Here is a 57,671-nt window from a genome sequence, read left to right on the forward strand (position 1 = left end):
CCGAGAGGGTGGTTAACTGGTACACTTGGGCCACCTCAACGATTTGCAGGCCCCGACCCTGTTCCTTCCACTCCTCTTTCATCTCTTGAAGGATTTGGGATACCACCGGTTTATACAGTCCCGTCACTTCGGTCATCTCATTGAGGGATAAGCCATCTTCCCCCGCAGCAAACAGCAAGCCCTCAATCACCGGTTTCCACTGTTCCCGTTCCAGTCGAACCCCCTCCTTCCCCATGAACCGATTCGATCTGAATATCTTCGAAAAGGCGCTGTTGTCGAATCGCGATTTGCCGGGTTTTCATCAGTTCCAACAAGGCGAGGAAAGTGGTCACGATTCTCTCTTTGGTCACCCGGTTCCAGTGAAGAAGTTGGGAAAAACACAGATGCCCTCCGCAGGTTGCCAATGTGTCCGATATTTCCTCCATCCGATCGCTGACGGAAATTTCGTCCCGTGTCATCTGGGTCATCGGTTCCTCCGTCTCTTCACGGCGGGCCAAGGCCTCCGCAAAGGCCTGAAGCAGGTCATCCGGTGTGATTCCTTCCACCGGATTTTCTTCCGGAGTAAAAGGTGTTAAATCCATCGGAAGACGGGTATACACCTGACTCCGTTCCTCCTCCCGAACACGCAACTCATCAGACAGCCTTTTGTACTTTTTATACTCCAATAAACGCTGAATGAGCTCCTCCCGAGGGTCCAGCCCTTCTTCTTCATCCTCCTCCGGCAGCATCTCGAAAACATCGGCCGGTTCGGGGCGCGGCAGGAGCATTCGACTTTTAATAGACAGCAGACGGGCCGCCATCACTAAAAATTCGCTGGCGATATCCAATTCCAATTTCTGCATCGCCGACAGATACTCCATATACTGATCTGTGATTCGGGCGATAGGAATATCACACACATCCAGCTCCGACCGGTCGATCAGGTGAAGGAGAAGATCCAACGGCCCTTCGAACATCTCCAGCTTAATATTGACGTTTGTGTTTTCCTTCCCGTTGTACACTTTCCTATTTTCCATACTCCTTTTCGAGGGAGTGTTGCAGATCGGCCATTTCGATGGCTGCCAAGGCCGCTTCCCATCCCTTGTTGCCGGCCTTTGTACCTGCCCGTTCAATCGCCTGCTCGATGGTATCCACTGTCAAGACACCGAAAATCACAGGGAGTCTATGCTTTAACCCGAGGGTTCCCACTCCCTTGGCCGCCTCTGAACAAACGTAGTCAAAGTGGGGGGTGGAGCCGCGAATAACCGCTCCCAGCGTGATCACTGCATCATAACGGCCCGAAGCGGCCATCTGGTCAGCGACCAGGGGAATCTCAAAGGCCCCCGGCACCCAAGCGACATCGATGGAAGGCTCCTCCCTTCCGTGACGGCGCAGAGCATCCTCCGCTCCGGCCAACAATTTTTCCGTGATAAAAGCGTTGAAACGACTGACGACAATACCGAACCGACGCCCGTCTGAATGGAATTGTCCTTCAAAGGTATGGCTCAATCGATTTCCTCTCCTTTTCCGTCAAAAATGTAACATGTGACCCAGCTTACTCTTCTTTGTCCGGAGATACTTTTCATTATCGGGAACAGAGGGCATTTCAATCGGCAGTACTTCCGTCACTTCCAGACCGTATCCCTTCAACCCGGTGATTTTTCGGGGATTATTGGTAAGAAGACGCATCCGACGGACTCCGAGATCCCTCAAAATTTGAGCGCCCACCCCGTACTCCCTCAGGTCGGGGCGAAAACCGAGACGCAGATTGGCTTCTACGGTATCCAAGCCCTCTTCCTGCAGTTTATACGCCCTCAATTTATTCAACAGACCGATTCCTCGGCCCTCCTGCCGCATATAAAGGAGAACTCCGTTCCCTTCCTCATCGATCTGTTTCAAAGCGGCATGAAGTTGGGGACCGCAATCACAGCGGTGGGAACCGAACACATCCCCGGTCAAACATTCCGAATGGACCCGTACCATTACCGGTTTCTCCGGATCAATCTCCCCTTTGACTAAAGCCACGTGCTCTTTTTCGTCCACTTCGTTTTGGTACCCATAAGCGGTAAATTCTCCGAACTCCGTCGGGAGACGGGTGGAAACCACCCGTTCCACCAGTTTGTCCTTGCGGTTTCGGTAGTGGATCAGATCCTGGATGGTGATCATTTTGATCTCATGTTTTTTGGCAAACTCCATCAGATCCGGAACCCGGGCCATCGACCCGTCCTCTTTAATCACTTCGCAGATGACCGCCGCCGGATAAGCACCGCACATCCGGGCCAGATCCACTCCCGCTTCGGTGTGACCCGCCCGGCGCAATACTCCGCCCTTTTTGGCAATCAGGGGAAAGATATGACCGGGACGGCGAAAATCCCCGGAACGGGTGCGCGGATCGATCAAGGCCTTGATGGTGTCCGACCGCTCATGGGCGGAAATTCCGGTTGTGCTGTCTTGATGATCCACAGAAACGGTAAAAGCCGTCTCATGGGTCTCCGTGTTATGATGAACCATCAGAGGCAAATCCAGTTCCTCCGCGCGCTCCTCGGTAATCGGCGTACAAACCAATCCCCGTCCGTGAGTGATCATAAAGTTGACCACCTCCGGAGTCGCCTTTTCCGCCAAAGCGACGAAGTCTCCTTCATTCTCCCGGTCTTCATCGTCCACAACGATAATGACTTTCCCTTGCATCAATTCATAGATCGCTTCTTCAATCGGATCGAATGCATCCACTTCACCCACCCCCTCTCATTCGGCAAAGCCGAAACGCTTCAATTTTTCTTCCGACAACCCACGATCTCCACTCTGTTCAACCAGTTTGGCCACATACTTCCCGATCATGTCGCATTCGATGTTGACCGCATCACCCGGCTGAGCGTCCTTCAGTTGGGTGGATTCCAAGGTGTGGGGAATCACCGATACAGTGAAGGCCCGTTCTTCCCATTCGACCAGGGTGAGACTGATTCCGTTGACGGCAACAGAGCCTTTATCCACCATCCACCGTGTCAACCGGTCAGGTACCTCAAAACGGAAAAGCACCGCATTCTCGGAAGGGGTACGGGATTGAATCCAACCCACTCCGTCCACATGCCCCTGGACGAAATGGCCTCCCATCCGCTGCCCCGCCGCCACTGCCCGCTCCAGATTAACGGGTGTTCCGACGGAACACCGGCCCAGATTCGTCTTTTTCATCGATTCCGGCATCACATCCGTATCGAAAAAATCTTTCCCGAATGAGGTGACGGTCAGGCAAACCCCGTTGACGGCAATGCTGTCGCCGACAGACACGTCGTCCAACACCCGCTGGCAGGCGACACTGAGACGCATCGCCATCCCCCTGCGCTCCACAGCGCGAATCCGGCCCACTTCCTCCACCAATCCTGTAAACATCGATCTTCCTCCCTACTGGCCCTTTCAGGCAAATTGGTTCTGCTTATCCTCTGCTGGGGTGGTCGGCCCAACTTAGTTTCCTGATAGGTCCTTCGTTTTTTCGGGATATCCCGTCACACACCAATCCTCGCCGACGGATTCCACATGCAGACGGGATAACTCCACCGCTCTGCTCATCCTGTCCGGGCCGGTTCCTTCCACGGCGGTGGGACTGTTCTTTCCTCCCAGCAATTTGGGAGCGACGAAGAAAACCACTTTGTCCACCAAGCCCTCTTCCAGCAAGGAAGCATTCAACTCCCCGCCGCACTCAGCCAATACGGATAAAACCCCTTCCTGACCGAGGATGTTCAGAACCGCTTCGAGATCGACCCGCGGCCCTTTTCCAGCCCGGATCACCCGGACTCCTTTCGCCGCCAGAGCCCGCTCTTTTTCGCCGTCCGCCTCATCCGTGCAAAACACCCAGGTGGAAGCTTCCCCGACATCAGCCAACGGAGCATCCAATGGAAGGCGGAGGCGGCTGTCCAAGAGGACCCGAAGCGGGTTTCGCCCTCCCGAGGGGAGACGGACAGTCAACCGGGGGCGATCCCGCAAAGCCGTTCCGGAACCGATCATGACCGCATCGCACCAGTGTCTCATTTGATGCACCCGCTCCCGGGCGGCTTCACCGGTAACCCACCGGCTATCCCCGGTCGGTGTCGCTGTTTTTCCATCCAGTGTAACGGCGGACTTCAAAATGACAAAGGGGCGACCGGTTCGGCGGTGGTGGAAATAAGCCTCGTTCAACTCCAGGCATCGGTTCCTTAACACGCCCTCTTCCACCTCGATGCCCGCTTCCTGTAAACGTCTCTCTCCGGATCCGGACACTCGCTCATCCGGATCGAGGGTTCCGATCACCACCCGTTTCACCCCGGCGGCAATCGCCCGTTCCGTACAAGGAGGAGTCCGCCCGCGGTGGTTGCATGGCTCCAGCGTGACATAAAGGGTACTTCCCTGCGCCTCCTCGCCGGCCAAGTCCAGAGCGTACACTTCGGCATGGGGAGCTCCCGCTCGCAAATGGGCGCCCGAACCGAGCACTCGTCCTTCTTTCACCACGACAGCCCCCACCATCGGATTCGGCGAGGTTTGCCCGCGTGTGGTTTCAGCCAGATGCAAGGCCAGATCCATCCATTTTTCGTCGGTTGTGCCTCTGTGTTGTGTCATCGGTAGTTCTCCTTCTTACCGTCCGGTTCTGTCCGATCCGGGTACGAAAAAAAGCCCTGACCGTCAGGGCTTTGTAAAAACGAGAACAAGAACGCACCAGAGAAGTGTCACCGGAATGCAACACCATCCCGCTACAGCCCCGAACCTGCAAACTGTAGGAAGTACAAAGGTGTCATTCTATCCGGGTATGCGTAAGAAGCCCCCGGGTTACGAATGGACTGCTTCTGAAAAAAGCACGGGGGGATCCGCCGCATCAAGCTTCCTCATACAGGAAGCTTCCGGTGATCACATGAGGTACGCATCTGTCCTGTTTCATCCTTCTCCCATCCAGACTCTCACTGTCGGCCCCGGAATTTCACCGAGTCCACCGCATTGATGCGGGTCACGGACTGAGGCGGAACTTTTCCGCCATCACCGCCGGTCGGGATTTTCACCCAGCCCCGAAGGATTGACAGAATCGACCATATGGATCTTGTATAATGTAGAATCATTACGGTTTAAACCGCATCACTCTTCTTTTAGCTTACCCAAAAACGAACCGACTGGCAAGAGGGACAACACCCTCCCCTTGCCTCGCAAGCAGGATCACTGGATCAAGGGCCTGCCGCCGGATGGTTCGGGGCCCTTCGATTCCGGCTCCGCATCGGATTGCCAAGGCTTCCCGATCTGAAGACAAAGGTAACAAAGGGCAGCGAAAAAAGCGGCGATCAAAGTCGTATGCAGAAGGGCGATCATCAGTTCCAAACCGGTCAAAACAACCAATCCTCCGCTGATCACTTGAAGGAAAGTCAGGATAAAAGCAACCAGGCTTCCCTTCCAGAGATCCCGACGGTGGGGATAGTTTTTTTTCACCGTCCACAAAAGCCAAAGAGTCAACAGAAAGAGGAATCCGGCAAAGAAACGGTGGGTCATCTGAATTCCCGCCTGAGTCTCCAGGCCGGGCCAAAACGTATCCCCGCACAGGGGCCATGTGGAACAACCCATACTGGAACCGGTATGGCGAACATAAGCACCGGTGTAAACCACCAGATAAGTATAAACCGCCAACCCGTAAATCCCGTACTTCAACCGCCTGGAAACAGGCTGTCGGGATCCCTTGTAACCGGGAGATTCCATATTTTTTGCCAACTGGAACAAAACGACAGAAAGAAGTGCCACTGCTGCGAAGGAGAGAAGGGAAAGTCCGAAGTGAAGAGCCAATACCGCTTTGGATTGGCCGAACACCACAGCGGCCGCCCCCATCAATCCCTGCAAAACAATGAAAAAGACACTGTTGAAAGAAAGAAACTTCACCGTCCGATTGTCCCGGTAAGCCCGCCACGCCCAGACAGAAAGAACCGCCACAATCAGACCGACGGCACCGGATACAATTCGGTGGCTGTATTCGATCCACAGCTCAAGAGTGTTGTAAGTGGGAAATACTTCACCGTGGCAAAAAGGCCAAGTATTGCCGCAGCCGTCCCCTGAACCGGTTTTGGTTACCAACGCCCCCTGAATCAGAATCATAAAGTTTCCGATAACACCTAAAACGGATAACCCTCGTAACCATCGGTTCATGGCAGAACCTCCTCATTCAGCCATTCAATATCCATTATCCTATCATATCACATCGCCTCTCATACCCGGCGGACCGTCACGCATCCGACACCAACTGTCCACAAAAAAGCCTCCCTTTCGGGAAGCTCTTTCATTCCGCTATCTCATATAATTGACAGGATTGACATAATTACCCGGCGAACCTTTGTGCACCTCAAAGTGCAGATGAGGTCCGGTCGACCGACCGTTGTTCCCGATCGCGGCGATTTGCTGGCCGCGCTTGACGACATCCCCGGTGCGGACTCGGACCGTCGTCGACCACATATGGGCGTACAGGCTGAACACCCCACCGCCGTGATCGATCATAATATAATAACCGTATCCGCAGGAACAGCTCCGACTGCGGATCACTTTACCGTTGGCCGCTGCATGGATCGGCGTGCCGATGGAGTTGGCGTAATCGATCCCCGTGTGAAACTCGCTGTCCCGGTAGCCATACCCTGACGTCATCGGGCCGTTGACCGGTCGGCTGAGAGGGCCTTGGTAAGCAAAATTGCCCGACTTCAGGTTGGAGAGGTCCAACTTTTGCAATTCTTTTTTCGTGTCCCCCTCCTCGTGGCTCAGTTCGGCCAATGCGGACTTGTTTTTGTTCATTTCCTCGGTCAGTTCGTCATAAGCTTTTTGTGCCTTTTCAGCTTCTTTCTCCTGCTTTTTAGTCAATTTTTCCAGGTCGTCTTTTTCTTCCTTGACTTTTTGTTTTTCTTCGTAGTACTCCTCGACGATTTTATAGTCCCGTTTCACTATCAATCGCATAATTTCAAAGCGCGCAAGAAATTGGTCAAAGGAATCCGCCGTCACCAGTGACTCCATCCGGTTCATACTGCTGTTCATGTACATGGAACGGATGCTGTTTTTAAATTCGTCGTTATACCGGTCCAGCGTTTTTTGTGCCTCTTTCAAGCGCTTTTCAACCTTGTCCATTTTCTTTTCCGTTTTTTCAAGCTGATTTTCCGCTTCGCTCAGCTTCTCTTTTCGTTTCTCGATTTTCGATTTCAGTTTTTGGATGTCTTCTTCCTTCTCTTTCTTTTTCTCCTGAATCTCGTCCAGCTTTTCGTTCAATTCGTCCTTTTTGTCTGCTTGAACCCACCCCGGAGGCCAGGTGGCGAATACCAGACAAAACGAAGTCAAGACGGCAACCACAGTGCGTTGGAAGCGACCCTCTCCTCGTTGATTCAAAAAATGATCACCCTTTCCCTTTCAGGATCCTTCATTTTGAGAAAGGCGCACCCGGCGCGGAAAATCATTTTTTCGCCGAAAGCCGGAGCGCGGCTCCTTACCGGGATCGCTTCACTGGAAATCGCTTATTTCTCCGCGGAGTTCCCTTCTGAAAAGAGATTTTCAATCCTTGACTGTCCAACACTCTGAAATAATCAAGTCTCGACGGAGTTTAGTATACAGTAGCTCCGTCTTGCCATCAATAAAAGAGAGGCCATAAAAAAGACCTTCCTTCCTAACAAAAAGGATATAGAAACAATCATACAAAAGTTATAAATACATGATCGGCAAAGAAAAACCCGCCTTCATCGGGCGGGTTTTGCCTGAAAGGTTCGTCGCCTACGAAGAGCGGAAAGGTTCAGCAGCAAGCATCCGTTCCGGAAGCCGATCGTTACGCGTCAAATCCTCCAGGGTCTCCCGGCGAACCACTAATTCCGCTTTCCCTTCCCTGACAAAAACCACTGCAGGACGGCGAACCCGGTTATAATTGTTGGCCATGGAATAATTGTAAGCACCGGTACAACTGACAGCCAAAATATCTCCGCTCTTCACCTTCGGTAAATCGATGTCCCAAATCAGCATATCTCCGGTTTCGCATAATTTCCCCGCCACGGATACCGTTTCCTCCGGGGGGGCCGGTGCCCGGTTGGCCAGTAACGCTTCATAACTGGCCTGATAAAGAGCTGTCCGGGGGTTGTCATTCATTCCGCCGTCTACGGAGATGTATTTGCGAACACCCGGTATCTCCTTGATTGTTCCCACCGTATACAGGGTCGTACCCGCTTCCCCGACGATACTGCGCCCCGGCTCCACCCAGATTTCCGGAAGTTGCTCCGCATCGGCAAAACCGGAACGAACCGCCTCAGCGATGGCTTCCACATACTGTTCCACCGGCAGAGGAGAATCGTCCCCGTTATATCGAATTCCGAAACCGCCTCCCAAATTGAGAATACGGGTCACGAAACCGGTGGTTTCCTCGCATTCCCGGGCAAAATCGGACAGCTTTTTAATCGCCATACGGAACCCGTCCACTTCGAAAATCTGTGATCCGATATGGCAATGGAACCCTTCCAGAGCGAGATGATCCGACTGGAGAGCGCTGTTTACAGCTTCGAGCACTTGCCCGCTGACGAGATCGAAACCGAATTTGGAATCTTCCTGACCCGTCTGGATATAGTTGTGAGTGTGAGCCTCCACGCCGGGAGTGGTGCGGAGAAGAACACGAACCGTTTTTCCCTTTTGCCGGGCCAGTTCATTTAACAGACGCATCTCGACAAAATTATCCACCACGAAACGTCCTATGCCCACTTCCAGGCCCATCTCCAACTCCTGGGGCGTTTTGTTGTTCCCGTGAAAATAAATGTGGTCCGGCGGAAACCCCGCTTGCAAAGCGGTAAAAAGCTCTCCGTCGGATACCACATCCAGGTGCAATCCTTCCTCGGCGACGACACGACACATCGCCAGGGTGCTGAAAGCCTTGCTGGCATAAGCCACCTGAAACGGAAGGTTCGTGGATTGAAACGCCTTTACATAACGTCTCATTCGTTCCCGGATCAGTGCCTCGTCCATCACATACAAAGGAGAGCCGAACCGGTTCACCAATTCCACCGCATCGCAACTGCCGATCTCTAAATGTCCCTTTTCATTTATTCGGCTGGTCCCGTGTAGTTGCATCAATTGGTTTTTTCGCCCCTCTCTACGGCATAAAAAAAGCAACGGACGAATACGTCTGTTGCCAAAACGCAATCCGTAACCTCTGCTCATACGACCGTTTTTCTTCATCCGAATCGATTTTTCATGAGGATATCATATTCACCGCTCTCTGCCAAGGGTTAACCGCTCAATCCTTTTGATGGGCAGTCATACCCCAACCATTCTCTTCCAAAATGATCATAACCGCCTTTGTCGTTACAGGAGCTCCCCAGTCACGGTCGTCATGATGGCTCATCTTTCCCACATCCCCAATTCCGACCACCATCGGCAACCGGAATCGGTTTAACACATCCACCGTATCGCCATAGATTCGCAAAGGGGCATCGGGAATCTCCACTCCATCTTTATCCACACCATGACCGACGATATGGCCTTCCTGATCCAAGGCGACATGAACCGGAGTCCCTTCCACGGAATCACTGTTGGAAGCCACCGCCACCACTCCCAGAACCTCGATCGCCGGATGGGAAATCACATACTCCAGGGCGGTCTCGCCCCGCCCTTTATGACGGGATCCGCAATCATCGAACATGACCAACACCGGATCATAGGCGGCTTTCTCAATCAGGTCTACCAATCCGGGACCGTCCAAGGGGGTGGGATTCCCTGCGGAAGAGGATATGCACCGCCCGCCGATCTTTTCGGCCACCTGTTCCACGGTTTCCCGAGCCACCCGGTCTCCGTCAGTAATCAGGATCACTTGACGTTTCATGTTCCATCCCTCGCCTCATCCACTTAAAAAAGGATCCATTGAAACAGAGATCCTACCACTTTTCCGATGACCATCGCCATCAGCAGATACATAATCCGGGACTTCAATCCCATCCGTTTGGCCAAAATCGGCAACACATTGATCACTTCCGTCAATGCCGCCGCCAAAAGTCCCACAAAGCAACCGGCCAAGGCTCCCACCGGAACCGCGCTGATCGGGATCAAGGAAGCACTCCAGCCCCGAAAATCGACCCAAGTGGATATCAATGCCCCAAAAATAAGAGCATACTCGTACAGAGGAACCACTTTTTGGGCCCGTGACATGACTGTCAACCTCGGAATGACGTCCAATACCGTTAAAAAAGCGACAAAACCGCTGCCCACCGCCAACCCGCCGGCCAATCCCACAACCATCACTGCCAAGCTATCAAGAAAATCCATCGGGGACCTTCCGCCGATCCTTGTCTTTCTCATGGTCAATGACATACTGGTCGATGTTCTCTTGGTACAGAAACACCTCCAGCTCCAAGGGGCTCGGTTCGTCATTAAACTTTTTCTTAAACAGGCGGTTAAAAAAAAGGACCATACCCAGACCGATACCCAATGAATAGGGGATTTGCAGGAGAAGTGGACGCGGATGATGCACTCCCGTCAAAAGGTAGTAGATTCGCTGGTGAACCTCTTTCATGCTGACATCGGTGTGAAAGTTCATGATGGCCAACCCCGATCCGATAAACAAAAGGATCCATACAATCGCGACATAGAGGCCGGCCGGGACCCTCGTCTTCGCCTTTTGTTCCACGATCGTATAGGGTTGTCCGATGCCTCGGATGTCCAGAGTGCTGTCATGCTCCCGGATGACGCGGACCACTTCCATCCATTCAATCACCATATAGTTACCCTGATCGCGGGTAAATCGGGCAACCGGCAACTGATCCAACACATCGGCATCTTTTTCCGCCATCAACCGGGTCACGTCGACCACCCGCAGAACCTGCCCCGGTCGGGCCTCCACCCGCTTTCTCATCTGAAGATAGACCATCCTTCGCAACAGGAGGACCTCCTACCTTTCATTCCCGGGTGTCCGGTCATAGGGTTTTGGGTTCATAACATTTCTAGTATGTCTTTCCTTTTTTAACCCCATACAAAAAAGCACCCATAAAAGCGTTGAAACGACTGCAAGGGACCTCTTTTCCCGCTGACTCCGTTGCCGACCCGCAAACAAAATCTGTCCGCTCTTCATTTCTCCGTTGAACAGGTCAGAAAAACAGGAAAAAAGGTCCCTTCCATCGCAAATCACAACGCTTCTAATGGATACCCGAAAACCGAAGGCTGTCGACGACCTCGGTCAAGATGAATCATCGATCTCCTCCCGCATTTGCCGGATAATTTTCTTTTCCAGGCGGGAAACTTGTACTTGGGAGATACCCAGCCGTTTAGCCACCTCGGACTGAGTCCGGTCTTTAAAAAAACGAAGATAGACAATCAGCCGCTCCCTTTCGCCCAGCTGGTTGATCGCATCCTTCAGCGCCAGTTTGTCAAACCAGGAATCCTCTGTGTCATCAGCGATCTGATCCATTAAAGTAATCGGATCTCCGTCATTTTCATAAACCGTTTCGTGAATGGAGGTCGGAGACCGACTGGCTTCCTGAGCGAAGACAATCTCCTCCGGGGACACCCCCATCTCTTCAGCCAGCTCATAAACCGTCGGGGACCGGCCCAATTGTTTGGTCAGTTCATCCTTCGATTTGCGGATGCGATTGGACAATTCCTTCAGGGAACGACTCACCTTCACCATACCGTCATCCCGGAGGAACCGTTGAATTTCACCGATGATCATCGGAACCGCATACGTAGAAAATTTTACATCGTAAGCTAAATCAAACTTGTCCACCGCTTTCAACAACCCGATACACCCGATCTGGAACAGATCCTCTGCTTCATATCCGCGGTTTAAAAAGCGCTGCACGACGGACCAAACTAGACGGATATTGTGCTGAACCAAGCGATCCCGCGCGTCGGTGTCCCCTTTCTGACTCGCATGAATCAGTTCCTTCACTTCTTTGTCAGACAGGTGTTTGTGACGGGAATTACGCACATCTGAGTCCATGGGCAACCCTCAATTTCGAATCGTCTGTTGGTGGGTTTTTAAAAACTTAACCAGTCGGACCCTCGTTCCCCTGCCGGCGGCCGAAGAGATATCCACTTCGTCCATAAAGTTTTCCATAATGGTAAAGCCCATTCCGGATCGCTCCAATTCCGGCTTAGACGTATACAAGGGTTGGCGGGCTTCCTCTACGTCGTCAATCCCGACTCCGTCATCCTCGATGGTGATACTCACTTTATGCCCTTCAACCTCGGTCCGGATCGTAATCACTCCGTCGGTTCGTTCTTCGTAACCGTGGATCACCGCATTGGTCACCGCTTCGGAGACGACCGTCTTAATGTCCGTCAACTCCTCCATGGTCGGATCCAATTGGGATATAAAGGAGGCGACGGCAACCCGAGCAAAAGACTCATTTTCCGACCGGCTGGTGAACCGAAACTCCATAAAGTTGGTATGTACGCTCATGACGCCACCCCACATGCGAGTAATGCCGATTGTTCATCTTCGTGAAGGGCTAAAATCTTAAACATGCCCGATAATTCAAACAGTCGATGGATGGAAGGACGCACCGAGCAGAGCATCATGTTGCCGCCAAGCTGTGAAATTTGCCGGTATCGTCCCAGAATCACCCCCAGCCCGGAACTGTCCATAAAAGTTAAATCCGACAGATTGAAAACCAGATCTCGGTAGATTCCCTTGTCCAGCTCGCTCTCCAACCGTTCCCTCACCTCCGACGAGGTATGGTGATCCAACTCTCCCGCAAGCCGGACCACGAGCACTTTGCGCCGTGGGAATACATCGACGTACAAGCTCATCTCTTCACCCCTCAACCATGATCTGTCATTCGGATTTTCCCTTGTTTTCTACGGATCATCCGTTCTTTCCTTCTTCCTGACAAAAGAACCAAAAAATCGAGGTTCCCTGTCGACGGGAACCCCGGGCTTTGTCGATGAGATCCATCAGGGGGTGGAGGGCTGTTTTGCAGTCGGTGCCTGTTCGGGAAGGAAAAACATTTTCTTTGTCGTCCGTTTCATTAGAGTCCATGCATCAGCTCGGGGAATGTCCCGCGCGGAAACCAACTCCATCCGGGAAAGAACCTTTCCTTTGTTTTCAACCACCACATGACCAATCGTTTGGCCTTTTTTCACCGGAGCGGACAAGCGTTTCCATTCGACTCGGCGGGTATAATCGGAAGCGTTTTCCCCTTTTTTGACCAAAAGACTGAATCGCTGAGGGGACCGCACTTGAATAAAGTTCTTCAGTCCCTTATCCACGGGAACCCAATCGATCCAATCTCCCTTCTTGTATACGACGTGGTTGGTATACTGGTTGAAAGCATAGTCCAACATCCGGGAAATTTCCCCATTTCTCGCCTTAGGATCCGGTTCTCCCATCACGATGGCAATGGCCCGGAAAGTACCCTTTTGAGCCGTCGCTGACAAGCAGTATTTTGCCTCACTGGTAAACCCGGTTTTGATACCGTCCATCCCTTTATAAAAACGGACAAGGCGGTTGGTGTTCACAAGCCAAAAAGGGTTCTCGGTATCCTTACGCAAGTAGTCTTCGTAAATGCGGGTATAACGGGTAATTTCGGGATGCTTTAAAAGTTCGCGGGACATCACGGCAATATCCTCGGCGGTGGTATAGTGATCCGGCGCGGACAAACCGCTTGTGTTCTGGAAGTGGGTGCGGTTCATCCCCAGCTCCTTCGCCCGCTCATTCATCCTTTCAACAAAGGCCTCCTCGGTTCCCGCGATATGCTCCGCCAAGGCGACGGAAGCATCATTGGCGCTTCCCACCGCCACCCCTTTCAACAAATCCCGCAGTCTCATCGTTTCACCGGACTCCAAAAAAATCTGAGATCCGCCCATTGATTCCGCTCGATCACTGACGCGCACCGTATCATCATAAGAGATTTTCCCTTGTTCCAAGGCCTCCATGATCAACAGCATGGTCATGATTTTGGTAATACTGGCCGGAGGCAGTTTTTCCCGGCTGTTTTTTTCATATAGAACCGTACCCGTATCGGAATCGATCAAGATCGCCGAACGGGCCTTGGGAGCCAATCCGCTTTCCTCTGCCGCCAACGATTTCACCGGAACCAGGAACGAAAAAAGCAGGCAGAACGAAAGCATACACATGCATATACGGAATCGCATCCACGTTTCCCTCCTATTCATCGTGACTTTAGTTTGAACGATAAACAGGAGGATTATTCCAAGAAGGAATATTCTCCTTGACTCCGGTATAAAAGAAGCCGATCCCCGACACACCGCCGGGAATCGGCTTCTTTCTACAGATTGAATCATCACTCAGCCTTCTCTCCCTCATCGGTCACAATCCCCCGGATCTGACGGGGTGGGGATACAGGATGATCAGAAAGAGTGACCGCATTCAAAAAACGTTGTTCCGCCGCTTCCAGAGTCTCTTCGTCATTGCCGTGAAGCAAAGCGAGAGTCTCTCCCTGTTCCACAGGATCCCCGATTTTTTTGCGGAGGACGATGCCGACCGCATGATCGATGACGTCGTCTTTCGTCTCTCTTCCGGCCCCCAGCTGCATCGCGCACAGACCGATTTCCTCCGCATCCAAAGCAGATACCGTCCCTGACCGGGAAGCGACGACCTCCACCACCCGATCGGCCCGAGGCAGGTAGCGATCCGGTTCTTTGACTGCCCGCACGTCTCCACCCTGAGCTTCCACAAATTCCCTGAATTTATCCAGGGCGGAACCGTCCGCGATCTTTTCCTCCAACCTTCGGCGGGCTTCCTCTACCGTCTCGGCGGCTTCGGAAAGCACCACCATATGGGATCCCAGTGTCAAACAAAGTTCCGTTAAGTCGGCGGGGCCTTCTCCCCGCAGGGTATGCAGGGCTTCCTTCACTTCCAGGGCATTTCCGACCGCCTGGCCTAACGGCTGATTCATATCACTGATGACGGCAACCGTCCGACGACCGACCTGGGTGCCGATTCCCACCATGGCCCGAGCAAGACGGGCGGCTTCTTCCTCATCCTTCATAAAAGCACCGGATCCCGTCTTGACATCCAGTACAATCGAGTCGGCTCCACCTGCAATCTTTTTGCTCATAATCGAACTGGCGATCAGAGGGATGGATTCCACAGTTCCTGTCACATCCCGCAGGCCGTAAAGCTGCTTGTCCGCCGGTGTGAGGTCGGCGGTTTGCCCCATGACGGCAATCCCGATCTCATTAACCTGCTCGGCAAACCGCTCCTGGGACAGGGAAGTGGAAAAGCCGGCAAAGGACTCCAGTTTATCAATCGTCCCTCCGGTGTGTCCCAGCCCCCGACCGGACAGTTTGGCCACTGGCACCCCGGCGGCGGCGACGAGAGGGCCCAAAACCAGGGTGGTGGTATCCCCCACTCCGCCGGTACTGTGTTTATCCACCTTTACTCCCCGGATCGCGGAAAGATCCACTTCCTCCCCGGAACGAACCATTTCCAAAGTCAAGTCCGCCGTCTCCCGATCGGACATTCCCCGGAAAAAGACGGCCATGGCCCAGGCGGACATCTGATAATCCGGAATCTCATCCCGGGCGTATGCTTGAACCAGATGCCGTATCTCCTCCGAACTCAGTTCCCCGCCATCCCGCTTTTTGCGGATGATATCCACCGTATGCATTACTCCTTCACCTCAGCTACGATTCCTTTCACCAACCGGATAAATACAGGCTTAGTCCGATCAGCTGTCTCCACTACCTGCTCATGGGTCAACGGTTCCAACTCCTCGCCGATCGCCATGTCCGTAATACAGGAGATTCCCAAGGTGCGGAGACCGGCATGACGGGCGGCGATCACTTCCGGAACCGTTGACATACCGATGGCATCCCCGCCCAAATGACGCAACATGATCAACTCCGACGGGGTTAAGTAAGCGGGGCCGCTGATACCGGCGTATACACCGGATTGCAGGCGGGTCCCCTGTTGTTGGGCGACTCGGCCGGCCACCTCTCTCAACTCCGGATCGTAAGCCGTGGACATATCGGGAAAACGGGGTCCGAAACGGGAATCGTTGGGACCGATCAATGGATTGCTCCCTGTCATGTTGATATGATCCTCGATCAGCATTAAATCCCCCGGCCGGAAAGAGGTGTTCATCCCACCGCAAGCGTTGGTGGCGATCAACGTTTTAACCCCCAAGGCCTTCATCACATAGACCGGAAAGACAACTTCCCGCTGGGTGTACCCTTCATAAAAGTGGAAACGTCCCTGCATCGCCACGACGGTTTTTCCGGATAGCTGACCGATGACCAGCTGACCGGCATGTCCTTCCACCGTGGATTCCGGAAAATGGGGAATCTCGGAGTAGGGAATCACATCCGCCTTTTCCACGTCATGAGCCAGATCCCCCAACCCGGAACCCAAGATCAAACCCAACTCCGGACGATGAGACGTGTTCGCCTCGATCCACTCTTTTGCCGCTTCGACTTTTTGGTACATTTCACCCATATAACCTCTCCTTTCTCCGGTTCCAACGATCACCCAAAAACTCGTCAGACGGAGCGAATCCCCTGGACAATTCCCTTGACCAGACGGATAAATCGGGGCTTCACAACTTCCGCCGTCTCTATCACTTCTTCGTGGCTCAAGGGCTGGGGAAGGATACCGGCAGCCATATTGGTGATACAGGAAATTCCCAACACCCGGATTCCGGCATGGCGGGCGACGATCACTTCCGGAACTGTCGACATGCCGACGGCATCAGCCCCCATCGAACGGAACATCCGGATTTCAGCGGGTGTTTCATAGGCGGGACCGGTAGAGCCGAGATAAACCCCTTGTTGCAGGGAAATACCTTCCTTTTCCGCCACCTGTTGGGCCAGCCGGCGGTAAGCCGGGTCGTAGGCTTCCGACATATCCGGAAAACGCACGCCCCATTCCGATTGGTTGGGACCGATCAACGGGTTGGTGAACATAAAGTTGATATGATCCCGCACCAACATCAGATTCCCCGCTTCAAAATCGGTGTTGATCCCACCGGCGGCATTGGTGACGATCAGGGTTTCCACCCCCAGTTCCTTCATTACCCGGATCGGAAAAGTGACTTCCTTCATCCCGTAACCTTCGTAGAAGTGGAATCGCCCCTGCATCGCGACAACAGGCTGAGTCTCCAGACGTCCCAGAACCAATTGACCGGCGTGCCCCTCCACAGTGGATACCGGAAAATGGGGAATGTCACCGTAAGGGATCACTTCGGCATTTTGGATCTCGTCGGCCAAAACCCCGAGTCCGGAACCCAGCACCAATCCGATTTTCGGTTGTTCCCCGATCCGCTTGCCAATCCTTTCTGCGGCTTCCTTCGTCTGCTGCACCTTATCCATCGAACATCCTCCCCCTGTTTTTATTTCCATTTTAATTCCGGCAACAGGCTTGTCCCGTATTGGGGAGCCGTAACACCGAAATTATCAGCCACCGTCGCTCCCACATCGGAAAACGTTTCACGAATACCCAGAGACACCCCTTCTTCCGACAAGGAGGGACTCCATAGGAACAACGGGACATACTCCCGCGTATGGTCCGTTCCCTTGTAAGTGGGATCATTTCCGTGATCCGCCGTAATGATTAGAAGATCCTTCTCTCCGACGGTCTCCAGAATTTCCGGCAACCGCTGATCAAAGTCTTCCAACGCTTGTCCATACCCCTCGGGATCCCGGCGGTGCCCGTATTTGGAGTCAAAATCCACCAAATTGACGAAAGCCAAACCCCGGTAAGGCTCCTTCAACACCTGCAACAGTTGATCCACTCCATCCATGTTGGACTCGGTTTTCATGGAGCGGGTAATTCCCACGCCGGCATAGATATCGGAAATCTTTCCGATTCCGATGGAATCCAGCCCGGCATCTTTCAATCGGCTCATCACAGTCGGTTCAGGAGGTTCCACCGAGTAATCCCGCCGGTTGGCCGTTCGTTTAAAACTTCCGGGTTCGCCGATAAAGGGGCGGGCGATCACCCGGACAACGGCATACCGGTCATCAAGGGTGAGCTCCCGAGCCGTTTCGCAGATGCGGTACAGTTCGTCCAGCGGGACCACTTCTTCATGGGCGGCGATCTGGAATACACTGTCCGCTGAGGTATAGACGATCACACTTCCCGTCTCCATGTGTTCGGCGCCCAGCTCTTCGATGATCGCCGTTCCGGAAGCCGGTTTGTTGCCCAGAACACCGCGTCCAATCCGCTCTTCAAAAGCACGGATCAGCTCCTCGGGAAAACCGTCGGGATAAGTTTTAAAGGGTTTGGAAGTCTGAATCCCCATCAGTTCCCAATGACCCGTTGTCGTATCCTTTCCTGCGGACACTTCAGCCATCTTTCCATAATGCGCTTTTGGAGCATCCGCCGGCGGATTCCCCGGAATGGGCTCGATATTGGACAAACCCATTTCAGCCAGGTGGGGCAGGGACAAACCCCGGACTTCAGCGATATGTCCCATGGTATGTACCTTGTGGTCCCCGAATTTTTCTGCATCGGGCAATGCTCCGATGCCGACGCTGTCCAACACGATCAGCGCCACTCGCTCAAAACGTTTCAACATCACTCACCTCGCCGTCAGGTTGAATAAAAAAGGCCGCTTAAGGGTCTCCCCTCAGCGGTTGATCGTTACTCTCCCAACCAGTAAAAGAGTTTGACTCGCTCTCCGATTTCCAGTGTCTCGGAGGAGGCTCCCGCCGATTCGAGAGGTGCGAACACCTTGATCGCTCTCCCCTTGGGTTCACTGTAGGGAGGAGCGGAATGAATCCATTGGGAAATCAAGGCCGTTAAATGATACAAGATAAGGGTAAGGATGAGAAACAGAGTTAAAAATTTGGCCCAGCCGGCGAGCCGTCTCAGCGAGATAATCATTCGGACTCGTCCTTTCCCGTTTTATTTCATATCTATGGAATCAACGAGTCCGTTATGAAACAATGGAGAACTACCCCAGAACGCTTTCCCCCAGCACTTCATCCAGGGATTTATAAGGCAGATTAAGATCCTCCGCTACCGCCTGGTAGGTGACGTAACCATCAACAACATTGACACCGCGGGCCAAGGGAACGTTCTTCCTCAAGGCGGACTCCACACCCTGGTTGGCGATCTTCACCGCATAAGGGATGGTCACATTGGTCAGGGCATAGGTGGATGTTCTCGGCACCGCTCCCGGGATATTGGCAACCGCATAATGAACCACGCCATGCTTTTCATAAGTGGGATGACTGTGGGTGGTCACTCGGTCGATTGTCTCGATGGAACCGCCCTGGTCGATCGCCACATCGACGATGACAGACCCCGGCGTCATTTCTTTGACCATATCTTCCGTGACGAGACGGGGAGCCCGATGACCGGGAATCAGGACGGCTCCGATCAGCAAATCCGCCGTTTTCAAGGCTTGTCCAAGGTTATAGGGATTGGACATCAGCGTACGAACCTGACCCCGGAAGATATCATCCAGCTCGCGCATCCGTTCCGGATTGACATCCAGGATGGTTACGTTGGCTCCCAACCCCAAAGCCACCTTGGCCGCGTTGGTCCCGACGACACCGCCGCCGATAATCACTACATTCCCGGGCAATACACCGGGCACACCGCCTAAAAGCACACCCTTGCCACCCTCAGGCTTCTCCAAAAATTGGGCACCGATCTGGGTGGACATCCGTCCGGCCACCTCGGACATCGGAGTCAACAGCGGCAACTCTCCGCTCTCCAATTGCACCGTCTCATAAGCGATGGCCGTCACTTTATTTTCCATGAGCGCACGGGTTAATTCCGGTTCCGGAGCCAGGTGAAGGTAAGTAAACAAAATCAATCCTTCGCGAAAGTATTCATATTCAGAGGGTTGAGGCTCCTTCACTTTCAGAATCAGCTCCGACGATCCCCATACTTCCGACGCACTGTCCAGAATCTGGGCCCCGTGTTGTGTAAGCGCTTCATCAGGAAAGCCGCTGTCTTTTCCAGCCCCCTTTTCCACCAACACCTCGTGGCCGGCCCCTACCAAAGCGTCGACGCCAGCGGGGGAGATGGCGACACGGTTTTCATTATCCTTAATTTCCTTGGGTACACCAATAATCATATCTCCACTCCTCCTTTTCCATCTTATATCATACCACTTTCGGTAGCATCTTCATACTCTCAATAAAAAACGCGAGATCTCAAGGGTTGAGGATCTCACGTCACTTTGGAGCTCACTGCTTTTTTGGGATCTTTGACTTGATCTTTACACCGGTGACAGATCCCGTGAAAGGTCAGCCGGTGGTCGATAATCTGAAAGTCGAATTCTTTTTGCACCCGATTTTCGATCGGTCCCAACCAATCATCGGTGATCTCATCCACCCTGCCGCAATGAAGGCAGATCAGATGGTGATGATGGTGTTCCGCACCTTCTGCCCGAAACTCGTAACGGGTGACGCCGTCACCAAAGTTGAGTTTGTGAATGATCGAGAGGTCGCTCAAGAGTTCCAAAGTGCGATACACCGTAGCCAAACCGATCTCTGGCGCTTTCTCCTTCACCAACAGGTAAACATCTTCCGCGCTGAGATGATCCTGTTCATTTTCCAGTAACACGCGGACGGTCGCTTCCCGTTGGGGGGTCAATTTGTAACTGTGGGCAGACAATTGCTGCTTGATTTCCTTGACTCTCTCTTCCATCCTAACACCCCCCTGCAACTCCTGACCTCATTATATGGGAGCGGGGAGAGGAAAGTCAATCTAAATGATAAAAAATATCATTTGATAATAATTATAATTAAATGGAAGGGGTGGCCATCCGCATGAAGACGGGAGCTGCATAAGCTTCAAACAAAGCCGATACGACCAGTACGCAGGCCATTATCGTCACCAGAACGGAGTAAGACAAAAACTCCGGGTAAATGGTCCCTCTGCGCTGAATCAATCGATTACGGGCCAGTTGCATGGAGAAGGCCACCCCGCTCACCGCTACCACAATCAAGGCGGGAACGATGATCAGATTATGGGGAACCACTGCGACAAATGCGAACCACAGTCCCTCCCAGGACAGCTGACTCACCAGAAAGCCCACCGTAAACCCGATAACCAGTCCTTTGAGGAAAATCCAGACAAAGATAAAAGGCATGCCGATCACAGACACCCCTAAAATCCACATCAGACCGATCGTTTTAAAATGATCACCCAAGGAATGTTGAAAGGCGACTTTCGGATCAGCGATCGTATCCCGATCCATTCCCCGGAAGAAATGACCGAGGTAATCGAGTAAGTTTTCCTTTTGTACGGGAGACAGGGTATTGACAATCACCGCCCCGAATATAACTCCCATCATGAACAGCACAGCGACAAATACATAAAGTGACAGTTGGCTTTGCACATGTACCCGAAGCGATTCACTGAGGCGACGGTTCCGCTTCACCTTGATTCCCCCCTTGTCCGGTTATTCTATCTCTATGACGGCCAAGAAGGAGATAGACTAGAAACATTCTAGACTTCCACCGATTTTACTTTTCCGTAGGTGCCTCCGCCCCCTTCTTCAAACTCCAGCCGGCGTTCCCGGGCCAACCGGATGTGCCCGGCAATGCCCTTTCCGGCCGCTCTTTCCACTTTTTTCAGAGGAGCGCGGTGAAGAACGTTCATCTCTGTGCCAAACTGTTTCAGCAACTTGTCCAGGGTTTTCGGCCCCAATTTGGGAATGAACTCCAAAGGGACCTGGTACATGTAGGGGGGGCGATGATCCGGCGATTGCGACGGTTGATCGGAGACCTCCCGGACGCGGTCCATCACTCCTTTGATCACTTTGGCTTTTCCGCAATAGGGGCAACGAAGCGAATCGCCAGATGGGAGGAGCTCATCGCAGTTGGCACACCGAGTCCGGTGATATTTGCCCAGTTTGGGATCCAACCCGTAGTTGGCCGCCACACGGCGCCCCTCTTTTCGGGTGAGCGCCCGGCGGAACTCCTCAAAATCCGGTTCCGAGACGACCAATTCATTGTATTCTCGCCCAATCTTCGGAAGGGAATGGGCATCGGAGTTGCTGAGAAAGGAAAAAGGGGACAGCTCTGAAATCCCGTCAGCCATCGCCGAATCCGCGCTTAAGCCCAATTCCACCCCCGTGATCCGCTCCAGGCGGAGAAGTTGGGAGAGGCGATCTACCGCACTCCCATAGACGCTCTTAAAAGGAGTAAACACATGGGCGGGAATCAGCAAGCCCTCCATCTCTGTCACTTTTTCCTCCAGCGCGGAAATCTCCCCGTGATAACGCTGGGTGGATAATTGCATATTTCGTACGTAGCGGGACAACCACTGGCTGAAGCGGGACATCCGGTCCAGCGTGGGAAAGTAAGCCAACAGATGGGCCGCCCCCTGCCCCGGATTTTTCACTTCGATTTCCGTACCTAAAATCACCGTCGTCTCCCCGTATCTCAACCCGCCGCCCGGCAACTCCCGGTAGCGGCCAGACTCCACCCCCTCTGCGATCTCTTCCTGCACAGGTGGAGAATGAGAGTCGATGATACCGATCATCTGGATGCCTTTGCGGTGGGCCGCTTCCCAGAGAATCCGGTCAAAAGTGAGGTTCTTGGCGGCACTGATCTTGACCGGCTGCCCGCTTTCCGTTCTTCCGATGTGAATGTGAAGGTCGGCAAATACGGTTTGAAGTGTCATTTCCCACCCAACACCTGATTCTTCCAAATATATAAAGCCGTCACGGTCTTGGCGTCGCAAATTTCTCCTGAAGCCATCCGATCGAAAGCCTCTTCCAAGGTGAGTTCCGTCAATTCCACAAACTCGTCCGAATCCGGTTGGACATCCCCCGAACTCAGCCCCGTCGCCCGATAGAGATGGAGAATCTCATCGGCAAAACCGGGGGAAGTGTAAAAGGAAATGATCGACTCCAACCGCTCGGCCCGGTAGCCCGTCTCCTCCATCAGCTCGCGGTGGGCGCAAGCTTGTGAGTCCTCTCTCGGTTCCAGCTTTCCGGCCGGAATCTCTAAAATCGTTTTCTCCAGCGGTTTGCGAAACTGTTTGACCAGTACGAGTTTGTTCTCTGCGGTGACAGCCAAAACACCGACGGCACCGGAATGCTTGACCAGCTCCCGGGTGGCTGTTTTCCCGTCGGGCAGTTCCACCTCATCCAGCTGAACACGGATAATCTTTCCGTCGTATATCTTCTGTGTACGAATCGTCTTCTCTTCCAGGTCCAAACAGGATTCCTCCTTAACGTCTTCCCAGTCCTCTTCATGTAACTTTGTTCTGTCTTGTGGTTGGAGCAGAAACACTCCCTGGGTTTTCATTATACACCACTTTACCACCCCACAGCCTCCCGGAGATGATTACCGTTTGTGAGGTATATTCGGCAAAAATAACTTTTTCAGCACGAGCGTGGCTGCCCCGATCGCCGTCGCATCATCGCCCAATTTAGCCGTCTGTATCGCAATCGCCTTCGCAGATATATTCAGGGCACGGGTCTCTACGGTTTCTTTCAAGGTTTCCATTATAAAGTCCCCTGATTTGGAAACACCGCCACCAATAATCACTTTTTGAGGATTTAATGTATTGATGAAGTTGGCAATTCCGATTCCCAAATAGCGTCCGGTATCGGCCAATATCTCCCGGGCGAATTCATCCCCTTGGCATGCCGCCTGATAGACGGTTTCTCCAGTCATTTGACTCCAGTCTCCCTGAACGAACTCACTGATCCGACTTTTCCGACCCATTCGCAATCCCCTTTGCGCGCGGGCGGCAATGGCCGGGCCGGCGGTCAAGGCTTGCAAACAGCCGTCATTCCCACAGGCGCATGTCGGTCCTTCCACATCGATCGTGGTGTGCCCCAGCTCTCCGGCCGTGTAGCTGGTACCTCTGAACAGCTCCTGATTCAATATGATTCCAGCACCCACTCCCATACCGACATTCAAACAAATGAAATCTTCCAGTCCCTGCCCGTGGCCGAACCAGCTCTCACCCAGAGCCATCGCCCGAACATCGTTTTCAACCTCAACGGGGAGATCCCATTCCGATTCCAATGATTCACGGATGGGGATATCATGAAGATTGAAGTTGGGCGCAAAAATCCCCACTCCCCGATCCGGGTTGACCAAACCGTGCATACCCACACCGATTCCGATGACTCTTTCCTTCCGGAGCGCCGCTTTTTCCATGATCCGGCGAATGCTCTCATTCAATAGCTTGATTAACGATTCTTTATCCAACGGCTGAATCACCTTGATATACAGGGAGTCGATAATCGCGGCATCCAGCGTTGCAACGATGACTTTGATATGACTGACCCCGACATCAATCCCGATCACCTGAAACGCTTCGGAATTGATTTTCAGCATAATCGGTTTCCGACCTCCGGTGGAAACCCCTAAGTCACTTTCCTGAACCAATCGGGATTCCAACAGATCATTTACAAGATTCGTAACCGTAGGAGGGGTCAAACGGGTCTTTTTAGCGATTTCTGCCCGTGAAATAGGGCCATCCGTTCGAATGACATTTAAAATCAGTGATTTATTCAACGATTTCATCAGTTGAAAGCTTCCGACCAAACCCTTCACTTTTCTCCCCCTCCCCGCCCGTCCATATGGAATCGGCACAACCTTTCCATCCATATTTGCACCGTATCAACAGGCGTTCTGCTATGTTATTTATCGGCATAGCCCCTGGGATAGGCTTGATGCCACTGCCAAGCACTTTTAATGACCGTCTTTAAATCATGATATTGCGATTTCCAACCCAGTACCCGTTGCGCTTTTTCAGATGATGCGACAAGCACAGCGGGATCCCCCGCCCTCCTCGGACGGACCTCGGTCGGAATCGGATGACCTGTCACTTCCCGGGCGGTTTCAATCACTTGCTTCACGGAAAACCCTCGGCCGTTTCCAAGATTGAATACACCGCTCTGCTGATGCTTGCGCAGGAACTCCAACGCAAGCCAGTGTGCTCTCGCCAAATCCATCACATGGATATAATCACGGATGCATGTACCGTCCTCCGTCGGATAATCGTCCCCGAAAATGCCGATCAAATCCCTCTGTCCCAAGGCCACCTGAAGGATAATCGGAATCAAGTGGGTTTCCGGATGGTGATCCTCCCCGATCTCACCCTCGGGATGGGCCCCGGCCGCATTAAAATAACGCAGAGAGACCGATTTCAACCCGTAAGCCTGTTCACACCAGCGAAACATTTTTTCCATCGCCAACTTGGTCTCGCCGTATGGATGAGTCGGCACGGTCGGATCCTCTTCACGGATGGGAATCTGCTTCGGCTTCCCATAGACGGCCGCTGTAGATGAAAAGACGATCTTTTGAACTCCGTGATCCAGCATGGCGCTCACCAAATGATGGGAAGCCAAGAGATTATTATCATAGTATGCTAAGGGAATTTGCACACTTTCGCCGACCAGGGAACGAGCCGCAAAATGAATGACTGCCTCTATATCATGCTTTTTGAACACACCCTCGAGAAACTCCCGGTCACGAAGATCCCCCTTATAAAAAGTCCCTCTTGAAACGGCCGCCTTGTGTCCGGAGTTTAAGCTGTCAACGACAACCACTTCTTCTCCTCGATGGAGCAGTTCCGCTACCGTATGGCTACCGATATAGCCGGCTCCTCCGGTTACCAAAATAGTCAAGCTTCCACCTCCCCGGTCATTTCCCTGGTTCCATCACCGATATCACAAATATGGAAAGTGGGAATCAACCCTGTTTTCCGGGTATAACGATCGGCTACTTCCTTCTGAAACCTCTTAACAGCTTCTTCCTTCACCAAGCTGATATGACAACCGCCGAATCCGGCTCCGGTCATTCGTGTCCCGATACAACCCGGAATACGGCGAGCCTCTTCAAACAATGTATCCAACTCCACTCCCGTCACTTGATATTGATCCCTCAGTGATTCATGGGATTGTTTCATCCATTGGCCGAAAGCTTGCAGATCATGCTGCTGCAGACTTTCAGCCGCCAGCAGGACCCGCTTAGTCTCGCTGACCACATGGTCCACACGTCGGCGGATCACCTGATCCGGCATTTCATCTTTTACGGACTCCCATTCTCCCGGCGTTAGATCACCCAAGCGGTGAACATGCGGGAGTCTTTGCTGAATATAGCGAAGCCCCTCTTCACATTCGCGGCGGCGTTCATTATATTTCGAATTCGCCAGTCCGCGCCGCTTGTTGGTATTCGTAATTACCAGCTTATATCCATCGATGTGTACGGGAACATACCGATATTCCAAGGATTCGCACTTTAGCATCATCGCATGGTCCTTCCTGCCCATTCCGACTGCAAACGGGTCCATAATCCCGCAATTCACGCCAATAAATCGATTTTCCGCCCGTTGAGCCAACTTGACTAACTCCAGCATCGGAATATCGGCTCCTGCCAGCTTCATTAATGCCAGCGCCGTCACCATTTCAATGGAAGCCGAAGAAGATAGGCCCGCTCCGTTGAGAATGTTTCCGTGATAAAGAATATCGGCTCCCTTCAGATGAGCGGCGAGATCCGAAAATCTCAACCATTCTTTCAGGACTCCTTTGGGATAATTGGCCCAATCATCCTCTTCTCTGTATTCAACCTTCCCAATGTGGCATTCCGCTTTCCTTTCGAAATTCGTTGACCGGAAGCGGTAAAGGCCATCCTCCCGCGGACGAACCAAAGCCCAGGTCCCAAGTGTCAAAGCGGCCGGAAATACATATCCTCCGTTATAATCCGTATGTTCACCGATCAGGTTCACTCGACCGGGTGCAAAAAACATACGGATTCCCTCTCCACTCCCATATTCCTGAAGAAACCTTGATTTTAATTCCCGGTCATTCATCCTACCAACCTTCCTTTAGCAAATAGCGTCGACAGGCCTCTCGCAACTTCGGGGCCGTCTCCTCTACAGCCGATGGATTGGTTACAGCCCAGGCACCCATCTCCGATGAAGCATACCATTTGATCTTGTCCTGATCGCGAAGCGGCGGGTAAAACTCAATATGAAAATGATAAAAATCTTCGACATCATCCCCATTCACCGGGCGCTGGTGGATAACCATCATATAGGGAAAAATCCGGTTAAACAATGCATCCATCGCTCCGGTGACCTGCTTTAAAATGTGCGCTAGGTTTCTTTTTTCTCCGGAAGTGAAATCCGTCAGGGCGGTTTTATGATTTTTGCTGACAATGAATACGCCATAAGGAAAATCGGTGAAGTAAGGAATATAAGCGATAAAATGTTCGTTTTCCACGATGACACGCTGTTCGAAGCTTTTCTCATGCTCATTCATTTCACAGAACAAACACTTTCCCGTTTCCTCGCGGTGAATTTTGCAGCTTTCCAGTTCAGTCTTGATTTTGAGCGGAATATGGGAGTATGCATATACCTGACCGTGGGGATGCGGCATGGTGACCCCGCATTCTTCCCCTCGATTCTCAAAAATCATGATATATTGATGGTTCGCATCCTTTCTCAATTCTTCAAAACGATCGGTCCAAAGATCGACCAATTGGACTAAATGGTCCACCGACAGTTCGGGCAAGGTTTTGTGATGATCCGGGGAATATAGGATCACTTCACATTTCCCGAAAGACCTTTTTGCTTGGTATAGAGAGGTCTCTACAGGATCCGGCTCCGGAGGATCAGGTCTCAGGACGGGAAAGTCATTATCATATTTAAACACGGTATAATCATCAGGAACCTTTCCAGACCCGGGGCAAAACGGACAATCACCCTTCGGCATATGGGGACGATTCTGTCGGTTCGAGGCAACCATAGTCCAATCTCTCAGCAACGGATTAAACCTTAATTCCGCCATCCGGCTTATCCCTCCCGCAAATTGTCAATTCAAATTTTTCATAGTTTCTTAATTTAATTAATGATTATATTAAATGAGTCCGTCCCTTTTAGCAACCGTTGATTTCATCCACAAACCGGGTATATTTTTGCCCCCTCCTCGATATCCTGCATAGCGAGACCCGGGAGCGGAAGCGACCGAGGCGAGACTTGTGCTCCCCTGAGTGCATAGCGAGACCCGGGAGCGGAGCCAAAAATAGACCCGTCGTCCGACGGGCCGGGGAGTGTGGTTGAGATGAAGGTGGAAATGGGTAAGGAGCGGCTGCGCATCGTGGGTAAGGGATGGCAGGTACGAGCCGCCCTGCGGGAGTTGGCTAAGCATCCTTTGACGGTAAGCGAGCTATTGCGTCGGCGGCATTCATCCCGCCGGTAACCGATTGCATCAGTTGCCAAGCGATTCGGGCCGCTCCGGAAACCGAGATAAAAAAGGGCGGATCGTCACGGAAACCGCGACCCATCGTCCGAATCGAGGCGGAATACTCCCGGAGACAGTCCTTTACTTTCTCCTCAGAAAGTGCAAAGGGAACCCAATAGTGAAAACGGTCCACTCTTTCCCGCTGGATTTTGATGCTCTCCAGGAGGTCGGGATCCAAACGGCAGGGGAAAGGAACCACTGCCGGAGCCAGAGCAACAGAGGAAAGGATGGTCAAGGTATGGTGGCTGATTCCCCGGTGACGCTCCCGGGGATCTTCTCCCTGGATTCTCGGTGCGACTACCGGGATTCCTTCCAGCGAGTGTACGGCATTAATCCCTTGCCCTTGCTCGATCCCGCTGAACCCGAAGGGAGTCCCGGTTCCGGCGATCCCCGGCCCCATCGAAACAACGATCAAATCCGCCTTCAATGCGTGGCGGGCCAGTAACAAAGCGGAATAGAGGTTGACCGCCTCCTGGTCCCCACCGAAGGAATGGCCGGCGGAAACCGTAGCCTCGATCCAGCCCAACTCTCTCAGACGGCGGACATGCTTGCTGAGATGGACCGGCAGCGATCCGCCATCCGTCATCACGTAAACAATACGGGGGTTACATCCCTGTTCCAAAGATAATCGGTGCCACGTCGCCGCCGCCACCGGGAGCATACTGTGCAACTCACACAGAAGTACAGGCGTACCCTCCAAAGAGCGGGCCCGACGCATGACCTCATGGTGCGGTCCACCCTGTTCCTCCCCGCTTTGTACCGCAATTTGCCAGGGGGTGTACCGCAACTTCATCATATGGCCCCGAATCGCATCGGATTCCGGTGCCCGGTTGACCCATCCCGCTACAAAGTGAACACCGCCGGTACCCAAGGCGAGATGCACAGCCGTCGTGTTAAGCCACACCCAGTCCCCCGCATAAGCTTTTCCCAGCAGCCGCGGATAATGAACGGCTCCACCCACCGCACTGGTTTCCTCCTCCCGTACAGTGAGGTATTGCACCTCTTGTCCGTCCTCCTCGATCTCCACGACGACTCCCCGTACCCATCGGATCACAACCGGCTTCCCCCTTGCACCCGTTTATATCTATTGCATATGCTCGGGTGGGGGATCCGTATGTTCCTCCATCGGCACTTCGTCAAAGATGTTGTAATCGTTGTCCACCGCCGGGTTCGATCCCTCGGAGGAGGCCGTAACGGATTGTATATAGTTTAACAGCTTTTGAATATCTCCTTTTGTCGCATATTTCGCTGTTTCCTTCAATTCAACCCCCATTTGTCCGCTCGGTTCCAGAGTGGCCCATCGAACATCGCTAATCTTCGATATATTCTCCTGGCGCAAACGGGTCTCCAACTGGTCCACCGTTAACCGCAGCTTCTTCAGATTGGACTCGTGGGGGATTCCGTTTTCAATCACGACTTTGGCCTTCCCTGTGATCATATTCTCAAATATATCGAATTTGATTTGTGCAAATTCAAGAAACAACAAAGTGAAAATCATAAGGGCGGCAACACCGAAAGTCACCCAAACATTACTGCCGCTTACCGGTTGGATTAATAAAGAACCGATGGAAATCATAATCACAGTCTGAGCGAGCGTCATTTGGGAAATCGATTTTCTACCGGCTAATCGCAACAGAAACGTCCCCACAAAAAGAACGAGGATCGCCTTCCATATCCAACTCCAATCCATCCGTCCAACCCCCTCTATTGGGGTTAGCTTTACAACCGACAGGGTTTTTATTCCTATATGGATAAAGGGTTTGTGACAAAAACCCTGAAAAATCTTTGATCCCCGCTTGATTGAAGCGCGGGGATCAATAACAGAGATTAAAAAAAGCGGCACGGTCGTCCCCAACGGTTTTCATAGACAAGGGAGTTCCAATCGAGCCGCGACTTCCAGCCTACCGATTCCAGCATCGGCTTTTCCCGAAACTCCACGGGATAGCCCACGCACAGATAAGCGACCAGCTGAACCTGGTCCGGAAGATGAAGGATTCGTTCCGTTTCCTTCCGGTCGAGAATGCTGACCCAACCAACCCCGATCTCTTCAGCCCGGGCGGCCAACCACATATTTTGAATCGCCAGACAAGTGCTGTACAGGTCCGTCTCCGGCATCGGCCCCTGTCCCAAAACAAAGGGGGCGTCCCTGCTTCGATCGCAAGTCACCGCGATGTTTAAAGGAGCTTCCATAATGCCTTCCAGCTTTAAACGGGAATACAATCGGCTTCTCTCCGTATCCGTCAACCGCTTCCATTCCTTTTCATTGGTCTTTTCAAACGTCTCTTTAATCCGTTGCCGAACTTCTGTCGAATCGATCAGAATAAAATTCCACGGCTGTTTAAATCCGACGGATGGAGCATGATGAGCTGCTTCCAGAATACGGGACAAGGCATCGGGAGGAACCGGCTTCGATTGGAAACGGCGAATATCCCGCCTCGCTTTCATCACCCGATAGACAGCATCCCGCTCGGTGGAGTTAAATGATTGCATGATCAACCTCCCTTCCCTCTTCCAGTATACAACGGTGACTAAACCCGTTGTGTCCATCCTTTCGAACCACAAAAGGAAAAGCCGACCCCCATTTTAGAAAAGGGCCGGCCCTGACCATATCCCTTCCACAGAAAAAGCCGGGAAGAACCGATTTTCGGTCCCCCGGCTTTCATTTCCTTATCCTTCGCTGGATACTTCAATCAACGCCACGACCAGCTCCGCCGCTTTGTTCAATTCCCCGACCGGCATACGCTCATCCGTGGTATGGATATTTTCGTAACCGATACCGAAGTTAACAGTAGGAACACCGTGTCCGGCGATCACGTTGGCGTCGCTGCCTCCACCGCTGGCCAACAGGTTGGGACGGCGTCCCACCTTTTCCACAGCGGCCTTCGCCTTTTGTACGATGGGATCGTCTTCGTTGTACTTAAAACCGGGATACATCACTTCCACGCTGACGTCTGCCTGTGCATTGAATTCTTCCGCGGCCTTTTTAAAGGCGTTCACCATATGATCCTTCTGCTTTTCCAATTTTTCCTCATCCCGACTGCGGGCCTCAGCTGTCACTTCCACATAATCGGCGACGACATTCGTGGCGCCGCCTCCTTCGAATCGGCCGATATTGGCGGTCGTCTCCTTGTCGATGCGGCCCAAGGACATCTTGGAAATCGCCCGGCTGGCCACTTGGATCGAACTGACACCGTCCTCCGGGTTGACTCCCGCGTGAGCCGCCTTTCCCCGAATCTCGGCCCGAATCTTTATTTGGGAAGGAGCGGATGTGATGATATCTCCGACAGGGCCATTGGAGTCCAGAGCAAATCCGAAATCCGCTCGGATCACCTTCGGATCGAGCGCTTTGGAACCGACTAGGCCCGATTCCTCTCCAGCTGTGATGATCAACTGGATCGTACCGTGACCCAGGTTCTGTTCCTTGACCGTCCGGATTCCTTCCAGCAGAGCGGCCAACCCCGCCTTGTCGTCACTGCCCAGAACCGTCGTTCCGTCAGAAACGATATAATCACCCTTTACCTCGGGTTGAACGCCTTTTCCCGGAGCCACCGTATCCATGTGGCTGGTGAAATAGATCGTCGGTGCGCCGGAGTCAGTCCCTTTGAGGGTGGCGATAATGTTTCCCGCTCCGTGACCGGTCTCCCGGGCGGAGTTGTCTTCTGTCACATCAAAGCCCAACCCGGAGAGTTTTTCTTTGAGAGAATCGCAGACCTCCCGCTCCTCCCCGGTTTCACTGTCGATCTTCACCAGCTCCAAAAACTCGGTTAACAATCGGTCTGGATTGATCAAGACTGCATTCCTCCATCTGCATCTAAAAGCTTTGCTTTTTCACTAGAAGCGTTGTGATTGAGCGCGTTCTACGCTGGAAATCGACGTCCGGCTTCATTCAACATTGACCAGACACGCCTAGTACCCCTTCAGGCCACTTTAACCGGCCCTTCCCTCGTCGGAAAACACGATCGACTTTCTCAGATGGGGCCCTAGTCTTCTAAGGGTGTGTTTGGGCTATGGACGGTTCCAACTCTGTACCTTATTTGGGTCACCGAGCAGAAAATCCGGTTCCCTCCAGGAGGTTCGATGGACTTGTTCCTTTGCCGATAACAGCCGGTGACGTCCTTCCTCCCTCCATAGAGAACGATCTCGGGGACCGCGGATAAAAGTGATATTCCAGGGGTCCAGAAGGCGCAGTTTTCGCTTTCGGCGGATCACCGATGCACTTTTGCGAGTTTCCGCTGTTTTTCCGAGCCTGATCAGCCGCCCCCGTCCCCGGTGCATCACTTGAACCATCAGGGGTGATTGGAGCTTTTCACCTCGGTTGAACATGTCCCGCTCTCCTTTATGCATCTGATTGATAGCCCAGAAGTGTTGTGAAATCGATAGTGAAGCATTTACCCGAAACCGCTCCGGTTGCACCCAAAGGGCACAAGTCTCACCTAGTCGCTATGCTTCCGGTTCGGGTAAACGCTGTCCCCTCTTTCTTGAATCGAACATTCAATCATAAAACTCCTCGATCTTGCCCGTTCAAAGAGGGATATTCCCATGCTTTTTCGGGGGACGAGTCTCCCGTTTATCACGGAACATCTCCAAAGCATCCTTCAATCTCTTCCGGGTCTCCCGGGGATCGATCACATCATCCACCATCCCCTTGGAGGCAGCGACATAGGGATTGGCGAACTTTTCCCGGTATTCTTCGATCTTCTCCGCCCGGGCCGCTTCCGGGTTTTCACTCTCCCGGATCTCCCGGCTGTAGATGATATTGGCCGCACCTTCCGGCCCCATCACCGCCACTTCAGCACTGGGCCAAGCGTAGACAATATCCGCTCCGATCGCTTTGCTGTTCAGGGCCACATAAGCCCCACCGTAGGCCTTACGAGTAATCACCGATATTTTCGGTACGGTCGCTTCCGAATAAGCATACAAAATTTTCGCCCCGTGTCGGATGATTCCCCGGTGTTCCTGGTTCACCCCCGGGAAGAAACCGGTCACATCGACAAAGGTGATCAGTGGAATGTTGAAGCTGTCACAGAAGCGGATAAACCGGCTCAGTTTGTCGGAGGAATCGATATCCAGTCCTCCCGCCATCACTTTGGGTTGGTTGGCGGCGATTCCGACAGGCCGCCCGCCGATCCGACCGAACCCGATGACGATATTTTTAGCAAAAGCCTCCTGTACTTCCATGAATTCTCCGCCATCAACAATCGCATCGATGACCCTTCGTACATCATACACCTTTGTTCCTTCCACCGGAACCACTTCCGCCAGATCCTCCACCCATCCATCGTCTTCCTTGGCATAAATACGGGGAGGATCCTCCACATTGTTCTGGGGAAGGAAGCTTAACAAGCGTCGCACCTGATTCAGCACTTCTGGTTCAGTCGAAGCTGTAAAATGAGCGTTTCCGCTCAATCCGGAATGAACTTTCGCTCCGCCCAAGTCCTCAGAGGAGATCCTTTCCCCGGTTACCGTCTGAATCACTTTGGGACCGGTGATAAACATCTGGCTCGTCTGCTCCACCATAAACACAAAATCGGTAATCGCCGGGGAATAGACGGCTCCGCCGGCACTAGGTCCCATGATGACGGAAATTTGCGGAACAACACCGGAATAGATGGAATTACGATAAAAAATATGGCCGTATCCGTCCAGAGAAACGACTCCTTCCTGGATGCGCGCCCCGCCGGAATCGTTGAGACCGATGATCGGAGCCCCGGTTTTGGCGGCATGGTCCATCATCCGGGCGATTTTTAAGGCGTGCATCTCCCCGAGCGCCCCTCCGAACACAGTGAAATCCTGGGCAAAAACGTAAACCGGTCGGCCATTCACCTTGCCGTAACCCGTTACGACCCCTTCCCCCGGTGCCTCACCAACCTCCGACCCGGTATTCTCCACGAAGGGATTCATCTCGACAAACGAGTCCTCATCCAATAACAGATCGATTCGCTCCCGCGCCGTCAATTTTCCCTTATCGTGTTGGGAACGGATCCTCTTTTCCCCGCCCCCCATCTCTACACGGCGTCGGTGTTCGGCCAATTCATCGATTTTGCGGTACATAAACGCCCTCCATCATGCTGTAATCTTTGTCAATCTTCAGGCTGACACAGTTCATAAAGGACACCCAGGGTGGATTTGGGATGAACGAAGGCGACCCGGGAACCGTGGGCTCCCACCTTCGGCCGCTCGTGAATCAGTCGAAAACCGGAAGCGGACAACCGGTCCAGCTCCTGTTCAATCCCGTCCACCCGCAAGGCGATATGATGAATCCCCTCGCCTTTTTTCTCCATATAACCAGCGATCGGGCTGTCCGGAGAAAGAGGCTCCAATAATTCGATTCTGGATTCGCCGATCTCCATAAAGGCGACCCGTACTTGCTCGCTCTCCACTGTCTCATATCCGAGGAATTTCAATCCCAGCACATCCCGGTACAAGGGGACCGACTGCTCCAGGCTCCTCACCGCAATGCCGATATGATCAATCCGCTTCGGGGAAATGGATTCGGTCATGGACGGCCCTCCCTCTCTTTCACTGCGCTCCGAATAAAATCCGCTGTCTCCTTGGTTGTAGTCCCAGAGGTAAAAATCCGGGCGACTCCGTTTTTCTCCAGAAAAGGAATGTCACTTTGGGGGATCACCCCGCCTCCGACTACCAGAATATCCTCTGCCCCCTGTTCTTTCAGAAGGCGGGTCACCTCCGGGAACAGATCATTATGAGCCCCGGACAAACAAGAGAGACCGATGACATCAACATCCTCCTGGATCGCTGTCGCCACGATTTGCGGCGGAGATTGACGGAGTCCGGTATAAATCACTTCCATTCCTTCATCTCTCAATGCCTGAGCGATGATCAACGCCCCCCGGTCATGGCCGTCCAGTCCGGGTTTGGCCACCAACACGCGTATCGGTCGATTCATCCTCTCATCCACTCCTTCGTCATATCGGTTGATATTCTCCAAACACATCGCGAAGGGAGTGGCAGATCTCCCCGACAGTGGCGTAGGACCGAACCGCTTCCAGAATGAGCGGCATCAGATTCGCATCCCCCTCTGCTCCCCGCTTGAGAGACGCCAACGCCTGTTCCACCCGCTCCCCGTTCCGCCTTTGACGAAGAGCCTTCAGCCGCTCCAGCTGCCGCCGTGTCAGGGTCGGGTCCACCTGGTACAACTGAGGCTGCTGTTCCTTCTCCAAACGGAACCGGTTAACCCCGACCACCACCTCTTCTCCGGATTCGATCTTTTTTTGGGTTTCCAGAGCAGTTTGGTGGATCTCCCGCTGCATATAACCCTCTTCTACAGCGGCAACGGCTCCTCCCATCTCGTCAATCCTTTCAATGTATTCCCGGGCCCGCTTTTCGATTTCATCGGTGAGTCTTTCCACAAAATAAGACCCTCCCAAAGGATCCACCGTGTGGGTGACTCCGCTCTCGTAAGCCAGGATCTGCTGCGTCCGCAGCGCGACCCGTGCGGAATCTTCCGTCGGAAGGGCCAGCGCTTCATCCCGGGCATTGGTGTGAAGGCTTTGTGTTCCCCCCAATACCGCCGAGAGAGCCTGCAGTGTCACCCGGACGACATTGTTGTCGGGTTGCTGGGCTGTCAGTGTCGATCCCCCGGTCTGTGTATGAAAACGCAGCTTCATGGAACGAGGGCTTTTCGCACCGAACCTCTCCTTCATCAGATGGGCCCATAGGCGACGCGCCGCCCGGAATTTGGCCACCTCTTCAAAAAAGTGATTGTGAGCGTTGAAGAAAAAGGAGAGGCGCGGAGCAAAGCGGTCCACCTCCAAGCCGGCTTCCAAAGCCGCATTGACATAAGCGATTCCGTCGGCCAGAGTAAAGGCGACTTCCTGTACCGCCGTGGAACCTGCTTCCCGGATATGGTAACCGCTGATACTGATCGTGTTCCATTTCGGCACCTTTTCCGCACAGTAGGCGAAAATATCCGTGATCAGACGCATAGAGGGCTTCGGGGGAAAGATATAGGTCCCCCGCGCGATATACTCCTTGAGGATATCATTTTGAATCGTGCCGGTGAGCCGGTCGGCGGGAACCCCCTGCTTTTCCCCTACAGCGATATACATCGCCAACAGGATGGATGCCGGAGCGTTGATCGTCATGGAGGTGCTCACCCGGTCCAGAGGGATTCCCTGCAACAAAATCTCCATATCTTCCAGGGAATCGATCGCCACTCCCACCTTCCCCACTTCCCCGGACGCCATCGAGTCATCTGAATCGTAACCGATCTGCGTCGGAAGGTCGAAGGCGACGGAAAGACCTGTCTGCCCCTGATCCAGCAGATAACGAAACCGCTTGTTCGTCTCCGCCGCAGACCCGAAACCCGCATATTGACGCATGGTCCAGTGGCGGGAACGGTACATCGTCGGCCTGATTCCCCGGGTATAAGGAAATTCTCCCGGCAGGCCGATTTTTTCGGCAGTATCGTCGGACCCCGTCACAGGGGTGTATAATCGCTCAACTTCAATCCCGGAGAGCGTTTCGAAACGATCCTTCTCTTCCGGGTATTGATCGAGGAGCTGCCGGGTTTTTTCTTCCCATTCTCTGTACAGCTCTTCAAAAGATTTTGCAGTCACCGGTTTCCCTCCCGCAATGATTCGTTCTCAGAAAGCGCTGTCATCTTTAATATAACAGAAAATCATCCCTTTTGTCGGATATTTCCCAACGCTTTTCGAAATTGGACAACACGATTTCCGTCGGCTAAAATGATTGATTGAGGTGATATCCATGCAACCGTTATGGGTGAAAATGGTCGTCTATATCGTCATTGTCGCCCTGGTGGCAACCACTCTTATCACCGGTACCGCTCTATTCTTCTGACGTCAAAAAACATTCACCAACCGACGCAGGGGTTTGAGTTTTTCCGGAGAAAATGAGTATACTGAAGAATGAACAGAAATCCTGGAATCATAGGATGAACTGGACATAGGAAAGCGGGTGGAAAGCATGTATATGACGGTAATCTTGATTATTAGCAGCATTCTCGCTGTCATCGGAGCGTGGAAAAACAAGAAGAGCGACAACAAGCCCGGCTTTTTGATCGGCGGAATCTTCACCATCGGTTTGATCGGAGTGACTCTGCTCGCCATTTATGATGAAATTGTGGGAATGCAGTAATCCGCAGAAAAAAAGGCTACCGGAACGTTCCGGAAGCCTTTTTTTCATGGAAGCCCCTCACACCGCCAAATCCTTTCGCGGTTTTTCCGACGATCGGGACAATAGGACAACGGTTCCGATAATACACAGGCTGCCCGCCCATTCCATCCAGCCGAAAGGAACGTTCAACCACACCACTGAGGCGAAAGCGGCGGAGAGCGGTTCGGCACTGGCCAACAAACCGGTCTCACTCGGCTTCAGATATTTGAGACTGGCCAGGTAAAGATAAAAGGCGAGCAGGGTCCCAAAGAAGATGACAAACATAACAAAAGAAAATGTGGTCCATGACCAGTGCTGGCCTTCCGTCTGCCACGGCGGGGTCATCAACATCAGTCCCGCTCCACCGATGGCCATTCCCCAACCGACCACCGTCGCCGCCCCCCATCGTTGAAGCAAACGAACCGGGAACAAGGTGTAGAAGGCAAGAGTGACCGCTGACGCCAACCCCCAAAAAACAGCCATCGATGAGACGGTTAATTCGCCGGGGCGCCCTCCGGTTACAAGCAAAAAAGTGCCCAATAAAGCCAACCCCACCGCACCCATTTCGAACCCAGAGGGTACCTTCCACCAACGGAGAGCCAGATATATGGTAATCAATACCGGCCCCAGATATTGAAGCAATGTCGCCGTCGCCGCGTTACCCGCCTGTATCGACGCGAAATATGTATACTGCACTCCAAGCAACCCGACAATGGCAAAGAGCAGAACCCGCCACCGATCGCCGGGATCCTTCCAAATGTTCCAAATCCTCTTTCCGCTTTTACCAAACGCGACAGCCGCCAACAAGACTCCCCCGGAGACGATCAGTCGGGCCATTACCAACCAGTCATGGCGAAACCCTTCGTGATGAAACAGGTATTGGGCAACGGTTCCTGAAAGGCCCCACAATACTGCCCCCTTTAAAACCATCAGAAACCCCTTGAACCGACCGTGGTGCACTCCTGTTACACGTGACAATCTGAGTCTCACCTCCGTGCAACCCTTATGATGTCGGGCGATCCTGTGTCCTTTCGGATACGGAGCGGGCTTCCCGGGATACGGACCGGTCGGAGAGACGGCGATTGATCATCCATACCCCGGCCATCATGACCCCTGCCCCGGTCAACTGGACGGGTTGAAGCACATCGCCCAGCATGATACCGGCCCAAAACAATCCCGAGACCGGAACAAGATACATAAAAGCGGAAGCCCTCGCCGCCCCGATCTCCTTCACTCCGCGATAATAAAACCAATTGGCCAACACTGTCGGAAACAGAGATAAGTATAATTGATTCAACCAGAAGGACAGGCCCAGTTCTCCCCAATCAACCTGCCCCAGGTCAGGAATAGCAAGAACAGCGAGAGCCAGGGAACCGAAACTCATTGAATAAGCGGTAACCGGCAACGGATCCGCTTGCCCCAGCACTCTTTTCCCCAACAAGGTGTAGGACGCCCAACAAACGGCCGCCAAAAAAAACAGTCCATCACCGAAAATCCGGTTCCATTCGACGATTCCACCCCAACCGATGGCGGAAAAGAAAATACCGGATCCGGCTAAGGCGAGCAATAAACCGATCACCTGATTTCGTTTCAAATGTTCCTTTAAAAAACACGCGGCCAAAACAACCGTAATCACCGGACTCATTGTCGGAATGATCATACTGCCGTCCGACGCTTTGGAAAAAGAAAGGCCTAAGAATAGCAGCCAATTGTAGCCGGCAACACCCAACAGACCGAGCAGGGCGACAGAACGCCAGGATCCATTGAGAACAGCGCGAGGTTTCCTCTCCCTGATATGGACCATGCCAAGCATGATAACGGCCCCGACACCGAACCGCAAAAAAGCGGCCACTGTCGGGGGAACCGCTTCCACAGCAACTTTCGACATCGCAAAAGCGCTTCCCCAGAATACGGCCATCGCGATCAATAATAAATAAGTGATCCTCTTTGCGATGGTAGCTCCCTCCCCTGCTCCTGTTTATGCTTTCCTCCATCCACTTAAGAGGCCTACTGATCCCTTGCTCGGTGTCCAGGCCTCCTATCGATCGCGGCAACCTGAATGACCGGACATGCCCTAGAGGTGTTGTGATTTTAGCACATCCTTGGTGGGTCGGGGTGGGGTTCCACACTCCGTTTCGTTATTCTGACGAGCCAAAGGCACTCCGTGTGGAACCCCACCCTCCCGAACAGGGGTTTTGTCACAACGTTTCTAGGACTTTCTTATGACAGACGCCGGTGGATCTCTTCCGCCACTTTGTCCATCGGGCGCAGCCAGTTGTTTCGCATTACCGCTTCAGCTTTTTTCCGATCCCCCTCCCGGAAAGCTTCGATCAAGGCGTCGTGCTCTTCGACAGAGGTACGCAACGGAATCAAAGGCTGTTCAAAGAACACATATTTCAACCGCCGAATATGAAGCTGCAGAAGCGAAGAAAAATCCAAAATATACGTATTGTCAGCCGCTTCCAAGATCAGGCCGTGGAAGTCTTCGTCAATCGCCAGGGCCGTTTCCCTGTCTTTTTGCTCGATAGCCCGCGAAAATTTTTGATTCAATTCAGACAGCTGTTCGATTTGGCTGTCCTGAATCCGATCCGCCGCTATTTCGGCGGCCATCGATTCCAAGGCGGCCAAGGGCGGATACAATTGGTACACATCCTCCGGATTCAGAGAAGTGACTCGTGTTTCCTTTCCGGGTCTCATTTCGATAAATCCTTGGATCTCCAGGATCTGCAAGGCTTCCCGGATCGGTGTCCGGCTCACACCCATCGCCCGGGCCACTTCGGTATCCGCAATTTTTTCCCCCGGTTCCAGGGTTCCATCGGCAATCCATTGTTGCAATTGAGATAATACTCGGCTTTTCACCGATGCTCGATCCAATTTGGGGGATTGTCCGGGAATCGGCATGCTTCCACCTCCTTGCTTTTCCATCCATTATAGCATGATGCAATATATTGCATATCGGTTTTTGGAAAAAATACAATAAAAAAATCCCCCTGTTGTAACAGGGGGTGAAGGTTGGGTCAGATTTGCGAATCCGGGCCGTATGCCTCCAGGTTTTCCTTGACCCGCTGCAGAAAGCGGCCGGCCATGAGTCCATCCAGGATCCGGTGGTCCAAGGAGAGACACAGGTTGACCAGATCGCGCACGGCGATCATATCATCCTGGATGACCGGTTGCTTGACAATGGACTCCATCGAAAGAATCGCCGCCTGGGGATGATTGATAATCGGCTGGGAAGCGATTGAGCCGAAGGAGCCGGTATTATTGACAGTGAAGGTGCCCCCGGACAGATCATCCATCGACAGTTTTCCGGTCCGGGTTTTCTCCGCCAGATGATGGATCGATTTAGCCAATCCGAGGATGCTTTTTTCGTCGGCGTCGTGAATGACCGGGACATACAGGGCATCCTCTGTAGCGACAGCGATGGAGATATTGATCCGCTTTTTGAGAATGATTTTGTCGCCGCCCCATTGGGAGTTCAGGTAAGGAAACTCCTTCAAGGCATCCACCACAGCCTTGATAGCAAAGGGCATATAAGTGAGACTGATGCCCTCCCGCTGTTTAAACGCATCCTTGATCTTCTTTCGCAGCTTCACCAGACCGGTAACATCCGCCTGTACCATCGTCCAGGCATGGGGAGCTTCATGCTTGCTGGTGGTCATCCGTTGGGCGATCGTTTTGCGTACACTGGTCAGCGGCACTTCCCGGTCGCCGGTCTCCGGCTGGGCGCCCTTCCGGTCAGGCTGAGCCGCAGCAGTCGGTTTTTTCGCCTCTTTCGGCGTTTCCTTCGCCGCAGGTTGCGGTTGGTCGGTTCCGGTTTGGCCGGATTCGATTAACCTCCGGAGGTCCTTCCGGGTAATCCGCCCGCCTCTTCCGGTCCCTTCCACTTGTTCCAGATCGATATCATGTTCCTGGGCCAAGCGCAATACCGCCGGAGAATAGCGTTTTTTCATGGAGGTGTCGCCAGCGGCTTCTTCCCCGGCGTCTTTTGTCGTGTTGGCAGTCTTCTCATCACCGGCATCAGGCTGATCCAAATCCCCGGCGTTTTTTTCAGCTGTACCGCCCCCTTCGCCTTCCGCGTCGACACGACAGATAATCTCACCAACTTCCACGGTGGTGCCCTCTTCGACGACGATTTCTTTCAGCGTACCTCTGACAGTCGCCGGAACTTCCGCATTAACCTTGTCTGTATCCACCTCACACAGGGGTTCGTATTTGCTGATCGCATCACCGGGCTGTTTTAACCACTTGCTGATCGTTCCTTCAGTCACACTTTCTCCCAATTGAGGCATGGTAATATCGGTCGCCATGATTTTCCTCCTTGTTGCGCCGGGACGGAACCCGGTCCGAGTCTGCCAGCTTCATCGACCTCAAAATTCCGCCAAGTCCCGGATGGCGGCAGTCACTTTCTCCGGATTCAGGATGAACTCTTTTTCAAGGGGAGGACTGTAGGGCATCGCCGGGACATCAGGGCCGCACAAACGGCGAACCGGGGCATCCAGCTCAAAGAAGGCGTGTTCCGCGATCACCGACGCCACTTCGCCACCGAAACCGCCGGTCAGGTTGTCCTCATGGATGATCAGTGCCTTACCCGTCCGGGCCACTGCTTCCAACACAGCTTCCCGATCCAGGGGCACCAGGGTACGAAGATCCAGCACATGGACACTGATTCCTTCCTTCTCCAGTTCCTCCGCCGCTTTTAAGGCAAAATGAAGGGTCAACCCATAGGAAATCACGGTGACATCCGTCCCTTCCCGCTTCACTTCCGCCTTGCCGATCGGCACGGTATAGTCTTCCTCCGGCACTTCACCTTTGATCAGACGATAGCACCGTTTATGTTCGAAAAAGAGGACCGGATCCTCGTCCCGGACGGCACTCTTCAACAGACCCTTCACATCGTGGGGGGTCGACGGGGTGACGATTTTCAGGCCCGGGACCCCGGCGAAAATTTTTTCCACACTCTGGGAATGATAGAGTGCCCCGTGAACACCGCCGCCGTATGGGGCCCGGATCACCATCGGACAGTGCCAGCTGTTATTGGAACGATAACGCATCTTGGCCGCTTCGCTGACGATCTGATTGACCGCCGGCATAATAAAATCGGCGAACTGCATCTCCGCCACCGGCCGCATTCCATAAACGGAAGCACCGATGGAAACCCCGGCGATGGCGGATTCCGTCAAGGGAGTATCCAACACCCGCTCCGGGCCGAAATCCTCGATCAATCCGCCGGTAGCGCGGAAAACACCTCCCCGGACACCGACATCCTCACCGAGAACGAATACCTTTTCGTCCCGCTCCATCTCTTCCCGGAGAGCCTGGGTTACCGCATCGATATAGGAAATCACCGGCATGATTCCTCTCCTCCTATTCCGCGTAAACGTGGGTATATGTTTGTTCCGGTTCCGGATAGGGAGCCTCCTCGGCATATTCCGTTGCATCGTCCACGTCCTTGGCAATCTCCTGATTGAGGGCCTGTTCCTTTTCCTCCGTCAGAACGCCTGCATCTTGGAGATACTTTTTGAACTGAACGAGGGAATCCTTCTTCCGGGCTTCTTCCACTTCCTCAACTTCACGGTAGGTCCGGTCGTCATCATCACTGGAATGGGGAACCAATCGGTAGGAAACCGCTTCAATCAGCGTCGGCCCCTCTCCCCGGCGCGCCCGCTCAGCGGCCTGTTTGACGGCTTCGTAGACGTTAAGGGGATCATTGCCGTCCACTTCCACCCCCGGAAAACCGTATCCTTCTCCCCGAGCGGCCACGCTGCCTCCGGCCAATTGTTTCTCTACAGGGACGGAGATGGCGTACTTGTTGTTTTCACACAGGAAAATCACCGGAAGGTTGTGGACACCGGCGAAGTTCAACCCCTCATGGAAATCCCCCTGATTGCTGGAACCTTCGCCGAAGGCCGTCAAAGCCACCTCGTCTTTTTTCTCCATTTTGGACGCCAATGCCACACCGACGGCGTGGAGAAGTTGGGTCGTTACCGGGCTGGAACCGGAAACGATGCGATAACGGCTGTCTCCGTAGTGGCCGGGCATCTGACGACCCCCGCTGTTGGGATCCTCTGCCTTGGCGAAAGCGGACAGCATCTGATCCCGAGTCGTCTGCCCGAAAACGAGAACCATGCCCAAGTCCCGATAATAGGGGCAGAGCCAGTCTTTCTCCCGGTTCAGAGCAAACGCCGCCCCAACCTGAGTCGCTTCCTGCCCTTGACAGGAAATGACAAAGGGGATTTTACCGGCGCGATTAAGCAACCACATCCGTTCGTCGATTTTCCGGGCCAAAAGCATGTAACGGTACATGTCCAACACTTGCTCGTCGGTCAAGCCGAGTCTCTCATGTCGAGATTGTCCCATAGGGGAACCCTCCGATCCTGATAACGTTTTTTAAGCGGAATGAATCGGTTGACCATCCATCGCCATCGCCACTTCCCCGTAGGCTTCAGATAAAGTCGGATGGGGATGGATCGCCTGACCGATCTCCCAGGGAGTGGCATCCAGTACTTTGGCCAAACCCGCTTCGGAGATCAGATCCGTGGCATGAGGGCCAATCATGTGAACACCCAGGATATCCTCCGTTTTCTTATCGGAGATCAGCTTGATGAAACCATCGGACTCGCCGAAAACCAACGATTTTCCGAGGGCGCGGAAGGGGAACTTACCCGTCTTTACATCAAATCCCTTCTCTTTGGCTTCTTCCTCGGTCAGACCCAAGCTGCCGATTTCCGGTCGACTATATGTACAACGGGGCACAAGCAAGGGATCAATCGGATGCGGATTTTTCCCGGCCATGTGCTCCACCGCCAGGATCCCCTCATGAGAAGCGACATGAGCCAGCTGGTAACCCCCGATGACGTCACCAATGGCATAAATATGGGATTCAGCGGTTTGCATATACTCATTGACCCGGATAAACCCTTTTTCCGTCTTGACCGATGTGTTCTGCAACCCGATGTCCTCGGTATTGGGCCGGCGCCCCACCGAGATCAGTAGACGCTGTGCCGTCAGTGTCTTCTTCTCTTCCTTCTTTTCCACCTGGAGGGAGACGGAGTCCGACTTCTTCTCTACCGTTTCCGGAAGCACTTTGGCTCCGGTCATCACTTTTACTTTGCGTTTTTTCAAGAGACGAGTCATCTCTTTGCTCACATCGGGATCCTCAAAGGGAAGAATCCGGTCGGCAAACTCGACAACGGTCACATCCACACCGAAATCATTCAACATGGACGCCCATTCAATGCCGATCACCCCGCCGCCGACGATCACGATGGACTCCGGCAGGGACTCCATTTCCAGGGCATGATCGGAATTGATAATTCGGTTTCCGTCCGTTTCCAACCCCGGCAGCGACCGGGGGCGGGAACCCGTGCCGATGATTACGTACCGGGGCACCAGCATATCGTTCTCGCCGCCGTCGGCCCTCTCCACGGAGATGGTCCCTGCCTGCGGGGAAAAGATGGAGGGACCCAAAATGCGACCGGTTCCCTCATAAACCGCCACCCCGTTTTTCTTAAGCAAATGGTGGACACCTTTGAAAAGCTGATCCTTGACTTTATTCTTCCGCTGCTGAACCCGGTTCATGTCCAGTTCAACCTCTTGTGCGGTAATGCCGTAATCTTCACTGTGTTTCATTTCATGGTAAAGTTCGGCGCTTCGCAACATCGATTTCGAAGGGATGCACCCCTTATGGAGACAAACGCCCCCCACCTTCTCCTTTTCAATCACAGCTGTCTTCATGCCGAGCTGGGCTGCGCGAATCGCGGCTACATAACCGCCGGGACCCGCACCCAACACGACCAGATCCAGATTATCCGCCATCCGAAACTTCAGCTCCCTCTACAGATTCTCCGTTGGGGTATTCACGCGCTTTTTCTTCACCGCGGATCACCCGGAGCGCCCCTTCCACCAAAGCTTGGAGCTCGTTTTCTCCGGGGGCGACAAAAACCGGGGCAATCCAGGATACCCGCTTCTCGATCTCTCCCGTAAACACCTTCCCGTATGCCAGGCCGCCGGTCAACACAATGCCGTCGACCTTTCCTTCCAACACCGTCGAGCAGGAACCGATTTCCTTGGCCACTTGGTAGGCCATCGCCGTATAGACCAACCGGGCCTGTTCGTCTCCATCCTCGATTCGGGCTTCCACCTCCCGGGCATCCGTCGTCCCGAGATAACCCATGAGACCGCCCTGACCCACGATCATCTTCATCGTTTCACTGGGAAAAAACTTCCCGGAATAGCTGATCGACACCAGATCGCCGACAGGAAGAGTCCCCGCCCGTTCCGGTGAAAAGGGGCCTTCTCCGTGAAGCCCGTTGTTCACGTCGATCACCTGTCCCCGACGGTGAGCTCCGACCGTGATTCCACCGCCCATGTGGGCGACGACCAGGTTGACCTCATGATAGCGTTTTCCCAAGTTTGCAGCAATGCGTCGGGCGACCGCTTTTTGGTTAAGAGCGTGAAAAATGCTCCGTCTCTCGATCCGTGGAGCTCCGGAAATCCGGGCAATGGGTTCCAGTTCATCCACCACCACGGGATCGACGATGAATGCGGGGATATTCAGCTCATCGGCAATATCGTCAGCGAGTACAGCACCGAGGTTGGAAGCGTGCTCGCCGTAACGCCCGGACTTCAAATCCTCCAGCATGGTTTCATTGACCGCGTAGGTACCTCCCGAGATGGGGCGAAGCAGTCCCCCCCGCCCGACCACGGCATTCAAGCGGGTCAGGTTCATCCCTTCCCGGTCCAGAGTGTCCAGGATCACTCGCTTTCGGAAAGGGTACTGTTCAAAGAGATCCGAGTACTTGGCCAGCTCCTTGTCGTCATGGCGCAACGTCTTTTCCAACACTTTTTTTTCGTCATCATAAACCCCGATCTTCGTCGAAGTGGAACCGGGATTAATCGCCAGCACCCGAATGGGTTCCTGCACGTTATCACACGACCTTCCTTACCGAGTCACCATGTTGAGAATGTTTCGCTCGTTCATTAAAAAGGTACTGCGAGAATGGTGCATCGACTGAATCCGCTCTTCCGCCATTCGATCCGCCGCCTGATTGCTGGGGATGTGATCCCGCTTGGAGATTTCAAAAATCCGTTGGATCTTCTGATAAATCCCCTCCACCTTTTTCATCGCGCGGTCCCGGTTATATCCGATTAATTCGTCGGCCACATTGATCACTCCGCCGGCATTGATCACGTAATCCGGAGTATAGACGATCCCTTTTTCATAAAGGATATCTCCGTGTTTGTCCTCTTTTAATTGATTATTGGCGGAACCGGCGATCACGCGGCAGCTCAACCGGTCGATCGTATCATCGTTGATAATCGCCCCCAGGGCACAAGGGGAGAAAATATCGCAGTCTACATCGTAGATTCGGTCGGGATCCACGGTTTCCGCATCGAAATCCCGGACCGCCCGCTGCATATTCTCCTGGTTGATGTCGGTCACGATCAGTTTGGCGCCTTCTTCGTGCAGGTATTTGCAAAGATGGTAGGCTACATGACCCACCCCTTGTACGGCTACGGTTTTTCCTTCCAGGGAATCATCCCCAAAAGCTTCTTCGGCGGCGGCCTTCATACCCATGTAACAGCCGTAGGCCGTTACCGGAGACGGATTGCCGCTGGAGCCGAAAGCGGGAGAAATCCCGGTGACAAATCGGGTCTCCTCATGAATCAGATCCATGTCTTCCACAGTGGTACCCACATCTTCCGCAGTGATATAACGGCCGTTCAACCCTTGAATAAAGCGTCCGAACGCACGGAACATCGCTTCATTCTTATCCTTTTTGGGATCACCGATGATCACCGTTTTTCCTCCGCCGAGGTTGAGTCCCGCCGCCGCATTTTTATAGGTCATCCCGCGGGCCAGACGCAGGGCATCGACGATGGCATCCTCTTCCGAATCATAGGTCCACATCCGGGTCCCGCCCAGAGCGGGACCCAACGTGGTATCGTGAATGGCGATAATCGCTTTTAAACCGGAGGACTCGTCGTGACAAAAGACCAGCTGCTCATAATCGTATTTTCCCAGGGATTCGAATATCTTCATTTTCAAACGCCTCCTCGCTATGGTCACTTCCGGTAATCGGCCTGCAGAACGGCCAGCGCAATGGAGTTCAGCTTGGCTTCATGGGAATCCGCCCGGGAAGTGAGAACCACCGGAACAGAGGCCCCCTGCACCAGTGCACCGATCCGGGCCTTGGCGAAATAAACCATGGACTTGTATAACATATTGCCCGCTTCGATATCCGGGACGAGTAACACATCCGCCCGGCCCGCCACCGGACTGTCGATCTTCTTGTGCTCCGCCGCATCGACGGAAACCGCATTATCCAAAGCAAAGGGACCGTCCACCTGAGCTCCCCGAATCTGACCCCGGCGGCTCATCTGAGCCAAAGCAGCAGCGTCCAGTGTGGGAGACATATTGGGGTTGACGACTTCGACGGCTCCCAGAACAGCGATTTTCGGATCGGTTTGGCCCAGGGAATGGCATAGATCGGTGACATTATCCACGATCTGCACTTTCTCTTTCAGGTCCGGACTCACATTGAGAGCAGGGTCTGTCACATGGATCAGCCGGTCATACCCCGGTACTTCAAAGGTAGCGATATGGCTCAGCACTTTGCGGCCGCGCAAACCTTTCTCCTTGTTTAAAACGGCACGCAGAAAGTCCGAGGTTTGGACCATCCCCTTCATCACGACATCGGCGACCCCGTCGCGAACCGCCCTTACGGCATCACTGCAAGCGATCACCGGGTCGGCTTGGTGGGAAATTTCCTGTTCTTCCAGGGATAAATCGATCTCCCCGGCTATTTCCCGAATGCGTCCTTCGTCGCCGTACAAGCGAAAGTCGGCGATCCTTCGCTTTTTGGCGTCGGCGACCGCTTCCAACACCTCCCGGTCATCCGCAGCCGCGACAGCGACTGTGACAGCTTCCAATGTTTCCGCCTTCTCAAGGATTTGTTCAAAACTTCGCATCTCCATCGAACATCCACTCCATTCCCGACCAACTACATTTATTGCAGGTTGAGTCGTATCTATCATTAGCGAAATGGCCGGTCACCATGCAATCATTGCAAATACCATGCCACTGATCGTGGGAAACGGAAAACCGCCTTTGTAAAGGAAAAAGGCGAGAATAGGATTTAAACACAGGAAAATAGCCTGCAACTTTTTGCAGACCCCATGATCGTTCTTTCCTGCAATTTTTTGCAGACAGCTATGAAACATCCGAATCCCTGGATTGGATACGGTATTTTTCCAGCTTATAATATAAATTGCGAACCGAGATGCCCAATCTGCGCGCTGTCTCTGTTTTATTGCCGTCGCAGGCTTCAAACACTCGGCGAATATACTCCCGCTCCGTCCGGGAAACCACCTTGTGGAGGCTTTCAGGTTCCTCGTCCGTCGGGGACGGGTTCAGGGAAGGCAAAGAAGATTCACGGGCACCCTCCATCGGCAACAGATGCTTTTTTTGTATCACCCGTTCATTGAATGACATATGAATCATTGCTCGGCCCAGCACATTCTCCAGTTCCCTGACATTTCCGGGCCACGGAAAGGACTCCAATACAGCCAGAGCCTCGGTGCTCAACTCCGATACATTGCGGCCATACTCCTGATTGAACTTTTTGATCAGGTGAAGGGACAAAGCCTCGATATCCCCTATTCGACTGCGCAGGGGAGGGATATGGATCGGAAGCACGTTCAGCCGATAATAGAGGTCTTCCCGAAACCCCTTTTCCCGGATCGCTTTCTCCAAATCGACATGGGTCGCTGCAATCACCCGGACATCGACAGGAATCGCCTTGGTACCGCCTACCCGGACCACTTCTTTTTCCTGCAGAACCCGCAGAAGTTTGGCTTGAGTGGAGGGAGACAGCTCTCCGATCTCATCCAGAAATATGGTTCCGCCACTCGCTTCTTCAAACAAACCTTTCTTTCCGCCCCGACGGGCACCGGTAAAAGCGCCTTCCTCGTATCCGAACAGCTCGCTTTCCAACAACGACTCCGAAAGCGAAGCGCAGTTGACCCGGATAAATTGGTTATATTTTCGGCTGGAATCATTGTGTATCGCATGGGCGAACAGTTCCTTCCCCGTTCCCGACTCCCCCCGCAGGAGAACCGTGGCACGAGTACGCGCTCCCTGCCGCGCTTCATCCAAAGCCACCCGCATTTCCCGGCTTTCCCCGATGATATCTTCAAAGGTGTATTTCGCTTCCAGGGTACGGATAATGCGGCGCGCTTGCTCCAGCTCCCGATTTAGCCGTTTAATCTCCGACATATCATGGATGATTCCGACACTGCCCTTCAGTTCCCCCTCCACAATAATCGGGGCGACATTGACGATGACATCCTTGCGGCCGGGACCCACTTTCATGGGAACTCCCCGCACCGGGCGCCGCGTCTTCAATACCTCCATATGCATACTTTCACCCTCGGAGATATCCGTATCCGCCGGTTTTCCGATTACATCGGCAGGGCGAAGTCCGGTTAGACGCGTGTACGCGGGATTGATCAGAATGCCCAACCCTTCGGTATCGACAACGGAAATAGCATCATCGGAAGAGTCGATGATCGCCTGCAATTGGCTTTTCATGCCTTTTAAATCCGTCACCTGCTGGGTCAGGGACATCACCTCGGTAATATCCCGAAAAACAGCGACAGCTCCAATCACTTGGCCCTGCTGATCGGTAACCGGCTCCCGATTGGTGATAATTTCCTTACCATTGGCGAGAGCCAGCGGACGATTGAGTTCCGCTTGGCCCGTAACCAGCACCCGATCCAGGCGGGTATTGGGAATCGCATCCCCGATCTTCGCACCCATCACCTCTTCCGGCTGCAGACCGATCAATCGTTGAGCCGCCCGATTGTACAGCGTGATCTTACTGTCCCGGTTGACAGCAATCATCCCATCATGAGTGGAATTCAGGATCGCATCCAGCTCCAGCTGCCGGAGCCGCCAAGCCTCAAACCACTTTTCCTTTTCATCGATCAGCTGCATGATGAGGTTGGCTACTTCCCCGGAAACCACCAACGCTCCGGAACGGTTCATCCGACAAAGTGTATCGAACACCGTTGTATCCCCCGTCACCTCCAGGATGACGTCGGGAGACCGTTCGATAAAAGGGGTTACGTCTGAGCCCGTGGGTATGCCTCGGCGCTCCGCTTCCCGGACAGCCGGCGCCGTCAGGTCGATATCGACCACGCCGACCACTTGGACACGGTTCATCTGCAACAATGTATGGAGCAGAGCTGTTCCGCCCTTGCCGCCGCCGACGATCAAAAACCGTTTCATGGCTGTCCCCCTTTTCCATTCCCCGGTATCATCTTAACATATGGATACGGGCTGACGGTCAAGTCAACATAGCGGGAAAACGAAAAATCCGTTATCATAAGGATAGGAAAGGCGGTTCATACCATGATCTACCAAAGAATCCTGGCAATCCTGCTTTTATGCATACCCGGCGCCCTGGGAATTTACGGATGGACCCTGATGCGGGATGTCTTTTTCGAGTACCTCGCAGGACAAGGTTTTTCCTGGATTCCCTTCCTCGCCGGGGGAATTCTCCTCCTGTTCGGTTTATTCTTCATTGGAGGCTTTCTCTTTTACCGGGACGAAAAAAACAATGCGATCCAACCCATGCTGAGAAGAAAGAAGAAAAACAAATCCCTTCCCTCCAAAGGAGGAAAAAAAGAACAGGGTTGATGACAGAAAACCGGTTTCCCTTCGGAAACCGGTTTTCTGCGCTGTTAGCACGGTAGGCACACGGCCCGCCCCTACAATCATATGCTGGGAAGAAAGGATTTAACCCAATTGGAGGGGTGTTCATGCTGTTTTATCCGGATCCGGAAGGGGATCAATTGCGCCGGAATATTATTGAATTTGCTCGCAGGGGCAGACGGGCTTTATCGGAATCCTCCCTGAAAACCTCGGGAGAAGAGGAACTCTTGCTGTCCGAACAAAACCATTTGGCATCCAGATTAAAAAAACTGGAGCAGGAAGCTTCCTATTATCAGCCGGAACACCTTTACATTCTGGCGGAGAAAGCCGGTAAGACAAGAAGGCAATTGACAAACTGGCTGAACCGCTATTTTTCACAACAAGCAAACCTTTCAAGCGAAAACTGCGAAACTCATTCCGAAAAGGATGATATTCCCGTCAATCCCGTTCCCATCGGCAAGCACGTCCTCCCCCCTCTCCCCTACCCCTATAACGCTTTAGAACCCTATATCGACGAAAAGACCATGCGCTTACATCACGACAAACATCACAAAAGCTATGTAGAAGGACTCAACAAAGCGGAACGGATGATGGCCAAAGCCCGTAAAACCGGCGACTTTGAACTGATCAAACACTGGGAGCGGGAAGCCGCTTTCAACGGGGCGGGCCATTATTTACACACCATCTTTTGGGATATTATGAGTCCCGACGGCGGCGGCAAGCCAACCGGAGAATTGGCCCGCCAAATTCAAAGGGATTTCGGCAGCTTTGAGGCCTTTAAAAAGCACTTCTCCGCCGCCGCGGACAAGGTGGAAGGAGGAGGCTGGGCGATTCTCGTCTGGTCGCCCCGCTCCCACCGGCTGGAAATTTTGCAGGCGGAAAAGCACCAAAACCTGTCTCAATGGGACGTGATTCCTCTTCTCGTTCTGGATGTATGGGAGCATGCCTACTACTTGAAATACCCCAACAATCGAAAAAAATATATTGATGCCTGGTGGAACGTGGTCAACTGGCCCGCTGTCCATAAACGCTACATGAAAGCGCGTAAGCTTCGCTGGAAGCCTTACTGACAACTCATATCGTCCATTCCGCGCTCCGTCTCCGGCACTGCGAATTCCTAAAACAAGTCGTCGATCTCCGGGGGTTCCCCCATGAACATCGACGACTTTTTCAATCCAAAAATCATGGCTGCCGGCCGTTCCAATCGCTTTTAAAATTCCTCCAGTTGGCGAACAGGGACCACCTTTTCGTCATCAGGGTTGGCCGATGTATAGACACGGGCGGTCTCCCCTTCTTCGTCGACGTTTTGAATCCAGATCGGCACACCCTCATACCGGACATCCACTTTATTCGGAGATTCCAGAATTTGTTTCGCTCGCAAGATATCCATTGGTTATCCTCCCTTTTTCGGAATCACAGGCATGTTGATGGCCGTTATTTCAGGCGGAAAGATGGATTTGGCTAACGAAGGGTTCAGTCCTTCGAAAACTCCGCTTTGCCCCCGGTCTCACTATATCAGAATGCGACTTCCTTTCCGCCGCTCTTTATCGGACCATCAACCGTTCTGCCGATATCAGTGTTTTTCTGTGGATGACGGATTATGCGTAACCGGCCTTCCGATAGATTCTTCCGTCTTTGTTTGACGAAAGACTTCTTCAGGTTCGAACTGGCGGGGATGAACGGACTGCTCTGTACTTCCTGCCCCTTTCTACTTATAACTCGCATCCATAATGGGGATGTTATTTTCAGAGTCCAAGTAAATGGGGGTACAGAAAAGCCGATGAGAGTGAAAGAAAAAAAAGCCAAAGGCCCAACAGCCTTGATCGGCTGGAGCTTACCGATCATGGAAGCGGCTGACCGCCTCAACATGCCTTTTGTCGTCGTAGGACCGCCCAGCTGTGAAGACTACGCCAAAAAATATGATCTGCCTTTTGTCGGCTGGGATTTTGATCGGTGGAATAAAGAAGTGCCGATGGCACAGAGATATCAGCAATCGGAAGAACTTTATAACCAATTGAAAGAACATAAAACGGAATTAGCGGTCCCTTTATTCGAAGAAACCGTGGAATGGGCGGGAGCGTTGAATGCACGTTTTCGTGAGGATCCGCGCATCTTCTATCATTCCCTTCTTTTTCGTCATAAAGCCAGGATGAAGCGAAGAGCACAAATCGGCGGGCTTAAAGTGGGGGTTTTTGAAGAGGGTAATAACAAAGACGAAGTGAAAGAGTTTTTTAAACGAATCAACGACGTCCATATGAAATTGAAGGACGATGAATTTGAGCCGATTCATATCAAACCCTTCGATCGCGCCGGGGCCGCCGGACATCGCCTCATCCGTTCGGAAAACGACATTGAGGAAAAATTGAATGACAATAATTTTCCCTGCTTAATGGAAAGCCATCTGGACGGGGTGGAAGTTTCATGTGAAGTATTTATCCACAAAGGAAAAATCAAATTCCTAAATATTACCGAATATGTGGTGTTCGGATATTCCATGATGGCACCCCCGTCCCCTGAGATAGAAAAAAAACGCCCCCAAATTCGGGAAGCCTGCCAACAGCTGATCGATGCCTTTAACATTGAGTACGGTGTGATCCACCCCGAGTTTTTTTTGGCTGAAGACGGTCGAATCAACTTCGGAGAAGTGGCCTACCGGGTTGCCGGCGGTCACATCTATGAATTGATGCAGCGCACCTATGACTTCAATCCTTTTGAGGGACATCTGTTATGCTGTGACCCGAATACGACAGAGGAAGAACTGGATGATTTTTTCCCGGATGAGACAAAGCCGAATGGCCATGCCGGCAGTTTGTTAGTCTATCCTCGAGTCAAATATATTCAAGGACTCAACATTCCGGAGGAATTGGAGGAACACCCCGGATTCGACCGGCACAACATGTTTACACCGATCGAGCGCAAAACCCCTGACCGGGAAGGATACGGCAATCACCACGGAACGGTATTCTTCTATCATCAAGACTGTGAACAGGTGAAACAACCGTTGCGTGATTTTGTTGAGCACGACTTCTACGTATAAATTCTATGATGAAAAGAGAGGTTGAGAAAGCATGGGCATGAGAATAACGGATCAAAAGAAAAGGGAGCGTTTCGAACAAGCCTTGGATCTTCTCGATCAGGCACAGCCTTTTGTGAAACAGTTGTACCAGAACAATTTTTTTCAGGAAGCGAGTCGTCTGATGAACACCATGGACGGCATCCGAACCTTATTTCGCTATGCGGACCGTTTTGACAAAGCCGGCGTTTTTGAAAATGGTCCGTGGGAGGATCCGTCTAAGCTACAACCCAATCTCGTAAACGGATCATTGAGAGTCGACGGGGTCGAATCGGTGGTCGCCCTTTTGAGCGAGCTTCGGATGCTTTCCATCGCCCAAGGAAATTACAAGCATGAGAAGGTATCCCGACAGACGGCGAAAGATTATCTGCACGAGGTGATGGCGCTCAATCTCGATTTTATTTTTCCCGAAGAAACGGAAGAAGCGCGGCTCGAGCAAGGAAAGGAAACAGAACGGGCCCAGCGATTGTTCAAACTGATCGTGGACGAACTCTCACTCAAAGCGATTTCTGAGACCCTGGTTGAAGAAATTGAGCGGCTTTCCGTGCAGAGGCCGATTATGGTGAACCGGATCGTATTAATGATTCGTAAAGCGGCCCAGCTGTTACATACGGATGTGGAAGAAAAAAGCCGAAAGAAGATCGAACGTTACCACGCCGCCATATCCAAATTGACTCCCTTGAGTGAGCAGCATTCGGATTTCAAAGATTATCGCGAGCGATTAAAGCAACTTTCGGAAAAAGAGTTGAAAAAGGAAGCCGATGCCTTCGCTGAATCGATGCGGGAAACGGGACTGGTTTCCTCCTATCACGTGATTTTGGTCCGTTATCTCAACCGCTCCCAACCCGATCTCCTTCCGGCGGCTCTCGCTGTAAACGATAAGGGAAAGGCCAATCTGAAGGAACACAGCGATCTGGTTCAAAAGCTCATTAAAGTGGCGATTCACCCGCCTACTCGCCAATCCTTGTACGGTCTGGCCCGTATGCTGGAGCGGGGGGTTTTGTCCCACCATCCCGTGATTCCCGGTTTACGCCGGCTGGTCGAATTGGATCTACAGCCTGATGTGAAACAATCCCTTTTGGACGCCTTTCCGGAAACCGATGGTTTAACTGCTAACGACATACTGACAGCAGGTGTCATCAGTGTACTGGGACAACCGCTCGGAATTGGACAGGGACTCAACCCGACCTGTCAAAGTGCACGGGCGCTTAGCTTGTGGTCCATTCACGCCCCGGGTTATCTGTTGGAACTGACCGCCCGGGGAGCCCGGGACGGGGACATCGACATGAGGTTTGAAGGAGATGAGATTCATTCTCAACATTTACCGGGGGGATTGGCTCCGGAACTTCATAAAGAACTGGATCCGGTCTCCCTGGTTTTGGTGCCCCATCTGGACCGGATTTACGCGGAAATGGTCAGACGAGTGCAGTATCGCCCGGATGATCCGCACAAGTGGGTCAATCCCGCTTTTTACGGGGATTGGATTCCGAGAGGATTTACCAAGGTATTTAATCATCTCACCGGAAATGTCACCGATTACTCCGGATTTGTGCGCCTCTTTTACGCCACCCACCACCCGGAATACAATGAAGGATACGAGTTGATTTATCCCAATCCGGTCGGAATCTGTATCACGACCGTTTACGGAAAGTTGCTCGGTTTCCATGCCATTTCCATTCAACGGATCGCCAAGGATCCTCAGGGTGAGTATCGCGTTTATTTCTACAACCCGAACAACGACAGCTCACAAAACTGGGGGCAGGACATTAAACCAGCTGTGCACGGCCACGGTGAATATGAAGGCGAATCTTCGCTGCCTTTCCATGAGTTCATTTCGCGGCTATACGCCTTTCACTATAATCCCTATGAACAGGGAGACGCTTTTGCCGTACAAGATGAAACCGTAGAGAAAATCGAAAGACTGGCCCGAGAAAGCTGGGGACAGGAGTACAACTGGGTCGGAAAAAATATACTGGGATGATCATCCGGCCCCCGATGGAAGCCACTTTTTCCATCGGGGGCTAAAACAATTTTTTATACCAGATATTCATGCATTCCAGCCGCCCGGCGATATTGCTGTTTTGCTCCAGCCGGCCGCCGAAGGTAAAACCGTGTCGGGCATTGATCAGATTCATGCCGGCAGAAACCGCACGGGCATAACAAAAAAGGGTTTGCACTCCTTTCCGCCTCATCTGCTTGATCTGATGTGAAAATTGATGGGATAACAATCGCCGATTGGTATGCTCCGGCAAAGTGGCGCAATCACTGATCTCGGCGCAATTAAACAAAGGAAGCAGATCGGTCGAGCAGGCGCTGACAATCTGCCCGCGATACTTCACAATCGTAAAATAAACCTGGCGATGCATTACATCTACAATAAACCGAGGATTGTTCATCGGGGTCGGATAGGTCTCAAATACAGTATGATACAAGTCAGCCATTTCCGGTGCATCGGATTCGGTGGCGCTCGTCATGACATATCCCTCTGGGAGAGAAAAGGTTTCTATCGTTTTATTATCTTTTTTCACAATCCTCATCACTTGTTGCTCTTCTTCCCATGCAACAGGGCGATTTCGGGTCCGATCGAGAAACATGGAATAAATATACGCCGGCTCTCCTTGAAAAAAACCATCAATAAACCCTTCCGGAACAAAATCACTCCCTCTTAAAGCGTCTTTTTCTTCTTTTTTTACATAAAAAATGATTTTATCGCATTTTTCCCTGTATCCCATCTCTTTTAAAGCCTTTACCATTTTTGTGACAGCATCTCTATGCGGCAGCTGATACACTTTAATACGTCTGCTATTGGGCTCCAGATCAACCGCTTTTCCGATCGGAAAGCGTTTATGAACCGTTTCGTGAGGAATGGTCATGGGGATTCCACCTCTCCCGCCCAGTTTCATTTCCCGCTTTTATCATTGTAGAAAGTGAAAATTCCATTTAGAACTCTGGAAGCGTATATCCCGTGTATGTTTATCAACCCCTATATCCAGCAGGAGGATCGTATTCTGCAACGCTCCTTATCTTTTATTCCTTGCGGCTCAGTGATACATTAAAAACACATCTACATAGAGAAGGATGGGATTGCATGAACACCCGATTAAACTCCGCGGCCGAACAGCTGAAGCATCGATTCATCGATTTCGCCCTGCTCAATTCAAAGTCCAACGTCTTCTACCTGTCCGGTTTCGATTGTGAACCCCACGAACGGCTGCTCGCCCTATTCCTGTTTCCCGATGCGGAGCCTTTTCTCGTCTGTCCGGAACTCGACCGGGAAAGAGCCCGGGTATCGGGATGGGACCGGGATATTGTCGCCTACGGTGATGCCGACGATCCCTGGAAAAAAATCCGGGCGGCCTTGAAGGAGCGGGGAATCAAAAATCCCGAACGGATCGCCGTAGAGAAGGAGCAACTTTCTTACGCCCGTGCCGAGGCTTTAAAAAAGATTTTTCCCTCCACCCGCCTCGTTTCTGCAGAAGAAAACGTCCAACCGATTCGGATGGTGAAAAACGCCGATGAGGTTCAAACCCTGACTGAAGCGGCCCGACTGGCCGATTTTGGAGTGGAAGCCGGCCTTCGGGCCCTGAAGACGGGATGCACCGAGATGGAAGTGATTGCCCGGATCGAGTACGAGCTG

59 protein-coding genes and 1 riboswitch (2 of these 60 only partly in view) are annotated in these 57,671 nt (G+C 52.7%); of the genes, 7 read left to right on the forward strand and 52 right to left on the reverse strand.

Annotation, left to right across the window (positions count from 1 at the left end):
• The 39 genes from scpB to CHM34_RS02050 form a co-directional block, all read right to left on the reverse strand.
• Positions 1 to 235: the start of an SMC-Scp complex subunit ScpB gene (scpB, locus tag CHM34_RS01855; RefSeq protein ID WP_240511812.1), read on the reverse strand. The gene continues 446 nt to the left of window position 1, outside the view; the window shows 235 of its 681 coding nt (coding positions 1-235); its start codon is at positions 233 to 235; its stop codon lies beyond the left edge, outside the window.
• The gene (locus tag CHM34_RS01860) at positions 183 to 1,016 is read right to left on the reverse strand and encodes a segregation and condensation protein A (RefSeq protein WP_094262864.1); all 834 of its coding nucleotides are present in this window, start codon (positions 1,014 to 1,016) and stop codon (positions 183 to 185) included. Before CHM34_RS01860 ends, scpB begins: the two co-directional genes overlap by 53 nt.
• Positions 1,006 to 1,488: a 6,7-dimethyl-8-ribityllumazine synthase gene (ribH, locus tag CHM34_RS01865; RefSeq protein WP_094262865.1), complete on the reverse strand. Its 483-nt coding sequence runs from the start codon at positions 1,486 to 1,488 to the stop codon at positions 1,006 to 1,008. Before ribH ends, CHM34_RS01860 begins: the two co-directional genes overlap by 11 nt.
• Before the next feature lie 21 nt (positions 1,489 to 1,509).
• Positions 1,510 to 2,709 carry a bifunctional 3,4-dihydroxy-2-butanone-4-phosphate synthase/GTP cyclohydrolase II gene (locus CHM34_RS01870; protein ID WP_094262866.1) on the reverse strand — a complete coding sequence of 400 codons (1,200 nt, stop codon included), beginning with the start codon at positions 2,707 to 2,709 and terminating at the stop codon, positions 1,510 to 1,512.
• 15 nt (positions 2,710 to 2,724) lie between these two features.
• Complete coding sequence (gene ribE / locus CHM34_RS01875) at positions 2,725 to 3,366, reverse strand: riboflavin synthase (RefSeq protein WP_094262867.1); 642 nt, start codon at positions 3,364 to 3,366, stop codon at positions 2,725 to 2,727.
• 72 nt (positions 3,367 to 3,438) lie between these two features.
• Positions 3,439 to 4,566 carry a bifunctional diaminohydroxyphosphoribosylaminopyrimidine deaminase/5-amino-6-(5-phosphoribosylamino)uracil reductase RibD gene (gene ribD / locus CHM34_RS01880; RefSeq protein WP_094262868.1) on the reverse strand — a complete coding sequence of 376 codons (1,128 nt, stop codon included), beginning with the start codon at positions 4,564 to 4,566 and terminating at the stop codon, positions 3,439 to 3,441.
• Positions 4,567 to 4,877: 311 nt separating this feature from the next.
• A riboswitch (FMN riboswitch) is annotated at positions 4,878 to 5,018 on the reverse strand.
• Positions 5,019 to 5,151: 133 nt separating this feature from the next.
• Positions 5,152 to 6,123 carry a COX15/CtaA family protein gene (locus CHM34_RS01885; protein ID WP_094262869.1) on the reverse strand — a complete coding sequence of 324 codons (972 nt, stop codon included), beginning with the start codon at positions 6,121 to 6,123 and terminating at the stop codon, positions 5,152 to 5,154.
• Positions 6,124 to 6,261: 138 nt separating this feature from the next.
• Entirely contained in the window at positions 6,262 to 7,338 is a 1,077-nt protein-coding gene (locus CHM34_RS01890; protein WP_141201611.1) for a murein hydrolase activator EnvC family protein, read from the reverse strand.
• A gap of 378 nt (positions 7,339 to 7,716) precedes the next feature.
• The gene (gene lysA / locus CHM34_RS01900; RefSeq protein WP_094262872.1) at positions 7,717 to 9,051 is read right to left on the reverse strand and encodes a diaminopimelate decarboxylase; all 1,335 of its coding nucleotides are present in this window, start codon (positions 9,049 to 9,051) and stop codon (positions 7,717 to 7,719) included.
• Positions 9,052 to 9,217: 166 nt separating this feature from the next.
• Positions 9,218 to 9,802 (reverse strand): stage V sporulation protein SpoVABEA, encoded by a 585-nt coding sequence (spoVAEA, locus tag CHM34_RS01905; protein ID WP_094262873.1) that lies wholly within the window; start codon positions 9,800 to 9,802, stop codon positions 9,218 to 9,220.
• 23 nt (positions 9,803 to 9,825) lie between these two features.
• A complete protein-coding gene (locus tag CHM34_RS01910; RefSeq protein WP_169713535.1) occupies positions 9,826 to 10,242 on the reverse strand; it encodes a stage V sporulation protein AB in 417 nt (138 codons plus the stop codon).
• A complete protein-coding gene (locus CHM34_RS01915; RefSeq protein ID WP_240511837.1) occupies positions 10,229 to 10,843 on the reverse strand; it encodes a stage V sporulation protein AA in 615 nt (204 codons plus the stop codon). Before CHM34_RS01915 ends, CHM34_RS01910 begins: the two co-directional genes overlap by 14 nt.
• A 306-nt stretch (positions 10,844 to 11,149) precedes the next feature.
• Entirely contained in the window at positions 11,150 to 11,911 is a 762-nt protein-coding gene (gene sigF, locus CHM34_RS01920) for an RNA polymerase sporulation sigma factor SigF (RefSeq protein WP_094262875.1), read from the reverse strand.
• Positions 11,912 to 11,920: 9 nt separating this feature from the next.
• Positions 11,921 to 12,373, reverse strand: coding sequence for an anti-sigma F factor (gene spoIIAB / locus CHM34_RS01925; RefSeq protein WP_094262876.1), 453 nt, complete (start codon positions 12,371 to 12,373; stop codon positions 11,921 to 11,923).
• On the reverse strand, positions 12,370 to 12,723 hold the full coding sequence (gene spoIIAA / locus CHM34_RS01930; RefSeq protein WP_094262877.1) for an anti-sigma F factor antagonist: 354 nt from the start codon (positions 12,721 to 12,723) through the stop codon (positions 12,370 to 12,372). The genes spoIIAB and spoIIAA overlap by 4 nt, the downstream gene beginning before the upstream one ends.
• A 144-nt stretch (positions 12,724 to 12,867) precedes the next feature.
• Complete coding sequence (locus CHM34_RS01935) at positions 12,868 to 14,067, reverse strand: D-alanyl-D-alanine carboxypeptidase family protein (protein WP_094262878.1); 1,200 nt, start codon at positions 14,065 to 14,067, stop codon at positions 12,868 to 12,870.
• A 149-nt stretch (positions 14,068 to 14,216) separates the two neighbouring features.
• Positions 14,217 to 15,545, reverse strand: coding sequence for a pyrimidine-nucleoside phosphorylase (locus CHM34_RS01940; RefSeq protein WP_094262879.1), 1,329 nt, complete (start codon positions 15,543 to 15,545; stop codon positions 14,217 to 14,219).
• Positions 15,545 to 16,372: a purine-nucleoside phosphorylase gene (locus CHM34_RS01945; protein ID WP_094262880.1), complete on the reverse strand. Its 828-nt coding sequence runs from the start codon at positions 16,370 to 16,372 to the stop codon at positions 15,545 to 15,547. The genes CHM34_RS01940 and CHM34_RS01945 overlap by 1 nt, the downstream gene beginning before the upstream one ends.
• A 44-nt stretch (positions 16,373 to 16,416) precedes the next feature.
• On the reverse strand, positions 16,417 to 17,244 hold the full coding sequence (locus CHM34_RS01950) for a purine-nucleoside phosphorylase (RefSeq protein ID WP_094262881.1): 828 nt from the start codon (positions 17,242 to 17,244) through the stop codon (positions 16,417 to 16,419).
• 20 nt (positions 17,245 to 17,264) lie between these two features.
• Complete coding sequence (locus CHM34_RS01955) at positions 17,265 to 18,452, reverse strand: phosphopentomutase (protein WP_094262882.1); 1,188 nt, start codon at positions 18,450 to 18,452, stop codon at positions 17,265 to 17,267.
• 65 nt (positions 18,453 to 18,517) lie between these two features.
• Entirely contained in the window at positions 18,518 to 18,760 is a 243-nt protein-coding gene (locus CHM34_RS01960; RefSeq protein WP_094262883.1) for a DUF4227 family protein, read from the reverse strand.
• Positions 18,761 to 18,830: 70 nt separating this feature from the next.
• On the reverse strand, positions 18,831 to 19,964 hold the full coding sequence (ald, locus tag CHM34_RS01965; RefSeq protein ID WP_094262884.1) for an alanine dehydrogenase: 1,134 nt from the start codon (positions 19,962 to 19,964) through the stop codon (positions 18,831 to 18,833).
• 95 nt (positions 19,965 to 20,059) lie between these two features.
• Positions 20,060 to 20,539: a ferric iron uptake transcriptional regulator gene (fur, locus tag CHM34_RS01970; RefSeq protein WP_094262885.1), complete on the reverse strand. Its 480-nt coding sequence runs from the start codon at positions 20,537 to 20,539 to the stop codon at positions 20,060 to 20,062.
• 97 nt (positions 20,540 to 20,636) lie between these two features.
• Positions 20,637 to 21,275, reverse strand: coding sequence for a stage II sporulation protein M (gene spoIIM / locus CHM34_RS01975; protein WP_094262886.1), 639 nt, complete (start codon positions 21,273 to 21,275; stop codon positions 20,637 to 20,639).
• Positions 21,276 to 21,343: 68 nt separating this feature from the next.
• A complete protein-coding gene (locus CHM34_RS01980; RefSeq protein ID WP_094262887.1) occupies positions 21,344 to 22,522 on the reverse strand; it encodes an endonuclease Q family protein in 1,179 nt (392 codons plus the stop codon).
• Positions 22,519 to 23,169: an NUDIX hydrolase gene (locus CHM34_RS01985; protein ID WP_240511813.1), complete on the reverse strand. Its 651-nt coding sequence runs from the start codon at positions 23,167 to 23,169 to the stop codon at positions 22,519 to 22,521. The genes CHM34_RS01980 and CHM34_RS01985 overlap by 4 nt, the downstream gene beginning before the upstream one ends.
• Before the next feature lie 21 nt (positions 23,170 to 23,190).
• Complete coding sequence (locus CHM34_RS01990) at positions 23,191 to 24,414, reverse strand: ROK family transcriptional regulator (RefSeq protein ID WP_240511814.1); 1,224 nt, start codon at positions 24,412 to 24,414, stop codon at positions 23,191 to 23,193.
• Between the two features lie 86 nt (positions 24,415 to 24,500).
• Positions 24,501 to 25,490 (reverse strand): UDP-glucose 4-epimerase GalE, encoded by a 990-nt coding sequence (gene galE, locus CHM34_RS01995; RefSeq protein ID WP_094262890.1) that lies wholly within the window; start codon positions 25,488 to 25,490, stop codon positions 24,501 to 24,503.
• Positions 25,487 to 26,674: a galactokinase gene (locus CHM34_RS02000; protein WP_094262891.1), complete on the reverse strand. Its 1,188-nt coding sequence runs from the start codon at positions 26,672 to 26,674 to the stop codon at positions 25,487 to 25,489. Before CHM34_RS02000 ends, galE begins: the two co-directional genes overlap by 4 nt.
• Position 26,675: 1 nt before the next feature.
• Positions 26,676 to 27,653, reverse strand: a complete 978-nt coding sequence (gene galT, locus CHM34_RS02005; protein WP_094262892.1) for a galactose-1-phosphate uridylyltransferase — start codon at positions 27,651 to 27,653, stop codon at positions 26,676 to 26,678.
• A gap of 352 nt (positions 27,654 to 28,005) precedes the next feature.
• Positions 28,006 to 29,160: a DUF3866 family protein gene (locus CHM34_RS02010; protein ID WP_094262893.1), complete on the reverse strand. Its 1,155-nt coding sequence runs from the start codon at positions 29,158 to 29,160 to the stop codon at positions 28,006 to 28,008.
• 30 nt (positions 29,161 to 29,190) lie between these two features.
• Complete coding sequence (locus CHM34_RS02015) at positions 29,191 to 29,796, reverse strand: DUF421 domain-containing protein (RefSeq protein ID WP_094262894.1); 606 nt, start codon at positions 29,794 to 29,796, stop codon at positions 29,191 to 29,193.
• Between the two features lie 137 nt (positions 29,797 to 29,933).
• A complete protein-coding gene (gene bluB / locus CHM34_RS02020; RefSeq protein ID WP_094262895.1) occupies positions 29,934 to 30,596 on the reverse strand; it encodes a 5,6-dimethylbenzimidazole synthase in 663 nt (220 codons plus the stop codon).
• Positions 30,597 to 30,773: 177 nt separating this feature from the next.
• On the reverse strand, positions 30,774 to 31,895 hold the full coding sequence (locus CHM34_RS02025; protein ID WP_094262896.1) for a M20/M25/M40 family metallo-hydrolase: 1,122 nt from the start codon (positions 31,893 to 31,895) through the stop codon (positions 30,774 to 30,776).
• Between the two features lie 216 nt (positions 31,896 to 32,111).
• A complete protein-coding gene (locus tag CHM34_RS02030) occupies positions 32,112 to 32,429 on the reverse strand; it encodes a hypothetical protein (RefSeq protein ID WP_094262897.1) in 318 nt (105 codons plus the stop codon).
• Between the two features lie 198 nt (positions 32,430 to 32,627).
• On the reverse strand, positions 32,628 to 34,157 hold the full coding sequence (locus CHM34_RS02035) for an acyl-CoA carboxylase subunit beta (protein WP_094262898.1): 1,530 nt from the start codon (positions 34,155 to 34,157) through the stop codon (positions 32,628 to 32,630).
• A gap of 29 nt (positions 34,158 to 34,186) precedes the next feature.
• On the reverse strand, positions 34,187 to 34,606 hold the full coding sequence (gene mce / locus CHM34_RS02040; protein ID WP_240511815.1) for a methylmalonyl-CoA epimerase: 420 nt from the start codon (positions 34,604 to 34,606) through the stop codon (positions 34,187 to 34,189).
• Positions 34,603 to 35,013, reverse strand: a complete 411-nt coding sequence (locus CHM34_RS02045; protein ID WP_206093730.1) for a cobalamin B12-binding domain-containing protein — start codon at positions 35,011 to 35,013, stop codon at positions 34,603 to 34,605. The genes mce and CHM34_RS02045 overlap by 4 nt, the downstream gene beginning before the upstream one ends.
• Before the next feature lie 19 nt (positions 35,014 to 35,032).
• Positions 35,033 to 36,685: an acyl-CoA mutase large subunit family protein gene (locus tag CHM34_RS02050; protein ID WP_094262899.1), complete on the reverse strand. Its 1,653-nt coding sequence runs from the start codon at positions 36,683 to 36,685 to the stop codon at positions 35,033 to 35,035.
• A 151-nt stretch (positions 36,686 to 36,836) separates the two neighbouring features.
• On the opposite strand from CHM34_RS02050, the gene prli42 reads away from it, so the two are divergent.
• Together prli42 and CHM34_RS19165 are read left to right on the forward strand one after the other, a co-directional pair.
• On the forward strand, positions 36,837 to 36,929 hold the full coding sequence (gene prli42, locus CHM34_RS19160; RefSeq protein ID WP_169713536.1) for a stressosome-associated protein Prli42: 93 nt from the start codon (positions 36,837 to 36,839) through the stop codon (positions 36,927 to 36,929).
• Between the two features lie 132 nt (positions 36,930 to 37,061).
• Positions 37,062 to 37,226 carry a hypothetical protein gene (locus tag CHM34_RS19165; RefSeq protein ID WP_169713537.1) on the forward strand — a complete coding sequence of 55 codons (165 nt, stop codon included), beginning with the start codon at positions 37,062 to 37,064 and terminating at the stop codon, positions 37,224 to 37,226.
• Positions 37,227 to 37,283: 57 nt separating this feature from the next.
• On the opposite strand, the gene CHM34_RS02055 is transcribed toward CHM34_RS19165, so the two are convergent.
• The 11 genes from CHM34_RS02055 to CHM34_RS02105 form a co-directional block, all read right to left on the reverse strand.
• Entirely contained in the window at positions 37,284 to 38,174 is an 891-nt protein-coding gene (locus CHM34_RS02055) for an EamA family transporter (RefSeq protein ID WP_094262900.1), read from the reverse strand.
• A gap of 73 nt (positions 38,175 to 38,247) precedes the next feature.
• Positions 38,248 to 39,198, reverse strand: a complete 951-nt coding sequence (locus tag CHM34_RS02060; RefSeq protein WP_439116302.1) for a DMT family transporter — start codon at positions 39,196 to 39,198, stop codon at positions 38,248 to 38,250.
• A 266-nt stretch (positions 39,199 to 39,464) separates the two neighbouring features.
• Positions 39,465 to 40,145 (reverse strand): GntR family transcriptional regulator, encoded by a 681-nt coding sequence (locus CHM34_RS02065; RefSeq protein ID WP_094262902.1) that lies wholly within the window; start codon positions 40,143 to 40,145, stop codon positions 39,465 to 39,467.
• A 116-nt stretch (positions 40,146 to 40,261) separates the two neighbouring features.
• Complete coding sequence (locus CHM34_RS02070; RefSeq protein WP_094262903.1) at positions 40,262 to 41,551, reverse strand: dihydrolipoamide acetyltransferase family protein; 1,290 nt, start codon at positions 41,549 to 41,551, stop codon at positions 40,262 to 40,264.
• 60 nt (positions 41,552 to 41,611) lie between these two features.
• Positions 41,612 to 42,595, reverse strand: a complete 984-nt coding sequence (locus CHM34_RS02075; protein ID WP_094262904.1) for an alpha-ketoacid dehydrogenase subunit beta — start codon at positions 42,593 to 42,595, stop codon at positions 41,612 to 41,614.
• Between the two features lie 13 nt (positions 42,596 to 42,608).
• On the reverse strand, positions 42,609 to 43,601 hold the full coding sequence (locus CHM34_RS02080) for a thiamine pyrophosphate-dependent dehydrogenase E1 component subunit alpha (RefSeq protein WP_094262905.1): 993 nt from the start codon (positions 43,599 to 43,601) through the stop codon (positions 42,609 to 42,611).
• Between the two features lie 30 nt (positions 43,602 to 43,631).
• Positions 43,632 to 45,059 carry a dihydrolipoyl dehydrogenase gene (gene lpdA / locus CHM34_RS02085; protein WP_094262906.1) on the reverse strand — a complete coding sequence of 476 codons (1,428 nt, stop codon included), beginning with the start codon at positions 45,057 to 45,059 and terminating at the stop codon, positions 43,632 to 43,634.
• The gene (buk, locus tag CHM34_RS02090; RefSeq protein ID WP_094262907.1) at positions 45,049 to 46,167 is read right to left on the reverse strand and encodes a butyrate kinase; all 1,119 of its coding nucleotides are present in this window, start codon (positions 46,165 to 46,167) and stop codon (positions 45,049 to 45,051) included. The genes lpdA and buk overlap by 11 nt, the downstream gene beginning before the upstream one ends.
• Before the next feature lie 18 nt (positions 46,168 to 46,185).
• On the reverse strand, positions 46,186 to 47,286 hold the full coding sequence (locus CHM34_RS02095; RefSeq protein WP_094262908.1) for a Leu/Phe/Val dehydrogenase: 1,101 nt from the start codon (positions 47,284 to 47,286) through the stop codon (positions 46,186 to 46,188).
• 23 nt (positions 47,287 to 47,309) lie between these two features.
• On the reverse strand, positions 47,310 to 48,215 hold the full coding sequence (gene ptb / locus CHM34_RS02100) for a phosphate butyryltransferase (RefSeq protein WP_094263083.1): 906 nt from the start codon (positions 48,213 to 48,215) through the stop codon (positions 47,310 to 47,312).
• Between the two features lie 241 nt (positions 48,216 to 48,456).
• Entirely contained in the window at positions 48,457 to 50,535 is a 2,079-nt protein-coding gene (locus CHM34_RS02105) for a sigma-54 interaction domain-containing protein (protein ID WP_094262909.1), read from the reverse strand.
• A gap of 123 nt (positions 50,536 to 50,658) precedes the next feature.
• Here CHM34_RS02105 and CHM34_RS02110 point away from each other — a divergent pair, with 123 nt between their 5' ends.
• Together CHM34_RS02110 and CHM34_RS02115 are read left to right on the forward strand one after the other, a co-directional pair.
• The gene (locus tag CHM34_RS02110) at positions 50,659 to 50,946 is read left to right on the forward strand and encodes a DUF2627 family protein (protein WP_094262910.1); all 288 of its coding nucleotides are present in this window, start codon (positions 50,659 to 50,661) and stop codon (positions 50,944 to 50,946) included.
• Between the two features lie 122 nt (positions 50,947 to 51,068).
• A complete protein-coding gene (locus CHM34_RS02115; protein ID WP_094262911.1) occupies positions 51,069 to 52,031 on the forward strand; it encodes a superoxide dismutase in 963 nt (320 codons plus the stop codon).
• A 140-nt stretch (positions 52,032 to 52,171) separates the two neighbouring features.
• Here CHM34_RS02115 and CHM34_RS02120 read toward each other — a convergent pair whose 3' ends face one another.
• Complete coding sequence (locus CHM34_RS02120) at positions 52,172 to 52,351, reverse strand: H-type small acid-soluble spore protein (protein ID WP_094262912.1); 180 nt, start codon at positions 52,349 to 52,351, stop codon at positions 52,172 to 52,174.
• Between the two features lie 390 nt (positions 52,352 to 52,741).
• Here CHM34_RS02120 and CHM34_RS02125 point away from each other — a divergent pair, with 390 nt between their 5' ends.
• Both CHM34_RS02125 and CHM34_RS02130 read left to right on the forward strand, forming a co-directional pair.
• Positions 52,742 to 53,998 (forward strand): ATP-grasp domain-containing protein, encoded by a 1,257-nt coding sequence (locus tag CHM34_RS02125; protein ID WP_094262913.1) that lies wholly within the window; start codon positions 52,742 to 52,744, stop codon positions 53,996 to 53,998.
• Positions 53,999 to 54,029: 31 nt separating this feature from the next.
• Complete coding sequence (locus CHM34_RS02130; RefSeq protein WP_094262914.1) at positions 54,030 to 56,015, forward strand: hypothetical protein; 1,986 nt, start codon at positions 54,030 to 54,032, stop codon at positions 56,013 to 56,015.
• 40 nt (positions 56,016 to 56,055) lie between these two features.
• Here CHM34_RS02130 and ablB read toward each other — a convergent pair whose 3' ends face one another.
• Positions 56,056 to 56,907 (reverse strand): putative beta-lysine N-acetyltransferase, encoded by an 852-nt coding sequence (gene ablB, locus CHM34_RS02135; RefSeq protein WP_169713539.1) that lies wholly within the window; start codon positions 56,905 to 56,907, stop codon positions 56,056 to 56,058.
• Positions 56,908 to 57,122: 215 nt separating this feature from the next.
• Between ablB and CHM34_RS02140 the strand changes: the two genes are divergently transcribed.
• On the forward strand, positions 57,123 to 57,671 hold the 5' end (the start) of the coding sequence (locus CHM34_RS02140; protein WP_094262916.1) for a M24 family metallopeptidase. The gene runs 552 nt beyond the window's last position; 549 of the gene's 1,101 nt are visible here — the first part of the coding sequence; it begins with the start codon at positions 57,123 to 57,125; its stop codon lies beyond the right edge, outside the window.

The organism is Paludifilum halophilum (genome assembly GCF_002245355.1).
GTDB classification, from domain to species: Bacteria; Bacillota; Bacilli; order Thermoactinomycetales; family DSM-45169; genus Paludifilum; species Paludifilum halophilum.

Bases quoted from the DNA above. Each gene is read 5' to 3' on its own strand.
- CHM34_RS02105 (WP_094262909.1), bottom strand. From the start codon at position 50,535: ATGAAACGGTTTTTGATCGTCGGCGGCGGCAAGGGCGGAACAGCTCTG.
- CHM34_RS01940 (WP_094262879.1), bottom strand. From the start codon at position 15,545: ATGCATACGGTGGATATCATCCGCAAAAAGCGGGATGGCGGGGAACTG.
- bluB (WP_094262895.1), bottom strand. From the start codon at position 30,596: ATGCAATCATTTAACTCCACCGAGCGGGATGCTGTCTATCGGGTGATG.
- CHM34_RS02120 (WP_094262912.1), bottom strand. From the start codon at position 52,351: ATGGATATCTTGCGAGCGAAACAAATTCTGGAATCTCCGAATAAAGTG.
- CHM34_RS02035 (WP_094262898.1), bottom strand. From the start codon at position 34,157: ATGTACCGCAAAATCGATGAATTGGCCGAACACCGACGCCGTGTAGAG.
- CHM34_RS02000 (WP_094262891.1), bottom strand. From the start codon at position 26,674: ATGAATGACCGGGAATTAAAATCAAGGTTTCTTCAGGAATATGGGAGT.
- CHM34_RS02065 (WP_094262902.1), bottom strand. From the start codon at position 40,145: ATGCCGATTCCCGGACAATCCCCCAAATTGGATCGAGCATCGGTGAAA.
- CHM34_RS01950 (WP_094262881.1), bottom strand. From the start codon at position 17,244: ATGGATAAGGTGCAGCAGACGAAGGAAGCCGCAGAAAGGATTGGCAAG.
- CHM34_RS02080 (WP_094262905.1), bottom strand. From the start codon at position 43,601: ATGGGACAATCTCGACATGAGAGACTCGGCTTGACCGACGAGCAAGTG.
- lpdA (WP_094262906.1), bottom strand. From the start codon at position 45,059: ATGGCGGATAATCTGGATCTGGTCGTGTTGGGTGCGGGTCCCGGCGGT.
- CHM34_RS19165 (WP_169713537.1), top strand. From the start codon at position 37,062: ATGACGGTAATCTTGATTATTAGCAGCATTCTCGCTGTCATCGGAGCG.
- ald (WP_094262884.1), bottom strand. From the start codon at position 19,964: ATGATTATTGGTGTACCCAAGGAAATTAAGGATAATGAAAACCGTGTC.
- sigF (WP_094262875.1), bottom strand. From the start codon at position 11,911: ATGGACTCAGATGTGCGTAATTCCCGTCACAAACACCTGTCTGACAAA.
- CHM34_RS02030 (WP_094262897.1), bottom strand. From the start codon at position 32,429: ATGTTCAACCGAGGTGAAAAGCTCCAATCACCCCTGATGGTTCAAGTG.
- prli42 (WP_169713536.1), top strand. From the start codon at position 36,837: ATGCAACCGTTATGGGTGAAAATGGTCGTCTATATCGTCATTGTCGCC.
- CHM34_RS02070 (WP_094262903.1), bottom strand. From the start codon at position 41,551: ATGGCGACCGATATTACCATGCCTCAATTGGGAGAAAGTGTGACTGAA.
- CHM34_RS01860 (WP_094262864.1), bottom strand. From the start codon at position 1,016: ATGGAAAATAGGAAAGTGTACAACGGGAAGGAAAACACAAACGTCAAT.
- CHM34_RS02055 (WP_094262900.1), bottom strand. From the start codon at position 38,174: ATGGTTTTAAAGGGGGCAGTATTGTGGGGCCTTTCAGGAACCGTTGCC.
- lysA (WP_094262872.1), bottom strand. From the start codon at position 9,051: ATGCAACTACACGGGACCAGCCGAATAAATGAAAAGGGACATTTAGAG.
- spoIIAB (WP_094262876.1), bottom strand. From the start codon at position 12,373: ATGAGCGTACATACCAACTTTATGGAGTTTCGGTTCACCAGCCGGTCG.
- CHM34_RS01960 (WP_094262883.1), bottom strand. From the start codon at position 18,760: ATGATTATCTCGCTGAGACGGCTCGCCGGCTGGGCCAAATTTTTAACT.
- CHM34_RS02125 (WP_094262913.1), top strand. From the start codon at position 52,742: ATGAGAGTGAAAGAAAAAAAAGCCAAAGGCCCAACAGCCTTGATCGGC.
- fur (WP_094262885.1), bottom strand. From the start codon at position 20,539: ATGGAAGAGAGAGTCAAGGAAATCAAGCAGCAATTGTCTGCCCACAGT.
- ribE (WP_094262867.1), bottom strand. From the start codon at position 3,366: ATGTTTACAGGATTGGTGGAGGAAGTGGGCCGGATTCGCGCTGTGGAG.
- galT (WP_094262892.1), bottom strand. From the start codon at position 27,653: ATGGCGGAATTAAGGTTTAATCCGTTGCTGAGAGATTGGACTATGGTT.
- CHM34_RS01945 (WP_094262880.1), bottom strand. From the start codon at position 16,372: ATGGGTGAAATGTACCAAAAAGTCGAAGCGGCAAAAGAGTGGATCGAG.
- CHM34_RS02115 (WP_094262911.1), top strand. From the start codon at position 51,069: ATGCTGTTTTATCCGGATCCGGAAGGGGATCAATTGCGCCGGAATATT.
- CHM34_RS01885 (WP_094262869.1), bottom strand. From the start codon at position 6,123: ATGAACCGATGGTTACGAGGGTTATCCGTTTTAGGTGTTATCGGAAAC.
- CHM34_RS01935 (WP_094262878.1), bottom strand. From the start codon at position 14,067: ATGCGATTCCGTATATGCATGTGTATGCTTTCGTTCTGCCTGCTTTTT.
- spoIIAA (WP_094262877.1), bottom strand. From the start codon at position 12,723: ATGAGCTTGTACGTCGATGTATTCCCACGGCGCAAAGTGCTCGTGGTC.
- CHM34_RS01910 (WP_169713535.1), bottom strand. From the start codon at position 10,242: ATGGATTTTCTTGATAGCTTGGCAGTGATGGTTGTGGGATTGGCCGGC.
- CHM34_RS01980 (WP_094262887.1), bottom strand. From the start codon at position 22,522: ATGACACTTCAAACCGTATTTGCCGACCTTCACATTCACATCGGAAGA.
- CHM34_RS01915 (WP_240511837.1), bottom strand. From the start codon at position 10,843: ATGGTCTATCTTCAGATGAGAAAGCGGGTGGAGGCCCGACCGGGGCAG.
- ribD (WP_094262868.1), bottom strand. From the start codon at position 4,566: ATGACACAACACAGAGGCACAACCGACGAAAAATGGATGGATCTGGCC.
- spoVAEA (WP_094262873.1), bottom strand. From the start codon at position 9,802: ATGAAACGTCAAGTGATCCTGATTACTGACGGAGACCGGGTGGCTCGG.
- CHM34_RS02110 (WP_094262910.1), top strand. From the start codon at position 50,659: ATGATCTACCAAAGAATCCTGGCAATCCTGCTTTTATGCATACCCGGC.
- CHM34_RS02095 (WP_094262908.1), bottom strand. From the start codon at position 47,286: ATGAAGATATTCGAATCCCTGGGAAAATACGATTATGAGCAGCTGGTC.
- CHM34_RS02015 (WP_094262894.1), bottom strand. From the start codon at position 29,796: ATGGATTGGAGTTGGATATGGAAGGCGATCCTCGTTCTTTTTGTGGGG.
- CHM34_RS02045 (WP_206093730.1), bottom strand. From the start codon at position 35,013: ATGAATCGACCGATACGCGTGTTGGTGGCCAAACCCGGACTGGACGGC.
- CHM34_RS02075 (WP_094262904.1), bottom strand. From the start codon at position 42,595: ATGCCGGTGATTTCCTATATCGATGCGGTAACCCAGGCTCTCCGGGAA.
- mce (WP_240511815.1), bottom strand. From the start codon at position 34,606: ATGACCGAATCCATTTCCCCGAAGCGGATTGATCATATCGGCATTGCG.
- ptb (WP_094263083.1), bottom strand. From the start codon at position 48,215: ATGCGAAGTTTTGAACAAATCCTTGAGAAGGCGGAAACATTGGAAGCT.
- CHM34_RS02130 (WP_094262914.1), top strand. From the start codon at position 54,030: ATGGGCATGAGAATAACGGATCAAAAGAAAAGGGAGCGTTTCGAACAA.
- ablB (WP_169713539.1), bottom strand. From the start codon at position 56,907: ATGACCATTCCTCACGAAACGGTTCATAAACGCTTTCCGATCGGAAAA.
- CHM34_RS01955 (WP_094262882.1), bottom strand. From the start codon at position 18,452: ATGTTGAAACGTTTTGAGCGAGTGGCGCTGATCGTGTTGGACAGCGTC.